This window comes from Bartonella sp. SD1336NMGDW (genome assembly GCF_042193565.1).
GTDB lineage: Bacteria > Pseudomonadota > Alphaproteobacteria > Rhizobiales > Rhizobiaceae > Bartonella > Bartonella grahamii.
Genome location: NZ_JBHILW010000013.1, coordinates 1 through 42778 on the forward strand (window position 1 = coordinate 1; position 42778 = coordinate 42778).

The 42778-nt window shown below is 38.3% G+C and carries 34 protein-coding genes and 1 pseudogene; 8 read left to right on the top strand and 27 right to left on the bottom strand.

Annotated features, from left to right (window positions below; all coding sequences use genetic code 11):
* Positions 1-364 precede the first annotated feature (364 nt).
* From pyrF to ACFIKH_RS07240, 3 genes are all read left to right on the top strand, one after another.
* Positions 365-1210 carry an orotidine-5'-phosphate decarboxylase gene (gene pyrF, locus ACFIKH_RS07230; protein WP_375626423.1) on the top strand — a complete coding sequence of 282 codons (846 nt, stop codon included), beginning with the start codon at positions 365-367 and terminating at the stop codon, positions 1208-1210.
* A 534-nt stretch (positions 1211-1744) separates the two neighbouring features.
* Positions 1745-3232: a histidine--tRNA ligase gene (gene hisS / locus ACFIKH_RS07235; RefSeq protein WP_375627365.1), complete on the top strand. Its 1488-nt coding sequence runs from the start codon at positions 1745-1747 to the stop codon at positions 3230-3232.
* 571 nt (positions 3233-3803) lie between these two features.
* Positions 3804-4349, top strand: coding sequence for a replication protein (locus tag ACFIKH_RS07240; RefSeq protein WP_375671325.1), 546 nt, complete (start codon positions 3804-3806; stop codon positions 4347-4349).
* A gap of 619 nt (positions 4350-4968) precedes the next feature.
* Here ACFIKH_RS07240 and ACFIKH_RS07245 read toward each other — a convergent pair.
* Positions 4969-5490 (bottom strand): peroxiredoxin, encoded by a 522-nt coding sequence (locus ACFIKH_RS07245; RefSeq protein WP_375626417.1) that lies wholly within the window; start codon positions 5488-5490, stop codon positions 4969-4971.
* A gap of 216 nt (positions 5491-5706) precedes the next feature.
* Here ACFIKH_RS07245 and ACFIKH_RS07250 point away from each other — a divergent pair, with 216 nt between their 5' ends.
* Together ACFIKH_RS07250 and ACFIKH_RS07255 are read left to right on the top strand one after the other, a co-directional pair.
* On the top strand, positions 5707-7335 hold the full coding sequence (locus ACFIKH_RS07250; RefSeq protein WP_375627367.1) for an alpha-D-glucose phosphate-specific phosphoglucomutase: 1629 nt from the start codon (positions 5707-5709) through the stop codon (positions 7333-7335).
* A gap of 1057 nt (positions 7336-8392) precedes the next feature.
* On the top strand, positions 8393-8728 hold the full coding sequence (locus tag ACFIKH_RS07255; RefSeq protein ID WP_375618296.1) for a zinc ribbon domain-containing protein YjdM: 336 nt from the start codon (positions 8393-8395) through the stop codon (positions 8726-8728).
* A gap of 1127 nt (positions 8729-9855) precedes the next feature.
* Here ACFIKH_RS07255 and ACFIKH_RS07260 read toward each other — a convergent pair.
* From ACFIKH_RS07260 to murJ, 4 genes are all read right to left on the bottom strand, one after another.
* Positions 9856-10434, bottom strand: coding sequence for a NifU family protein (locus ACFIKH_RS07260; RefSeq protein WP_015856727.1), 579 nt, complete (start codon positions 10432-10434; stop codon positions 9856-9858).
* A 59-nt stretch (positions 10435-10493) separates the two neighbouring features.
* Positions 10494-10985: a universal stress protein gene (locus ACFIKH_RS07265; protein WP_375626412.1), complete on the bottom strand. Its 492-nt coding sequence runs from the start codon at positions 10983-10985 to the stop codon at positions 10494-10496.
* Between the two features lie 62 nt (positions 10986-11047).
* Positions 11048-12118, bottom strand: coding sequence for a tryptophan--tRNA ligase (trpS, locus tag ACFIKH_RS07270; RefSeq protein WP_375627368.1), 1071 nt, complete (start codon positions 12116-12118; stop codon positions 11048-11050).
* A gap of 60 nt (positions 12119-12178) precedes the next feature.
* Complete coding sequence (gene murJ / locus ACFIKH_RS07275; RefSeq protein ID WP_375671346.1) at positions 12179-13750, bottom strand: murein biosynthesis integral membrane protein MurJ; 1572 nt, start codon at positions 13748-13750, stop codon at positions 12179-12181.
* Positions 13751-14084: 334 nt separating this feature from the next.
* Between murJ and ACFIKH_RS07280 the strand changes: the two are divergent.
* A pseudogene (locus ACFIKH_RS07280) lies at positions 14085-14316 on the top strand (integrase); the annotation flags it as partial.
* A 218-nt stretch (positions 14317-14534) separates the two neighbouring features.
* On the opposite strand, the gene ACFIKH_RS07285 reads toward ACFIKH_RS07280, so the two are convergent.
* The 22 genes from ACFIKH_RS07285 to ACFIKH_RS07390 all read right to left on the bottom strand — a co-directional run bounded on the left by ACFIKH_RS07285 (position 14535) and on the right by ACFIKH_RS07390 (position 40033).
* Positions 14535-15140 (bottom strand): hypothetical protein, encoded by a 606-nt coding sequence (locus tag ACFIKH_RS07285; RefSeq protein ID WP_375671327.1) that lies wholly within the window; start codon positions 15138-15140, stop codon positions 14535-14537.
* A gap of 136 nt (positions 15141-15276) precedes the next feature.
* Positions 15277-16605 carry a Fic family protein gene (locus ACFIKH_RS07290; RefSeq protein ID WP_375671329.1) on the bottom strand — a complete coding sequence of 443 codons (1329 nt, stop codon included), beginning with the start codon at positions 16603-16605 and terminating at the stop codon, positions 15277-15279.
* Between the two features lie 97 nt (positions 16606-16702).
* The gene (locus ACFIKH_RS07295) at positions 16703-17743 is read right to left on the bottom strand and encodes a Fic family protein (RefSeq protein ID WP_375671331.1); all 1041 of its coding nucleotides are present in this window, start codon (positions 17741-17743) and stop codon (positions 16703-16705) included.
* Positions 17744-18059: 316 nt separating this feature from the next.
* On the bottom strand, positions 18060-19859 hold the full coding sequence (locus tag ACFIKH_RS07300) for a BID domain-containing T4SS effector (RefSeq protein ID WP_375671333.1): 1800 nt from the start codon (positions 19857-19859) through the stop codon (positions 18060-18062).
* Between the two features lie 210 nt (positions 19860-20069).
* Positions 20070-21353: a BID domain-containing T4SS effector gene (locus ACFIKH_RS07305; RefSeq protein WP_375671335.1), complete on the bottom strand. Its 1284-nt coding sequence runs from the start codon at positions 21351-21353 to the stop codon at positions 20070-20072.
* Between the two features lie 336 nt (positions 21354-21689).
* Positions 21690-22640, bottom strand: coding sequence for a BID domain-containing T4SS effector (locus ACFIKH_RS07310; RefSeq protein ID WP_375671337.1), 951 nt, complete (start codon positions 22638-22640; stop codon positions 21690-21692).
* A 323-nt stretch (positions 22641-22963) separates the two neighbouring features.
* A complete protein-coding gene (locus tag ACFIKH_RS07315; protein WP_375671339.1) occupies positions 22964-24139 on the bottom strand; it encodes a BID domain-containing T4SS effector in 1176 nt (391 codons plus the stop codon).
* 313 nt (positions 24140-24452) lie between these two features.
* The gene (locus tag ACFIKH_RS07320) at positions 24453-26051 is read right to left on the bottom strand and encodes a BID domain-containing T4SS effector (protein WP_375671341.1); all 1599 of its coding nucleotides are present in this window, start codon (positions 26049-26051) and stop codon (positions 24453-24455) included.
* 10 nt (positions 26052-26061) lie between these two features.
* Entirely contained in the window at positions 26062-26262 is a 201-nt protein-coding gene (locus ACFIKH_RS07325) for a hypothetical protein (protein ID WP_375627376.1), read from the bottom strand.
* Between the two features lie 1022 nt (positions 26263-27284).
* Positions 27285-29201, bottom strand: a complete 1917-nt coding sequence (gene traG, locus ACFIKH_RS07330; protein ID WP_375626392.1) for a Ti-type conjugative transfer system protein TraG — start codon at positions 29199-29201, stop codon at positions 27285-27287.
* 154 nt (positions 29202-29355) lie between these two features.
* Positions 29356-30990, bottom strand: a complete 1635-nt coding sequence (locus ACFIKH_RS07335) for a BID domain-containing T4SS effector (protein ID WP_375626390.1) — start codon at positions 30988-30990, stop codon at positions 29356-29358.
* Between the two features lie 10 nt (positions 30991-31000).
* Positions 31001-31216, bottom strand: a complete 216-nt coding sequence (locus tag ACFIKH_RS07340) for an antitoxin VbhA family protein (protein ID WP_375671343.1) — start codon at positions 31214-31216, stop codon at positions 31001-31003.
* Positions 31217-31281: 65 nt separating this feature from the next.
* Positions 31282-32352: a P-type DNA transfer ATPase VirB11 gene (gene virB11 / locus ACFIKH_RS07345; RefSeq protein WP_015856713.1), complete on the bottom strand. Its 1071-nt coding sequence runs from the start codon at positions 32350-32352 to the stop codon at positions 31282-31284.
* Complete coding sequence (gene virB10 / locus ACFIKH_RS07350) at positions 32349-33509, bottom strand: type IV secretion system protein VirB10 (RefSeq protein ID WP_375652011.1); 1161 nt, start codon at positions 33507-33509, stop codon at positions 32349-32351. The genes virB11 and virB10 overlap by 4 nt, the downstream gene beginning before the upstream one ends.
* A complete protein-coding gene (gene virB9, locus ACFIKH_RS07355; protein WP_375652012.1) occupies positions 33502-34368 on the bottom strand; it encodes a P-type conjugative transfer protein VirB9 in 867 nt (288 codons plus the stop codon). The genes virB10 and virB9 overlap by 8 nt, the downstream gene beginning before the upstream one ends.
* Positions 34365-35069 carry a virB8 family protein gene (locus tag ACFIKH_RS07360; protein WP_273788313.1) on the bottom strand — a complete coding sequence of 235 codons (705 nt, stop codon included), beginning with the start codon at positions 35067-35069 and terminating at the stop codon, positions 34365-34367. Before ACFIKH_RS07360 ends, virB9 begins: the two co-directional genes overlap by 4 nt.
* Positions 35023-35325 carry a type IV secretion system protein VirB7 gene (locus ACFIKH_RS07365; protein ID WP_375626383.1) on the bottom strand — a complete coding sequence of 101 codons (303 nt, stop codon included), beginning with the start codon at positions 35323-35325 and terminating at the stop codon, positions 35023-35025. The genes ACFIKH_RS07360 and ACFIKH_RS07365 overlap by 47 nt, the downstream gene beginning before the upstream one ends.
* A 210-nt stretch (positions 35326-35535) precedes the next feature.
* Positions 35536-36522 (bottom strand): type IV secretion system protein, encoded by a 987-nt coding sequence (locus tag ACFIKH_RS07370; RefSeq protein WP_375626427.1) that lies wholly within the window; start codon positions 36520-36522, stop codon positions 35536-35538.
* A complete protein-coding gene (locus ACFIKH_RS07375) occupies positions 36509-37030 on the bottom strand; it encodes a type IV secretion system protein VirB5 (protein ID WP_375626381.1) in 522 nt (173 codons plus the stop codon). Before ACFIKH_RS07375 ends, ACFIKH_RS07370 begins: the two co-directional genes overlap by 14 nt.
* Positions 37027-39381, bottom strand: coding sequence for a VirB4 family type IV secretion/conjugal transfer ATPase (locus tag ACFIKH_RS07380; protein WP_375626425.1), 2355 nt, complete (start codon positions 39379-39381; stop codon positions 37027-37029). Before ACFIKH_RS07380 ends, ACFIKH_RS07375 begins: the two co-directional genes overlap by 4 nt.
* 22 nt (positions 39382-39403) lie before the next feature.
* A complete protein-coding gene (locus tag ACFIKH_RS07385; protein ID WP_212112790.1) occupies positions 39404-39712 on the bottom strand; it encodes a type IV secretion system protein VirB3 in 309 nt (102 codons plus the stop codon).
* On the bottom strand, positions 39713-40033 hold the full coding sequence (locus ACFIKH_RS07390) for a TrbC/VirB2 family protein (RefSeq protein ID WP_375626379.1): 321 nt from the start codon (positions 40031-40033) through the stop codon (positions 39713-39715).
* 398 nt (positions 40034-40431) lie between these two features.
* On the opposite strand from ACFIKH_RS07390, the gene ACFIKH_RS07395 reads away from it, so the two are divergent.
* The gene (locus tag ACFIKH_RS07395) at positions 40432-41172 is read left to right on the top strand and encodes a hypothetical protein (RefSeq protein ID WP_375626378.1); all 741 of its coding nucleotides are present in this window, start codon (positions 40432-40434) and stop codon (positions 41170-41172) included.
* A 1046-nt stretch (positions 41173-42218) separates the two neighbouring features.
* Positions 42219-42455 (top strand): EexN family lipoprotein, encoded by a 237-nt coding sequence (locus ACFIKH_RS07400; protein WP_375626376.1) that lies wholly within the window; start codon positions 42219-42221, stop codon positions 42453-42455.
* The last annotated feature ends 323 nt before the right edge of the window (positions 42456-42778 follow it).

Genomic DNA, 42778 nt, shown 5'->3' on the forward strand with positions numbered 1-42778 from the left:
TTTGCCAATTATGTTCCAAAAGTGAATAGATATGCGCCAAAAAGGACAGAAAACATCGAACACAAGACGGTGATCATCATGGTAGGGCATTTTCTTTTAAAACTTTTGTTTAAAGCACGTTCATAGAGAGTTTTTGTTGATCATAAAAAAGGGGTGTAAAAACGACAAGGCACGCTATTGGGATTTATGAGTTCATTGAACAAAATAATATGGATGTTTTTTTTGTTTATATTCTTTCACAAATAAAAGCACACTTTGTATAGAGAGCTCTTTCTTTGTGTTTTCAGCATTGTATTCTTTTGACAAATGCTTTTCTTTTTGATTGTATCAAAAGGTTTAAAGACAGACCGTGTTAGGATATAAAATGTTTTGTTCAGCTTTTTTTAAAAATAGTGAGAAATATGGACCGCTTTGTGTTGGTTTTGATCCGAGTCATAAAGTTTTGCAATCATGGAATTTAAGCTGTGATTATAAAGGTCTAAAAGATTTTTGTGATATTCTCTTAGCAGCGGTTGTGGGTAAAGTGGGGATGATAAAACCTCAAGCCGCATTTTTTGAGTTATATGGGGTGGAAGGGCTTCAAATTCTCAAAGAGCTTATTGAAAATGCACAGGCACAAGGTTTGTTGGTTCTCGTTGATACGAAAAGAGGGGATATTGGCTCTACCGCTGAGGCTTACGGTAAAGCTTGGCTTGGTTCAAGCAGTGCGTTTAAAGCAGATGCTATAACAGTCAATCCTTTTTTAGGATTTGATGCTCTCATTCCTTTAATAAAGATTGCAGAAGAAACAAAAACGGCTGTTTTTATGGTTGTTCAATCTTCGAATCCAGAGGGAAGGCACATTCGAAATGCGCGCATTGGTGATCAAACAGTTTCTGTTCATTTGGCACAGCGTATTTTTGAATATAATAGCCAATCTTCAAGTCAATATCATCATGTTGGTCCTATTGGGGCAGTGATTGGAGCAACATTGGGCAATGAAGCAAAAGATACAATCGAACAGTTAGAAAATAACTTATTTCTCGTTCCTGGTATTGGGGCTCAAGGGGGAACAATAACACAATTAACTCAGCAGTTTCCTCAAAGGCTATGGCAGAATCTTATTCCTTCCATTTCAAGATCGATTACACAGGTTGGTCGAAATAGTGTTGATTTAAAAAATGTTATTCATGATTTTGCCGAGCAATCTAAAAATACGCTTCTATCTTAAAGTTTTTTGCTAAGTTATCAAAGAAAAAAAGCTCTTATAAAAGAAGGGGGCTTATCAAATTTTAAGTCAGATACTTCTTTCAAAAAGTGATTTGCTTTATCTAAAGTCAAGAGTTATTTTTGATCTTTTCAAAAAGTGTTCATATATTTCTTATTTTCTGTTGGGATTGGGAGGATCAAATACGGAAAGCAAATGTTTGAAAAAAAATGCAGAAATCTTGGAAATATATGAAAAATTGCTTCAAGGAAGACAAGATATAAGGAAGAAAATGCAAGGAATACCTGAACAGTGCTAAAAGATGAGGCATAAGAGGGCTTGGAGAGTGTATTCGTTTTGGGAACATTTTAGTTTAAGGGCTATGATTCATCTTACAGGATAAACTCTTTTAGAATATCGCTTTATAAGGATATTGTTTTTGTAAAATAAAAGACTCTAACATGTTATTAAAAGTTTTTAGATTGATAAAGTCATTGCAGCGTTGGTTTCTATGGGATAATGGTTATTCGTGAACACATATTGTTGCTAGAGAATAACATGTCATTGAAACAAGAAAAAACCAAAGCCCGTTTACCCCGTGGTTTTGTGGATCGTACAAGTGCACAGTTGTATGCAACTGAAACAATGATTACAAAAATTCGTGAAGTTTATGAACTTTACGGCTTCGAGGCACTGGAAACACCAATTTTTGAATATACGGATGTATTGGGTAAGTTTTTACCTGATGAAGATCGTCCAAATGCGGGCGTTTTTTCGCTACAAGATGATGATGAGCAATGGATGTCTTTGCGCTATGATCTAACTGCTCCTCTTGCTCGTTATTTTGCAGAGAATTTTGAAGTTTTGCCAAAGCCTTATCGCAGTTATCGTCTTGGTTTTGTGTTTCGCAATGAAAAACCTGGACCAGGGCGCTTTCGGCAATTTATGCAGTTTGATGCGGATATTGTTGGAACATCAACGGTAGCAGCGGATGCCGAAATTTGTATGATGGCAGCAGACAGTTTGGAAAAGTTAGGGTTTCACCAGCATGATTATGCCATTCGCTTGAATAACCGAAAAATTCTGGAAAGTGTTTTAGAATTGATTGGTTTAGGGGAAAGGGAGCAGATTGAAAGGCGCTTAATTGTTCTTCGAGCAATGGATAAACTGGATAAATTTGGTCCTGAAGGCGTGCGTTTGCTTCTAGGCAAGGGGCGTTTGGATGAAAGTGGTGATTTTACAAAAGGGGCCGAGCTTAAGGATAAAGAGATTGAGTGTATTCTTTCCTTACTGACTGTAAATGCAAAAACGGCAGAAGAAATCCTTGATGTTCTCAGACAAGTCGTTGGTCAGAGTGCTCAGGGGCTTGAAGGGGTTCGCGAGCTTGAGGAAATGCAAGCAATCTTTGTCGCTAATGGTTATCACAATCGCATTAAAATTGACCCTTCGGTGGTTCGTGGATTGGAATATTATACGGGACCTGTTTTTGAGGCGGCATTGCTTTTTGATGTTCTCAATGATGATGGGCAAAAAGTTGTTTTTGGTTCTGTTGGTGGCGGAGGGCGCTATGATGGATTGGTGGCACGCTTTCGTGGTGAAAATATTCCGGCAACAGGTTTTTCAATCGGGGTCTCACGCTTGATCGCAGCTTTGCAAAATCTTGGAAAGTTGCCTATGAAGGACACAACAGGGCCGGTTGTGGTACTGAGGATGGATAAAGAACCAGAGGCGGTTGCTGGTTATCAAAAAATGGTGATGCAATTGCGAAATGCGGGAATTCGTGCTGAGCTCTATTTGGGGGCATCGGGAATTAAAGCGCAGATGAAATATGCAGATCGACGTCAAGCGCCTTGTGTGGTTATCCAAGGTTCACAAGAACGTGAGAGCGGGAAAATACAGATTAAAGATTTGATTGAAGGAGCGCGTTTGTCTCATGAGATCAAAGATAATCAAACATGGCGTGAAAGCCGTCCTGCGCAAGTGATGATTGATGAAGAGCAATTGGTTCAAACAGTACAAGATATTTTGGCAGCGCAAAAACGATAATGATAAAAGTTTTGTGAAAGAAATTGTTAGGAAAAGCTTGAACATTTCTTCTTCAATTTTCAGAATTTGTATTTTACTTGTTTAGATATTCTTAAAATCGCGTTATTTTTTTTAAAGTTCCTGCGGCATAAAAGCAATTTTTAAAGGTGAAAATGCTTTTGAGGACGCGAGGTAAGCACCTTCGTAAAGCAAAATACTGGACGCTGAAGCATTTGAGGTCCTTGACGCAACCCTGTTTAGAAAAATTGATGATCAATAACAGAAACCCAATAGTTTATAGCAATATTGATCATCATTCATTCATATGGATTTAATTTTTGAATTCTCATTTGCTGATATCATATTTTCTACTGTTTTATTGTCGGCAGTCTACAATCTCACATCCATGAGAGATGAAAGAAATCTCAAGAGTTTTATTTTAGAAGATTTTTTTAGTTTCAAAAGCAACGAATAACTTAAATCAGACAATTTTTAAAGGAAAAATATGGGAGGCATTATAAGAGATTATAATGAAAACCATTTGAAATTATTCATTTATTATAACAAATCAATTTTTTACGGAGAAATGAAAATGGCCCAATATGATTTTACCGTGCTCTATGAACGAAATCCCTTTATTCTTGAAAGACCTGAAGATATTGGAAAATCATTTAAACTCCCTCCTTCAAACTTCGGATTTGAAAATCTTCCGCAAATTACTTTTTCAGGCGCCTCGTCGTGTCGGCGTATGATTTTGGGGCTATCATTTAGTGGTATGAAAGCTTTTTTGGTGATGTTGTGGCAGGTAGGGAAAATGTCAGATGAAGATGATGTGGATTTGTGGTTTGATCAGATAACATTGGATCATGATATTCTTGAGGAATTTTTGACTTGCGATCTTTCAATTCAAGAACCAGAATATCTTAATTTTGAAAGTTTTAAAGAAGGTATCAAAGAATTAGAAGAGAATAAAATTGTAGCGAAGGGGACAAAAAAAGATTGTTATTTCATTAATCCAGATATTTTTGGTCTTCCTGAATGTGATGAAGATTTTGAGCTCGATGAAGAGGAAGAGATAGAAGAGGAAGAAATGAAAAAACACTTTATGGTAGAATATCCAAATAGACGCCTTCTTTAACTGTTTTTCTCTTAGAGAAAAATAAAAGCTTAGAATAAATGACTATTAAAACAGCAATGAATCTGTTTATTGTATGTGAATTGGAATGTTTACGGGATCTGTTTTTATTTAATATTCTTCATGAACGGTTATTTATGCAGAGCCGTTTTTATACCATATTTTTTTCTTGATGCTTTTGTGAAGCTTGCAGTAATGATGTTCATAGCTTTTGTGTTTTAGAGCGTTTATGAGACGCATTTATACTCTTTTTAACCGTTTATTCATATGCCAATCTCACGTGCTAATGAGCAAGAAAATAGTTTTAAGAGATTCAATATAAGAAGGGATAAAATAAAACAATCTTATGATATTCAGTGCCTCTCATTCGACATGAAAAATTATAAATTATCTTTATAAATCAAATTATTGTTTGACACAAAGTTTTTTCAAAGCAGTTAAAACGTGAAATACCTATTAAAAATTTATTGCTGGGATATTTTCTTACCGAAAACGCTCAACCAAATTATAGTGTCTGCTTTGACAAATAGATGTTTCAAAAAATACAAACGACACAAATTTTCTTTACTAAGGAAATTTGTGTCGTTAAATTTTGTTTAAATGGACGACTTTGGGGGCGGAATTAGCTTTTCAAAGCTTTTAAAACATTTTGTGGTGAAGAGACTTCGTAAGGATCTGTCATGCAATTGTCTGAAAAACCCGCTTCTTCAAACCATTGCTCAACCACACCATCATTAATAACGGCAGCATAGCGCCATGATCGCATGCCGAAACCAACATTGTCTTTTGCAACCAGCATACCCATTTTGCGTGTGAATTCACCAGAGCCATCAGGAATTAATTTCACGTTTTTGATATTTTGTGTTTTTCCCCAAGCGTTCATGACAAAAGCATCATTGACGGAAAGGCAATAAATTTCATCAATACCCGCTTGTTTAAATTCATCATAGAGTTTTTCAAAGTCAGGCAGCTGAAAGGTTGAGCAAGTAGGGGTAAATGCTCCAGGAAGAGAAAAAAGAATAACACGCTTTCCTTTAAAGTAAGAATCGCTGTTAACTTCTTGCCACCGATAAGAATTATTTTCACCCACTTCATCTCGGACACGTGTATGGAATGTTACATTGGGAACAGTTTTTTTCATCATAAGGATGCTCCTATATTTTTTACAAAAATTTCGTTTTAAAACAGCTTTTGTCTTTAAAAGCATATCGGAAAGAACGGTTTAAATAAAAGGGATTCTTTAAAAATTCTGACTTCTAACGAGTGTGCAAATATTTCACACTTCCGTCAAGTAGAATTAATGGTCGACTTTGGATACTCTTCACCTTAAAATTAAAGGAAAGAATATGAAGGTATTTACATGACCATAAAGACAGTTTTGACCACGGCTTTTGAGGGGCAAAAACCGGGAACGTCTGGTTTGCGCAAAAAAGTGTCTGTTTTTCAACAACCTCATTATGTAGAAAACTTTATACAGTCTCTTTTTGATAACATTGGACCTCTTGAAGGAAAAATGTTGATTCTTGGGGGCGATGGGCGCACTTTTAATCGTACTCTCCTTCAGATTGTGTTGAAGATGGCAGCGGCGCATGGTGTTTCTTGTGTTAAAATGGGAAGGGGCGGTATTCTTTCTACACCTGCTGTTTCGCATCTTATTCGTAAAACTCATGCCCATGGTGGACTTATTCTTTCTGCAAGCCATAATCCTGGTGGTCCAGAGGGAGATTGTGGTATTAAATACAATGTTTCCAATGGTGGACCCGCTCCTAATTCTTTATGTGATGCTATTTTTGCAACATCGCAACGTCTTTCCTTTTATAAAATTCTTGAAGCACCAGATATTGATTTAGATAGGCAAGGTACGATCTTTATGGGAGCCATGCGGATTGATATTATTGATTCTGTCGCTGATTATGTTGCTTTGATGCAGGAGCTTTTTGATTTTGACTGTATTGCCAAGGCCGTCGCTCGAGGTCTTACTTTACGGTTTGATGCTATGCATGCGGTAACAGGGCCTTATGCTCATGAAATTTTTGAAAAATGCTTAGGATTTTCTGAAGGGACGGTGGTTAATGGTATTCCTTTGCCAGATTTTGGAGGCGGTCATCCGGATCCCAATTTGGTTTATGCCAAGGCTCTTTATGATTTATTGATGTCAGAGCAAGGACCAGATCTTGGCGCAGCCTCTGATGGTGATGGAGATCGTAACCTCATTATTGGTCGTGGGCAATTTGTCTCGCCTTCAGATTCTTTGGCTATTATGGCTGAGCATGCACACCTCATTAAAGGATATCGAAAAGGTGTTGTGGGGATAGCGCGTTCTATGCCGACGGGACGTGCTGCTGATCTGGTTGCGGAAAAACACGGATTAAACTTTTTTGAAACGCCAACGGGATGGAAGTTTTTTGGAAACCTTTTGGATGCGGGGAAAGTAACCTTTTGTGGTGAAGAAAGCTTTGGAACTGGCTCTCATCACATCCGCGAAAAAGATGGTTTATGGGCTGTCTTATTTTGGTTAAATCTTTTAGCGATAACAGAAAAAACTGTCGCACAAATAGTTCAGCAGCATTGGTACACCTATGGGCGTTTTTACACGTTACGGCATGATTATGAAGAAGTCGAAGCAGATAAAGCTTTGGAACTTATAGAACATTTGCGTACGCACTTACCACATGCAGGAACTGAAATTGCTGGATTTTTCGTCAAAAAAGCAGATGATTTTACATATCATGATCCTGTTGATCAGAGCGTTAGCACGCGGCAAGGTATACGTATTTTTTTCGAGAACGGAGCACGGTTGGTGATCCGTTTGTCGGGAACAGGGACGCTAGGTGCTACTTTACGACTTTATTTTGAACAGTATGAAAGTGATCCGCGCAAACACAATTTTAATCCGCAAGAAGTTCTCCAACCTTTGCAACAGGTGGCACTAAAACTGTTAAAAATACAACAAACATTGGGGCGAAATCGTCCTGATATTATCACCTAAGATCAGTGGAATGTTTTTTGTAAAGGTATGATGATTGATCACATGAGGTATGTTTTTAGGGACGTGATTTTATTGGCCATAAGGCAGAGCTTCCATTTTCAAGCTCGTTTTGTTTTTTCCTCTTTTACATGTCAATTGGATTCCTAAAACTTCTGGCTTCTTAAAACCAAATGCTGTAGGTAATTATAATCAGGCATAATCGGGGAATTTATGTCCAATGGTTTCTAATGGTTTGATAGAAATATTTGTTTAATAGGGGGGGCTCATACACAACAAAATACGATCATTGTTGCACATTTCATATGGTTGTCTTAAAGAAGCTTCTCTCTCAAAACGCTAAAAACGTATCTTATGCGTGTTACTTTTGAAAGGGATAACCGGCCATCCATTGAGCAGCACCATTTTTATGCTTATGAGAGAGTAAGACCAGCACCATCATTCACTTTGCCCGCTTTCAATGTTGGCTCTTATATTTGAGAGTATTTAGTATTTTGAATAATTGTTTTACACGGCTCTTCCTACTTGTAACATGCAAGGAAAAGGCTTTGGTTTATTCAATGTAAAAGAGGTTGAGAGAATCTCAGCTTATTTATTGGCTCTCATTCAATATACAAAACCATTAACTATGATCATAAATCAGTTTGTTCTCTAACATTATGAATGCTTTACTTAAATAAAAGGTCAAGTTGAGTCTATCATTTTCTTGTTTCTCAGTTTTTAGCTTTTTGGAAGCGTTTTTATTCAGAGATGTTCCTTTTCTAATTGTTTTTTATTCATTCGTTAATTGTATTGGTGATGTATAAGAAAATGATTTTGATTCATTTATGAGAGAGAATGAAGTGAGTAAATTTTATGATATGCGGGGGCTTATTTAAGTTATATAATGATCAATCATTTTTATAAACCCATGTATGGTATGTGATGATAGTATTCATGAACACAGTTGGCAGATGAAGGTTGAAACAAAGGGAAATGTTTTTCTAAAATAATGGACAATAAGTACTTCTTGCTTTATGACCAGTCATAACAAATGATTTTTCTTTTAAAAGGGGAATTTATGACCCAATATCCCAAATGTCCTCGTTGTGATTGTCTTTATACTTATGAAGATGGTGAAAATTTTGTGTGTCCTGAATGCGCACATGAATGGCCACAAAAAAACGATGATACTGTTCTTGTCAATACTGTTTATGATGCCAATGGTCAGATTTTAACAAACGGAGATACCGTTATGGTGATAAAAGATCTGAAAGTAAAAGGCGCTTCATCTGTTTTAAAAGGTGGTACTAAGGTAAAGAATATTCGCTTGGTGGATGGGGATCATAACATTGATTGCAAAATTCCAGGGATTGGTCAGATGAGTTTAAAGTCGGAGTTTGTGAAAAAAGTTTAGGCATTTATCCCCTTGCAATTGTTTTTGCATTTCGCTGGTTTTTTATTTTTACATTCTTCTCGAATGGGCTTTTTTGTTGTTTCACAGATTACACCAATCAGATAGAGGCAATATATTTTCCTTTATTGCAAAGCCATGTATCGCAGAGGAATAGTGGCTCTGTCTTTTCTTTTAATACGCAGTTATGGGTGAAGTTGGATGTTGACGTACATGCGACAGTAAAAGTATGTGCTTTATGAGAAGAACAACGCGGTAAAGCAGACAAACTTATTCCTGCTGAATTGAAGAAATATTCTCATTTTTTATCAGATAATTTCTCAAACAATCATAATAGATCTAGCTTAAATGTATTTATTTTTTACAGGTAATTCCGCCGTTTGCGTCATATTTATGGAAATGAGATTGAAAATGATAGAGGGGAAATTCTTGATTTTAAGAATAGAAAAAGGACGGTATGATCTTGATAAGGTCGTACGGTTATGCATTTTCCAGTTTTTAGTGCTGCAACAGTCTCTTATAAAAAGTGTGTATAAGAGCTATTAAAAATAGTTTTTGTTATTATCCAGTTTGTGCTGTGTAAGCGGACGATTTTGATTGATACAATAAAAACAGAATTGAAATAAGAAGAATGCCAGAATTCTCATTCAAGTTGCAAAATGTGATCTTTGTTGATTGGCTGCTACAAGAAGTATTTTGCGTGATTTTATCGTTGGGAGAAGTGAGAAAGATGGAGCAAATGGGCACTCTATCTTACAATGTTTTCTTTTTTGGGTTTTCTTTTTTTGTAACGGGTCGTGTTAATTACATGACAAGATTATAAAACAAAATAAATTTAAAGTGCATGCCCATGTTTTGTACTTCTGTGGATATCATTATTGGGTTTGTTGTGAAACAACCGATGCTTCTTAAAAGGGGCTTTAAAACCTTTTTAAGGCATATATGGAGGTGAAAGGTGAGTGAAGGTATTATTATTGGACAGATTTTTTTAACAGTACTGTATTTTTATGGCTGCATAGCTTACTTTTAAAATTTCAGGAATAAAATGACGCAAGATTGTTACACTCCATGTTTGAGCGCTGTTGAAGAGGGGCAATCGGTGTGGTTATTTTACCTATTGAGGTCAATATTTATTGTGGCATGGCTTCAACGCCTAAAACTTCAGGGATAAAATGGCGTAAAAGATTTTCAATACCATGTTTGAGGGTTGCCGTTGAAGAGGGACATCCAGCGCAGGCACCCCGCATATTGAGATAAACAATACCATTCTCAAATCCGCGAAAAGTAATGTCTCCACCATCATTGGCAACTGCTGGGCGGATACGCGTTTCAAGCAGCTCTTTAATGGTTAAGACAATATCAGCATCTTTTTCGTCATAAAATTCTTCGTTAAGGGCATGGGTTTGTGCTTGTATTGTAGCGTTGGTGGTGATTACTGGCTCATTGGATAGAAAATGTTCCATGATTGTGCCTAAAATGACGGGCTTGAGATGTTGCCATTCTCCTTCTTTTTTGCTTACGGTGATAAAATCATAGCCTAAAAAAACACCATTGATATTGGGAATATTAAACAGCTTAGCCGCCAAAGGTGAGTTTTTAGCTGCTTCTTCAGGGTCACGAAATTCTAATACGCCCTCAGAAAGAACCACGCGTCCTGGCAGAAATTTAAGTGTTGCAGGGTTTGGTGTGGTTTCAGTTTGAATAAACATAGACTCTCCTTTTATAATGAAGGATTAGGAAGATCTTACATTGTAGAATATTATATTTTTTAGGCAATAGATCTAATATCGTCATCGGCAAGATTGCTAGGAATAACAATGACAGGAATTGAAAAAGCTGTCCCTTTATTCCCGATTAATTGAACAAGGGGTCCTGGTCCTTCTGTATGTCCACTGGCTGCTAAAACAATTAGTGCAATCCTTTTATCTTCGTCGATCAGTTTGGAAATCTCATCAATTTTTTTTCCTTCACGCACCACTATTTCTGTTTCAAGCGCATGGGTGGTGCGGACTTCACTGGCAATGCCTCCTAATATTTTATGAGCACTTTGCGTTGATTCTGTGCGCATAACGTTGTTTACACCCAGAAAGTGTTGAAATTCCACACTATCAACGACACAAAGTAATACCAATGTTCTATTGGTATTTTGGGCATGCTGTGCGGCAAACGCAACGGCACGCCGACACTCTGGTGTTTCATCAATAATGACTAAGTTCTTTTTCTTGGGTTCTTTTTTCGGATTTTTTGGTTTGGAAATCATGCACTTTCTCTATTTTGTACAAACGATTTTTTTGCTCTCTACAGTTTTTAGTTTTATTATCTTTATGTATCGTGCAAAAATCCAATAATTTCACGAATTTTTTTCATATTTTCTTCTGCGAGCATACTAGCACGTTTAGCGCCATCACGCAAAACAGAGTCGATATAATCACTTTCTTGATGCAGTCGACGTAATTCTTCTGTTATAGGGGCAAGCTTATGGACAGCAAGGTCGGCTAGGGCTGTTTTAAAATGCGAAAATTGTTGACCAGAAAATTCTAAAAGAATCTTTTCTTTGCTGACGTTAGCAAAGGCGGCATAAATACCAAGCAGGTTATCCACTTCTGGTCGTTCTTTTAAAGCGGTCAGGGTATCGGGAAGAGGAGCCGAATCCGTTTTGGCTTTGCGTATTTTTTTTGCGATAAGATCAGCATCATCGGTCAAATTAATGCGTGAAAAATCTGAAGGATCTGATTTTGACATTTTTTTCGTCCCATCGCGCAAAGACATAACGCGTGTGGCTGTTGTTCCAATAAGCGCCTCTGGGAGGGGAAAGAAGCATTGCCTTTTTTCTTCATCCGTTTGCATAGAGATACCAAAATTTAATTCGGCAATACGTTGTGCATAGTCGTTGTTAAATTTTTGTGCAATATCGCGTGTGAGTTCAACATGCTGTTTTTGATCTTCGCCTACTGGAACATGCGTTGCACGATAGACTAAAATATCAGCAGCCATCAAAGTGGGATAGGCAAAAAGCCCGAGGGATGCTTTTTCGCGATCTTTTCCTGCTTTATCTTTAAATTGTGTCATGCGTTGAAGCCAGCCGATACGGGCAACACAATTAAAAATCCAGGCGAGTTCAGCATGTTGAAAAACACGTGATTGGTTAAAAATAATGTGTTTTTGAGGGTCAATACCGCAGGCTAAAAAGGCGGCTGTCACTGTTCTGGTGGATTCCCGTAAAGTAAGGGGATCTGGGTTGACTGTGAGCGCATGCATATCCACAACACAATAGAGGCAGTGATGAGAGTTTTGCAGTTCAACCCAACGCTGAATGGCTCCAAGATAATTGCCAAGATGTAAATGACCACTCGGTTGTACGCCGGAAAAGACAAGTGGTGTGAAGGTATCCATAGGAGTGCTCTTTCTTCAATTAAGGTTATTTGTTTTATTGTTTTTGACAAAGTATAGATATTATGGGCGTTTTTTCAAATTTTTAAGCATGTGAAAAAAGGAATGGGTGTTGAATAAAAAATAGGCACTAAAATAGATCAAGAATATGCCAAGCATGATCCCAACTAAGGTGCTGGCGCGCAATAAAAAGGATGCTTGTGAGGATAAAGGAAAAGACAAAAAACTAAACACATTCAATCCGTAATAGAGGGCCAGTGCACTCAAAAGGGTTGCTATCATGAGACATAGTATTCGCTTTATCAGTTGGAAGTCGTATTTCCAATAACCGCGTTTGATAAGGACACCCCAAAGCAACAGGGCGTTGACCCATCCAGAAGTAATTTCAGCAATAACAATGCCTCGTGCAGAAAAAGAAGGAAATAATGTTAAGGCGAGACTGATATTGATGAAAACGCAAATACCTGTAAAAATCATCGGTGTTTTGGTATCTTCATGGGCAAAAAAATTAGGAATAAAGACCTTAATGAGAACAAAAGCTGGAAGTCCCAGTCCATAAAGTTCCAGTAATTGTGCAACATGGTGTGTTGATTGACTGGTAAATTGTCCTCGCTCAAAGAGCAAACTGACAATGGGAGTGGAGAGCAGCAAAAAAGCGATGGATGCCGGAAGTGTTAACAATAGCGTTAATTCAATAGAGCGGTTTTGTAAATGGTTGGTTTCTTTGTGCTTTTTGCTTCGCAAAGCGCGTGTTAATTCTGGTAAAAGAACGGTTGCAACGGCAATGGCGATTACGCCTAGAGGCAATTGATAAAGACGATCAGCGTACATCAAAGAAGAGACAGCACCCGATTGACTAGAAGCAATGTTGGTATTAATGAGCAAATTGATTTGTGTGATGCCACCCGTGATAGCCGCTGGGAATGCTAAAGTTAATAGCTTGCGAACATTAGGACTTAAATGGGGCCAGCGGAAGGATATTTTCATTCCACTTTGACGCAAAGCAAGGGCAATTAAGGTGAGTTGAAGAAGCCCTGCTGCCAATACACCCCAAGAGAGATTTAAGCCAATATGCCAAGCGTCAAGTTTATAAATCCAAGCATAGGCAAGCACACCAATCAGAATAATGTTTAAAAAGAGTGGGGCAATGGCGGCAATAAAATAGCGTCGCAGAGCATTAAGCATGCCTCCCATCATGGCAGCAAGCGACATGCAGGTTAAATAGGGAAACATGATCGCAGTAAAGTGAATTGTAGCGTTAAATTTTGTCGCATCTTCGGTAAAACCTGGGGCAATAATGGTTCGTATCAGAAAAGGCATACTCAGTTCCATCGCAATCGTTAACAGTAAGAGCAGCGAAAAGAGAACGCCAAAGACTTCTTCTGCAAATTTGCATGCCGTTTCTTGACCATCTTCAGTGATTTTTTTTGCAAAAAGAGGAATGAAAGCAGCGTTAAAGGCACCTTCAGCAAAAAAACGACGAAATGTGTTGGGAAAACGAAAAGCAGCGTTAAAGGCATCAGAAACAGGACCGGTCCCTAGCGCTGCTGCCATAAGCATTTCGCGTACGAAGCCAAAAATACGGCTCATAAGGGTTCCGGAAGCAACTGTTGCAATTTTTTTTATCAATGTCATAAAGATATATCGGTTTTGTTGTAAAAGAGAAGCGATGACAGGAGAAATAAACCGTTTTAAATCGTAAAAATCTGATCTGTATCCCAATCAAGGATACTTTTTGTAAGCGTTGTACGACGGTGTTTATCTTTCTGTCAACAATGGTGCTTGAAGACTTTTTTATGCTCCTTGTTTACTGTTGCATTACAATTTTTATTTTGCCATAAAATAATTAAAATTTCTTTTCAAACTGAAATATGGGGGCGATATCATAACAGTTTGAAGGGACATATGGGGATCTATAATGATAATTCCTCTTTATGGTGTGATGTCGTGAATAGTACAACCCAATACCCGTTCTGTTTTACGTGAGGGGCGTGACCCTATTAAAGAACGCAAATAAAATAAAAGCGTGAAGCAATGCGCAATCTTCATTATTTATCCATTATTTAAAAGACAGTACTTTAGATGTTTTTAAAAGTCGTAAGGCTGAGCTAAAAGGTGATGGCAAAGCTCGTGATTGGTTTTTACTTTTACAGCTTTATATTCTCCCCAAATTAGGCTGCCTTCCCGTTTTAGAGATTACATAAACAAAAGGATAGGAAGACGTGATCTTTCAACAGCATTTTGCCTGTTCAGGTTTCTTTTCACAGTTAATGAGGATAAAATCTGAGGAAATAAGATAAATTTGTTCTCTCATGGTTTCCATTCCCGTTGAGGTGCGATTGATTTGCCAATGAAAGCAGGCGGGTAAAGGCTATCACTTTTACCAGAGAGGGAAAAAAAGTTAAAGTTTATGAACCCTTTAGATATTCATTGCCATTTCTTTTGTGTGCTTTGTTTTGTGAGGTTGAATATTTTCTTGTCTTTTAGGACTCTGATTGACGGTTTCTGTCATTTTTTGCACTTTAATTGTTTCGTTACTAAGAGTGTTGGAACATTTTTTTTCATTATTTTTCTTTATAGATTGATGCTGGATAGATTGATGCTGGTTTGGTGCTAGGCGCTCATCGAATTTATGGTTATAAAAATACATGGGTTGTATATGCTGTTCTATCTCTTTTATTTGCTTGACTATTTCCATAATCTCTTTTGCTTTAACGGTTGATGTGCCAAGACTCTTCGCAAGTCTTTCAGGATTATTTTCCTTTATAGCTTCATGCTCGCTTGAGGATAAGCGCTCATTGATTTTTTTGAGATAAGTCCTTATCTTCCCCCTTAGTTCAGGAGAGTTTGATAAGGTTTCTTGCTGTTGTGCTTTTGACAAGGAAAAGAGATTTTTCATCCAAGCCTTAGGCATTTCTACCGATTGTTCACACCGCCTTTGTTTTACATGATGGGTATGGAGAATGTCTCTTTCTGTTTGTTTAAAAATATTGATATAACGATCAATGGCTCTACAGAGGGGCAAAATATTTGCTTCAGCATGCGCGCGCGTTGTTTTTTATGCCAAATACATTGCTACCAGAAAGTTTAGAAATAGATTGGGGGAGGTGGCAATTTGATAGGTGAGCTGTTCTCCTTCAGTATGATTTTCATGGATCATCTCAATTTTTTCCCAAAATATGACGATTGCCATAAATGATTTGGCACAAAGTTTCGATTTCTTTTCTTCTTGCTTGAATGGATGCGTTGTTTTTTATCCTTGTGGTAATTTCATTGTTGGTAAGGGGGGCTATTGTTTCTGCGGGGATAAGCACTTCTTGCTGGTTTTGAACTTTTGGTGCTGTAAAGAAGAGGGCGTCACCGATTTTTAATGTCTGTATTTGCTCTGGGGTGAGATCTTTTTTATTTCCCAAGATGAAAATCCCGTTGGCATCAAGCATGAAGCCATTGGTTCCACTGCCTCTGTAGAAGCCTTTATAGGTATGACCTTCTTTCGCTGTTATAATAAGATGATGATGAATATTTTCAAATCCAATATGTTTCATATTGTCCATGAATTCTTTTAAAATAAGTATTTTTTCTGGATTTGAGATATCCTCAAGCAGATGTTTCATCTCTTCCTTATCGTTATGTTTTAGCGATGCAATGCTGGCAAGATTCATGCGTTTTTCTGTTACAAGAGAAAAGTCGAGTGTGTGACCAGCAACTTGCCCAAGTTTTTCAAAAAACATTCGTTGTGTGCGTCCATTACCTTCTCTGAAGGGATGCGTATAGTTGAGCTGTATCAACATTTCAGTGACATATTCAACAAATGTTTCGCGGGTTAAGCCTTTTAAACTATTCGTTTCAGCAAGTGTTTTATCTAAATTTTCTAGTCCCTCTTGTATCTGTTTTGCTGAGGCAAAAGAAATACCGGCTTTTTTCATCATTGGCATATAAGCAACGCTACCATCTTTAAATGTAAATGGTTTTTCACGTGTTTGTCCGGCCCATTCAAAAGTATTTTTAAATAGGGTGTGATGAATATATTGGAGATATGTGGAAGTTAATTTTTGCGGTGGCGTTTCTTGGCGTAGATGAATGATTGCTTTTGTTGTATCATGCGCACATTGCACTTTTAATTTTTTATAGTCTTTTATTCCATATTTATTTTTTAGGGTGATACTATTAGGGTAAAAGAAATTCCCGTGCATTGTCTTATTTTCTTCGTTTTCAAGTGATGAAGATAATTTTTCTTGTAAGGTGAGAGGGACGGTGTTCGTTTTTTTTGTACCAGTGTCCCAGTATGCCATTGCTTTTTTGGGGGGCTGTTTCGTTCTTTCTTGATGATCAGAGCATTTTTCCTTTGTCATTTGGGCAGATATTGGATTATTTGTCGCTGTATTGCTGGTCTGTAAAATGTTTTTTTGGAAATCTTTTTGCATTTGCCTCATGGAGGAAGGAGATTGAGCAATTGGTTTGGTCATTTGTTCTTGCAAACTTTGGGACATAACTTCAATGCTGTCATGTAAAGCATGAGGGGCAATCCATGGTGAAAAATGAGCTTTTTCTTTGTTTGAATGGATGCGTTGTCTTTGCTCTTTTTAGTTATTTCATCGTTTGTAAGAACGGCTCTTTTTTTCTGGAAGCAATGTTTTTTGCTGGGTTTTGAGTTTTGGGCGCTGTAAAGGAGAGGGCGTCACCGATTTTTAATGTCTGTATTTGCTCTGGGGTGAGACCTTTTTTATTTCCCAAGATGAAAATCCCATTGGCATCAAGCATGAAGCCATTGGGTCCACTGGGTCCACTGCCTCTGTAGGTACCATGATAGGTTTCTCCTTCTTTTGCGACGACAGTGAGATAATAATTTTTTTCATCCAATCCAAGCGTTCTCATAGAGTTGGTAAATTCTTGTAAAATGAGCAATTTTTCTGGATTTGAGATATCCTCAAGCAGATGCTTCATAGGCTCTGGATCGCTATGTTCCATGGCAGCAGCGCGGACAAAGTCTTTACGTTTTTTGCTCACAAGAGAAAAGTCTAGCTCATGTCCTGCTGCTTGAGCGAGTTTTTCAACAAACAGTCTCTTTGTGCGCTTATTGCCCTCTCTGAAAGGGTGCAAGTGGTGCAAATCTATCATTATTCCAGCTGCTTGTTCAACGAATTCTTCGCGAGTTAAGCCTTGTAAATTATTCTTTTCAGCAAGCGTTTTATCTAACTTTTCTAGTCCCTCCTGTATTTTTCTGCCAATCGCAAAAGGTTTTGTAAATTCTTTTCTTTTCAAAATGGGCATAGAAGCAACAGTACCATCTTCAAATGTAAATGGTTTTTCGCGTATTTGTCCGGCCCATTCAAATGCACGGGAAAAGAGGCGTTGATGAAGATATTTTAGATAGGAGGAATTAAACTGTTCTGGTAGAGGTTCTTGACGCAGTTTTATCATTTCTTTTTTTACATCATCACAACATTGTTCCTTTAATATTTCTTGCTCTTTGATGCGGTATTTATTTTTAAGCACTTTGCTATTGGGATAAAAGAAATTCTGCGATGCTTCATTGATTTTCTTTGAAATGGCTGCACTGATTGCAGGGTGTTGTTCTTGCAACTCTTCCTGTATGGAAGAGGCACAATGTTCTGTATTTTCTTTCATGTATATTTCCTTTCAAAGGATAACATTATTTTTTGAAAGCTTTTTTACATTTTTTGCCTTTTATTATTTCATGGTGTTTTCTTCAAAGAAGAATGCCCATTTTAATGATTGAAAAAAATTGACCTTATTCGCATGAAACAAAGTTAAAGTGTGTAATTTTTATGAAGTATTATCGTGAAATTTTATCAATGAATTCTGTAAAATAATGGGGTGTCTTATTCAAAGTCTGCTGTATTTCATACACCGTCTTTGATGCAATCTTGGCAAGATAATTGCATCAAAGTTTTGTATGAAAAGCCAACAATTAGGAGATTTATCACGACAAAGCTATTGCTTTTGATGTTTCGGCTCTGTGCGGTCGAACGTGCAGTTGGTCTTCTTGTCTAGAAGTTTCTGCAACCTCTTGATGCTGCTTTGCTGTTGAGCGTTCAGGTAACTTCGGGGGCTGCGATAAGTTTTGCTGCTTTTGCAATTTTTTATCGGGATCGTTAAGCGGTTGATGACGTTTTTGTTGTTCTTCCTGATGGTTTTGTACAATGGCTTCTCTTAACTGTTTTACAGTTTCAGCATAATCCTTAATGACGGTACACAGGGTAGAAAGATTTTCTTCAGCGGCTTTGCGTGCTCCATTTTTTATGCCAAGGACTTGCTTACCAGCAAGCGGAGCAAAAGATCTAGAAGGGTTTTCAATTTGAAATACGAGCTCTTCTCCTATCTCTGGAATTTTTTGCATATCTTCTATTCTATATTGCAAAATAAACGGATCATTATAAACAATTTCGCACCAATATTCGATCTCTCTTTGACCATATCGAACCGATGGATCTTGTTGAACTCTGCGGGCAATTTCCTGATTTGAGAGAGGCTCTATTTTCTTTTCTGAATTGAGCGGATTTTGTAAATGTTGATTTATTGGCTCTTCCTCTTGTGTTTGTCGCTGGTGTTGTTGTTCCGTCTGAGAAGCGTGTGAAATATTTTCACTTTTTGTATATTTTGAAGTATACACATAACCGTTAATAGCAGCACATAGGGTAGGAAGAGTTTCTTCAGCTTGTTTGCGCGCATGATTTTTTATGCCAAGAACTTTTCTACCAGCAAGCTTAGAAATAGACTTAGGCCGTTCTGTAATATCCCATAAGAGCTGTTCTCCCATATCGGGGTTTTCTTTGATTGCTTCTATTCTTTCTTCTAAAATAAGCTTGTTGCCATAAACCTTTTCGCAAAAAAATCGTATTTCTTCTTGATATGCTATGAGCAATAGCTCTCTTTCCATTGTATTAATAGATTTTTTTTGTCCGTGAGACGGTTTTGGCTGTTCAATTGCTGTGTGTGGAGAGGCAGGTTTTGGGATGACAGCATCGCTTTGTTTTCTGTTTTCCATACGGTGTGGTTTTCGTGAAGGAGGTACTGCATATGTTCCACTATCTTGTGATGATGAACTACTTTGTTGCCGGACTTTCATATGTGATGGTGTTTTGGCTCTAACACTTGGGTAGAGTGTTTCAGGATTCTCGATTTTTGCACCGTTTTGCACTCTGTCTCTCATGCGTGGAGGAGGGGGCGGAGCTACTTTTGTCTGTAGGGAGGGGGACTCTTGAACTGCTGGTTTGTTTTGTTGCCTATCTTTTGCACGTGGAGGTCTTTGTGGTGCTGCTTTTGTGTGCGGAGAGGAGTTTTCTTGGATTTTTGAACTGGGGATTGTTGTGCCAGTTTGTGTTTTTTCTCTCATGCGTGGAGGAAGGGGCGGAGCCACTTTTGTCTGTAGGGAGGGGGACTCTTGAACTGTTGGTTTGTTTTGTTGCCTATCTTTTGCACGTGGAGGTCTTTGTGGTGCTGCTTTTGTGTGCGGAGAGGAGTTTTTTTGTGGAGGAGGCGTCTCTTGGTTTTTGGTGCTAGGAGGTATTGTGCTGGTTTGCACTGGGTTTTTCATGCGTGGGGGGGGCGGTGGAGCAACCTTTGGGTGGTGTGATAAATTTTCTGGGTGTTTTTGTACAGTTGGTTTTGGCAAACTTTGAGAAACTTGGGGAGGGGGGGTTCTGGTGGGGGATTGTTCAGTCTGTTGTTGAAATTTTTCCATCATTTCGGTGATAAAAGGGGAAGGATTTCTTTTTTTCATACATGTTCCTTTCAAACTCTTCCAATATTGTTTTTAAATACTATTTAAAAATACACGTTGGTTTTTATTCTGTTTTATGCTTTTTCACTTGCTTTTATGAGAGAGGATATAAAACTGAATGGTTTCACAAGAATCGGTTCTCTTGGCGCAAATGACCTTTGCCATGTGTTGCGCCAAGATGTTGAATTCAGTGTGAAAACTTATGTCTGTTTAGCTGGCAAAAGCCATTGCTTTTGGTATCGCAGTTTTGCGAGGACGAATATCTGTTTCTCTTTGTTGAGTAGAGGTTGTTGCTTTTTCATGAGTTACTGTTGAATGCTCAGTGCGTTCAACAGATTGTGATAAGCGTTGTTGTTGATGCAAATCTTGCGCCTGTTCAGAAGATGGTTCATGGCGCTTTTGTTTTGCCTGTTCGGTTTGCAAAATGCTCTCTCTTACTTGTGTTACAGCCGTTGCATAATTGTCAGTGGCGTCAATTAAGTGAGAAAGACCAGCTTCAGCATGTCTGCGTGCTTGATTTTTAAAGCCAAAAAGACTGATACCAGCGTACTTGTGAAAAGATTGAGGATTTCCGACAAGTTGCTGTGCAAGTGTTTCTATCGTTTCAGGGCTTTGAAAAAGTGTTTCCACTTGTGATTGCAAAATGTTTGCGTTACCAAAAACAACTTCGCACCAATATTTGATCTGGGCATAGTGCCTTTTGACTTTTGAATGTTGTTGAATTTTGGTAGAAATTTCTGCCTCTGAAAGAGTTTCTTTTTCACGTTGATCTGGTTTTTGCAGAAGTTCAGTGACTGCTGACTTTCCCATTAAACGTTCATAGTTTTTTAGTTCTTGCTCTGGAAATTGCAATAGGCTCTCTCTTGCCTGTTTTACAGCTTTTGTATAACAATCAACGGTGACGCAAAGGGCGGAAAAATCTTCTTCCGCTTGTTTGCGCGTTCGATTTTTGAAGCCCAACGTGCTGGTACCTGAAAGTTTAGCAATACTTTCAGGATGGGCTGCCATGCGCCATGAGAGCTCCTTTCCTGCAGCAGGATTTTTTTGAATTTCCTGCATTTTTTCTTGCAAAATATTTGAATCGCCATATGCACTTGCGGATAAACGTTGGATTTCCTCTCGATATGTTTGAACCAATGAATGGTGTGGAAGCAATTGAATGATTTCTTCCTCTGAGAGAATTCTTGTTGCCCTTTTTTGAGAAACTTGTGAAGTAACTGTTGAGTGTGTCGTTTCAAGTTGTTTCTGCCTTTTGGTAGAGTTGCCTCTTGTTAGAAGCGTTGTTGGATTTGTTGATGCATGTACAGTTTCTTCTTCTAAAAGAGATTGTCTTTCCTCATCTTTTTCCAGTATGGATGACAGTCTTTTGCTTTGTGAAAGCGTTTCTTTAGGGAGGGAGTCACCGCCTGATACTTCTGCTGCTGCTTTTTCATAGAGCTCTATAAGTTCTTGTATTGAAGGAGATGGAAAAGGGTGAGGGTGATCTTTTTTCATGTATGTTTCCTTTCAAGAATTGTTTTAGAAAACCTCTTTGGTGCACACTCTCGCCCTTTATACTTTTATGGTTTTTATAAGAAGAAAATTGAGTGGTCTCCAAAGATCGACGCTATTTATCACTATCGTAATGGGACTTTGTGTCTTTTATACAGTTTTTTTGTGAAATTTTATCAATAAGTTATAGTCAATTACTGCATCCATTTTTAGGATTATTTTCTATCACAAGATAAAACAATTCTTGGCGCAACCGCAATGAAACGATTTACGCCAAGAAACTCACTGAAAAAGCGATTAAACGAAAAACAAAACTATCGTCTTTATGCTTATAACTCCTTACATGGCATAAGCCATACCGTGTCTTTGTCGTCGAGGACTGTGCTCTGCACTCTCCTGGTTTTGTTCTCTTGTGTGATGATGACGATGATGATGGTGTCTCTCAACTTGCTGAGAATTTTCTTGAAGGCGTCTTTGCTCTGCTTGAGGGGTTTGCAAAAGCCTCTCCTTTGCCTCTTTTACAGCCTTTGTATAACCATCAATGGCATCAACGAGTGGTTTAAAACCGTCTTCAGCTGCTTTGCGTGTTTGATTTTTTAAGCCAAGTGCGGAGCGGCCAGCAAGTTTATGTATAGATTCAGGATTTTCAGCAAGTTGATTTGAAAGGTCTTTTCCTTTACTGGGATCTGTAAGTATTCCTTGCAAGTGTTGCTGGAAAAGCGTGTCATTGCCATAAACGACCTTACCCCAGTGCATAACCTCTTCTCCATATGCTTGGACATGTGGGTTTTTTAAAAGTATGACAGTTATTTGCTCAGCTGTGAGGGAAGATGAAGGTCTTCCTCTTTGTTGAGGAGCAACCTTTGTATAGTCTGTTTCAGGATCTTCTCTCCTTTGATGATGGTGTCTACCTCTTGAAGGAGAAATACTGCTAACTGATGCGTATGTAACCTCAGCTTCGCGTTTTGGGGGAGCAACCTCTGTATAGTCTGTTTCAGAATCTTCTCTTCTTTGATGTTGGTGTCTGCTTCTTGAGGGAGAAATACTGCTAACTGATGCGTATGTAACTTCAGCTTCGTGTTTTGGGGGAGCAACCTCTGTATAGTCTGTTTCAGAATCTTCTCTCCTTTGATGTTGGTATCTGCCTTTGGAAGGAGAAATACTGCTAACGGATGCGTATAGAACTTCTTCTTCTGGGGTTGCTCCGCGCTGGTTTCCTCTGTTTGGTTTATTAACTGTTGCATAGAGGGCTTCTGGATTTGCAGAAGGGTGTGGATGATGTTTTTTCATGCATGTTTCCTTTCAATATTTTTAGAAAACCTCTTTGGTGCATTCCCCACTTTTAATTTTGATAACTTTTGTACAAAGGAAGATATCCAACTGAATGACCTCCAAAGATTTCGCGCTATTCAGGATCAGTGTAACGGACCTTTGTGTCTTTTATACAGTTTTTTTATGAAATTTTATCAATAAGTTATGATAAATTACAGGATCCACTTTTAGAACTATTTTTTGTAATATTTTAAAACAACTCTTGGCGCAATCGTAATGAAACGATTTGCGCCAAGAAATTCAATGAAAAATAAAAATTTATGTACTTTACGGGGACTCACTTACATGGCAAAAGCCATTCCTTTTTCGCCATGTCTTTGCCGTTGTGGGCTGTGCTCTGGACTATTTTGTTCTTGTCCTCTTGTGTGATGACGACGATGATGGTGGTGATGTCTGTGCTCTGAGTCTCTTTCTGGACTTTCGTGTCTTTGACCTCTTTCTCTTTCCTGCTCCCGTGTAAACTGTTTATGGAGCTTTTGTGTAGTATGGATATGTCTCTCAAGAGCTGAGCAAAGGGGAGAAAAACCCTCTTCAGCTTCTTTGCGTGCGTGACTTTTTATGCCAAGTGCTTTCCTACCTGCAAGCTTACCCGCGCTTTCGGGATTTTCTGCAAGGTCCTGTAAGACTTTTTCTGCATTTTTGGGATCGTCAAGAATCTTAGCCAAGTGTCCATTCAAAGCATGTTCGTTACCGTAAACAACTTTGCACCACTCTTGGGTTTCTCTTACACCATATTGAAAGTTTGTGTTTTGTAAAAGCTTTGTTGTAATCTCATCTTTCGGGGTTCTGGGAGATGTTGTCGTTCCTCTGCCAACGCCTTGGTAGATGGGATTTTCTCGTTGTTCAGACTCTTGCCCGCCTTCAGCACCCATGCCAACCGTTGCATAGACAGATTCTAGCGGTCTTTGGGGGGAGCGCCCACCACTTTCACCAAATTCAAGCTCTGCATAGAGATGTTCTGGTTCATGGGGATATCGTCCACCTTGTGCACCTTTACCAATTGTCTCGTAAGGGGACGTTTGCCAACCTTTCGCCTCCAGATCCGTTACTGCATAGGGATCTACGAGTCTGTCGGCGCGTCGCCCATCACTTGGTTCTCCACCAAGTCTGTCATAGGGATTTCCTAGTGGTTTTTGGGGAGCATAGACCGTTTTTGGTGGTTGTTGAAGTGTATATTGTTGTGGGTTGCGCTGTTCTTTGGGTGATTTATTAACCTTTGTGTAGAGCTCTTCTACATTAGGAGCTCCTAGATTTTGTTGGTCAAGTGGCTTTTTGGGAGCATAGACAGTTTCTGGTGGTTGTTGAAGTGTATATTGAGGTGAGGTGCGCTGTTCTTTGGGTGGTTTATTAACCTTTGCATAGAGGTCTTCTACATTAGAAGCTCCTAGATTTTGTTGTTCAAATTGTCGTCTTAGTTCATCTACATTGGTAGAAGCGGTTGGGTGACTTTTTTTCATGGCTGTTTCCTTTCAATATTTTTAGAAAACCTCTTTGGCTTTGGCGCATTCCCTACTTTTTGATAACTGTAAGACACAAGGCAGATATCGAATTGAATGACCTCCAAAGATTTCGCGCTATTCATATTTATATATAGTGGACATTTATGTCTTTTATACATCTTTTTTATGAAATTTTATCAATAAGTTATAGTAAATTACAGGATTCATTTTTAGGACTATTTTTTGTAACATTCTAAAACAACTGGTGGGCGCAATGGAGATAAAATAATTTGCGCCAAGAGTTAGTTGGAAGAAAAAAGTTCACTCGTTTTTAGCCGGTAAGAGCAAGTGATGAAGAGCGATTAATTTTTAAGGTGGGAGCTTGACATTGTGCTTCTTTGGTGTTCCTTACAGTATTCGCAATTTCTTTTGCTCTGCTTTCTGATGTTCCAAGTAGGCAAGCTAGTCTGGTATAATCTTTTTCTTGTATGGCTTTACGATCTTCTGAGGATAGACGATTATGTAGTTGGCGCGAAAAGTGATGGAGTTTTTGTCGCAGTGAACGAGAATGCAATAAAGCTTCTCTTTGTTGTTCTCCTGGTAAGGCAAAAAGGTTTTGTAAATTTTTTCCAGGTGTTTCGACGGTGTGGCTCAGGCGTTTTTGTTCTCTTTGATGTTGTTCTAAAGTTTCTTCTTTTGTTTGTTCTGTTATTGTGGCATAATTTTTAAGGGCTTGGCTGAGTTGTGGAACAGTTTGTTCCGCCTGTCTGCGATTTGGACTTTTCATGTCAAGTATTTTTCTTCCTGCAAGTTTAGAAATTGATTGAGGGTTTTGTAAAATTTCATTGGCAAACTGATTTCCTAAGCTTGGATCTGCCGTTAAGATATCCGTTTTTGTCTTTAATGCGTGGGCTTTACCATAAACAATCTTTGATAATTTTTCGATTTCTTTTCGGCATGCTTCAACATAAGGGTCATTTGAAATCCTTGTGAATAACTCTTCATGTGTGAGAGGTGCTAATGTCTCTTTTGGGATCAGTGTTTCTTGTAAGCTTTGAACGTTGTTTTTTTGAAAGCAGAGGCGGGCACCGTTTTGTAATGTTTTGACGAGTTCTGGGGGGAGATCATCTTTGTGGCCGACGACGAAAGCACCGTCTACTTCCATGACAAAACCTTCTGCTGAAAAACCTCTAAAGATGCCTTCATAGGGGATCCCTTCTTTTGCGGCAACAACAATACGATTGTTAATTTCATCTAGTCCAGCATTTCTCATTTGGGAGATGAATTCTTTTAAAACAAGGGATTTTTGCGGATGCGTGATATCTTCAAAAAGATCCTTCATCGGTTGGGGATTGCCGTATTGCATGGCTTCAATACAAGCTGCTGTCATGCGTCTTTTTGTGATGAAAGAAAAGTCAATGGTATGTCCTGCTGCTTGTCCAAGTTTTTCCATAAACATTCGATTTACGCGCCCATTCCCTTTTCGGAAAGGATGTGCGTGCTCGAGCACCATAAAAACTTCAGCGGCATTTTCAGCAAATTCTTGGCGCGATAAACCTTTTAAATTGTTCTTCTCATTAAGTGTTTTTTCGAGTTGTTTTAGTTTTTTTTGAATCTGCGGTCCGACAGCAAAAGGAACTTCATAACCTTTGGGACGCATCGCCGGCATATGGGCAGAGGTTCCGTCTTCAAATGTAAAGGATACATCGCGGGTTTTTCCAGCCCATTCAAAAGTTTTGTGGAAGAGGCTCCAGTGAATTAATTTTAAATAAGTGGAATCAAATTTTTGTGGAAGTGGTTCATGGCGAAAATTGACAGCTTCTCTGGCGGTATCATGGGCACAGCGTTCATACAGTTTTTTGGGATTTTTTATGCCGTATTTATTTTTGAGTGTTAAGGTACCTTTATATAAATAATTTTGCTCTAACATATAATCTCTCCTAAGTAGGGTGGTGGTTGATAAGCGTCTTAAACGCTGCATATGAAAAATTCCCCTTCGCGTATTCTTTTGAGATTTTTGGTGTTATGAGAGGGAGTGCTTTTCCCTCAAGTGTATGGATGGTTGTATCGATCGTTTTGTGATACTTTTGAAAGGTTTTTGGTGTGAGAAATGCCAAATGTTCTGTTGTGATTGTTTTCATGTATATTTTCTTTTTTCATTTATTTTTGGAAAGATTTTTTGATGTTTCTTTTTGTTTATTATCCTGTTGTGCTGTAAAATACTGGTATTGAAGGTGCTGGTATGAATCCCATGAGTGGTCAGAAAATGGATTATCTACAAGTTGACTCTGGAAAAAACTCCATTCTTTGAGGTGTAAGGAAGAGGTCAAAAAGAAAAACGTTGCTTAAAATTGTTGGTTTTTTTCTTTTGATAAAGTTATTTGTAAGAGCGCTTTGATGAAGATCGTGGATATGGCGGGTGCAATCGCTCTTGGTTTGCGGATGGAGTTGGTACTTTTCATACACAGTACTTAGATTAGTGAATCTATGGGCAAAAGCAGTCATCAAGAATCTTTCTCCATTATGTTTTTCTTATTGCTCCATACGAACATCTTGCCATATGAACATCTCGTTTGTGTATGTTTGAAACAAATTGTTTTTTATTTTGATTGTTGCTCTTATCGTATTGCGCTTCTTTAAGATCCATAAGAGAGGAATCCCTTTCTTTGGTTGGGGAGAAAGGCTTTTTTTCAGCGCTTTATCATTAAAGTAGAACACTTTATGATATCGTAAAGGGGGAAAAGCTTGTATAAGGATGATTTATTCATTTTGATGTATATCTAAAATGTTTTTTTTGGAAAAGTCGATGTTCTTGAATGTAGGTGTCTTGAGAGTTCTTATCTCAAAGATTAAATTTTGGGTTGTTTGTAGGGGACAAATTATACACAAAAAGCTTTGGAGGAATGTATTTGCAGACTTTCCTCAGTGGAGATGTTGGTTTAGTTATAAGTGATTTGATGAGGGGATTGGTGTTTTTTATAAAGACGATGGGCGCTGGTAAAATGATACACAAAATACAAAAAGGAAAAAACACGGATTTTTTTATCATGTTTTCCCTATGTGTGTGAGGAAGCGGGTAAAAACTTTTTGTTAACGGGCTTTTAAAAAACAGAAATGTATATTGTTTTTGTTCTTTTCATAGTCAAGATCTCATAAGAGGAGGTTAGTTTTTCTTTTGTGGGGCAAAGCGGTTTTTTGCAGCTGCGGCTAACATTTCTTTTCTTCTGAAATAGATAGCGCGACCACATCGCAAAGGAGGTTGTCCTTGCATAAGGATAATTTGTTCGTCTTGACGCATTTCTTGAATAACTTCATGGGGTAAAATCAGAGCTCTTTGTTGGTAATTGACGTTGTATGAACCCTTTCCTAAAGATAAGCCTCTTGATTTGCTTGTTCCGGTTACTTCAACGGTCATTTGTCCACAGCGTTCTGAAATGTCTTTGGCAGTTTGGAAGTCTTTAATGGCAGCATAGCTGACAAAGGAGCAGCTTTCAAACCATGAACGTGCTCCAGCTTCTCCAAAGTGATTGACCAACTGACCAGAAGATTGATAAAAAAGCATTAAGGATGTACCGTATTTACGTCCACGATCGCGCGCTTCTTCTAAAATATTCATATAGCCTAGAAGATCAACTTCATCTAAGACAAATAAAACACGCTTTTTATAGTTACCGTCTGCTGTAACCATGGCATTGAGAAAGGCGCCAATAATCACGCGTCCAATAGCTGGATAACTGTTTAAAATGCTTGCGGGGAGATTGAGAAAAACATCTGTATTGCCATTTGTAATATCTGAGGAAAAAAAATCATCTCCGCAGACAAGATCTGCGTAATTGGACAAAGAAAGCCATTGAGTGTCTTTTGATGCGGTTGTATAGACTCCTGAAAAGGTTTGCTCTGCCATTTCTGTAAAAATGCCAACCATTTCGCGAATAAAAGGAGAAGGTGTTGTTTCTTGAATCATACGTAGTTGATTGACAACAGCTGTTTCTGATTGAGAGAGAATTCCACGCAATGTTTTTAAATTGCGCTCGTTGTCTTTATATTCATCAGAAAATATAACATGAGCAAGAAGAGCTGTTAAAAGGTTATGAGCTTGTGTCGAGAAATATTCCGCTGAAGAATTGTCTGATTTTTTATCTGTAAGAAGCAACTTAGAAAAGCTTACAATATTTGCTTCGCGTTGTGTGCGTGGTACGCTGTCGTCTAAAAGCCAATCGATGACATTAAAATTTTTTGTTAAAAATGAATTGGGATCGAGAACAATGACATTTCTATTCCCCATCTTTTGACGCGCAAATTTGACCATTGGGGCAACTTCTGTTGAAGGATCAAGACAAATAATAGACCCTGGATAGGTTAAGCACGTAGGAACTACTGTACTTGTGGTTTTATAGCCACCAGAACCAGCAAAAAAGATCATATGAGTTGAGCCAAAATCAAGATTAAAGGTTAGCAAAGGGGCTGTCCCACCCTTTCCCCATGTTGTTTTATTGCCAGGTGCAAAGGGAATTTTGCACACATTATCTTGATCAACACGGTATCTTTCCCCCACAACAATTTGCCCATTGGCAGGAAAAATTTTCGCTGCTTCTCTTAAATTCATCCACGCGGATTCACCAAACACACCTTTTTTTGCTCGCCTGACCTTATTTTTAGGTGGAGAGGTTGTTATCAATTGAATAACGGAAAAAAAAACACCAATGATGATGCCAAAGACAACCATGGGGTCCATGAATTGAAGCGCATAATTCCACGTTATTCCTTGTTGTCCAACATAGGGACTTAAACGTTTTATTTCTCCACCAATATAATAAAGAGCTGCGGTTCCAAAAAAGATAAGGGAAACGAAAGTAATTCCTTTACGTAAGTGCAGCTTTTGCGAGAGACTATAAAACAATGACACAGCAGCTGTTAGTGCTAAGACTAGTAAAGGTTCTGAACGAAGTGTCCAATAAATTTGATTGCTCTTTAGTCCATTTGTTATAAACAACAAAAAATGAGGAACAAAGAATATCGTTAAAGCACCTAAAGCGATTGGTGTTAAAATGAGTACCATTTGTGTCTTGGTATATTTCATTGTATTTACTTTCAATTCTATCAGACGATGCTGCGAAAAGCTCTTTTTTCAGGTGTGTGATATTAAACTCTCTCTTTTTTGAAAAAGCGCAGATGACGCCAAACAGTTCTCGTTTATGAGCCCTTCTTATAAAGGAGGAAGCTTTTATCCATTCTTAGCAAGCCATAGCAAATGCTTTGGAACGATGCATTGTGCATACTTGTGTTTGCTGATGTAGCTCTTTGGCTTGCTTAACGGTTTGTGTAATTTGTTTGGCTTTATTTTCTGATACACCAATGCTTTGAGCCAGTGTTTCATACTCATTATTTTTGACAGCTTTATGTTCAGTTAGTGAGAGACGGCTATTGATGTTTTTTACAAAGTCGGTAAGCTCTTTTTGAAGTAAAGGATTTTTTGCTAAAGCTTCTTGCTGTAATTCTTTTGGCAAGGTGAAGAGCTCTTGTAAGCTTTTGCTTGGCATTTTTACTATTTTTGCACGACGACTTTGTTCTGTTGCATGTTCTTGAGTAATTTCCTTCTCCGCATGTTTTACAGCATGGGCGAAATTTGCAACGGTAGTACAGAGCATCTCAAGATGATTTTTAGCGTTTGCACGTGCTTGATTTTGTAGTCCACATAAACTGAAACCTGCAAGATGAGAAACAGAGTGCGGTGCTCTTTCAATCTGGTTGGCGAGCTGTTGGCCTAAGCTTGGATTTTTGATGATCTCTAGCATCTGTTTATCTAATGTTTTTTCTTTACCATAAACAATTTTTGCCAATTTCTGGACCTGTTTTAAGCTTGCGTGGACGCAAGAATCTTCTGCAACCATTTCGGCTTTTTTATTTTCTGTCAAAGGAGCTAATCTTTCTTCTGGAATGAGAATGCTTTCAAGCTCTTTTGTTTTTGGAACTGTAAAGGTAAATTTGTCACCGGGTTTTAATGTTTTGAGTTGTTCTGGTGTGAGATGCTCTTTATTGCCGATGATATAAGCCCCTTTCACATTGAATGCAAAGCTATCATAACCAGCACCTCTATACATTCCTGTGTAGGTTTCACCTTCTTTTGCAACCATAACGGGACGATCATTAACATTGCGCCCAAGTTCTTTCATGTTGTTCATGAATTCCTTTAAAAGAAGTATTTTATTGGGATTAGAGATATCCTCAAATAGATGTTGCATTGGTTCTAGATCACCATTTTCTGCTACAGCAACACTGGCGAGCATCATGCGTTCTTTTGTAACAAGTGAAAAATCAAGCTGATGGCCTGCTGCTTGAGCGAGCTTTTCAAAAAAGACCCGTTGTGTACGTCCGTTGCCTTCTCTAAAAGGATGGAGCTGGTTAAGGAAGTTAAATAAACTTATTGCTTCAGAGTTAAATTTCTCACGCGTTAAGCCTTGCAAATTATCTTTTTCGGCAAGTGTTTGATCTAATTTTTGTAAACCTTCAGGGATTTCATCACCGAGTGCAAAAGGATTTTCCCATCCTGTTCTTTTCATTTCGGGCATAGCGGCTGTGGTACCATCTTCAAATGTAAAGGGAAGATGGCGAAGATGACCAGCCCATTCAAAGGTATTTTTAAATAACTGATAATGAATAGAGCATAGATAGGAGGTATCAAATTTTTCTGGTAGGGGGGCTGCACGCAGATTAACCATCGCTTTTGCTGTATCATGCGAGCATTTCTCCAGAAAGGATTTAAAGTTTTTTATTCCATATTTATTTTTGAGTGTTGTGGTGTTCGGGTAGACATAATGATGAGGAGAAACTGTCTGTATATTTTTTGTTTTTTCTTTTGCTTTCGGCATCGTAGCTTCCTTATAATGTTACGTTGTCCATGAGAGTATTAAATTCCTCGAGTGAAATATTCCCCCTTGCATATTCTTCTAAAATTTTTAGCGTTTTGGAATGTAGCGCTATTCCCTCTATTGCATGGGTGCTGATGGCTGCTTCAACCGCTTCACGGCGTTGTTTTAATTCTTCTACTGTCATAGGTAAAAGGTTTTCGCTGTTTTCTGTTGCTTTGGTTTCCATGCATTTTTCCTTTTATGTGCAATCGTTGCTTTAAAAGAGCCTTTAGCAACCGATGTGATCTTCTTTTAGTCTCCTCCAAAGATGTTTCGTTGTTTGAAGGGATCATAATAAATTTCTGTGACCTTAAACTTTCCTTCAACCCGTTTGCATTGGATGATGATATCAATCATTGAAATCAACAGTCCTCGAATATCATCACGCTCTAAATCACCTCCTCCGTCACTTTCTTTGACCAAAAGGGTCATTTGCTCAAAGGCAGCAAGGGCTGTTGAGGCATGAACCGTTGTAATGGAACCTGGATGACCTGAATTGACATTGCGGATATAATAAAAGGCTGTACCATCTCGAAGTTCTTGCAAAAGAATACGATCAGGACGCATCCGTAAAGATGATTCAAGCAACTCTTTGGGTCCAACAGAGGCTAAGCCTTGTCCATCTTTTGAATAGAACATCGAGACATGATTAGGGTGCGGTATCACCAATTCTTGTGTATCTTCAATGGTAATAATACGCTCTTCTTGAGGAATTTTGGCGATTAATGCTTTTGATAATGTTGTTTTACCCGAACCAGTTTTTCCTGCAATTAAAATATTTTTCTGGCATTTTACAGCTTGATTTAAAAAGGAGACAAAGTCTTTATTGCAGTAGGCATGAGCTAAGTTATGCTCGATGATTTTGAGTTCGTTAAAACGAGAAAGATAATCATTCAATGGCGTGAAAGATATCTGTTCACACAGTGAAAACAGACCTTTATTCGCGAGCTCTTCGAGAGAAAAACTCTGCGATGATGGTTTGCGAATTGTCATACTAATCGTGTTTTTTTCGACAGCCGGCGGAATAACAACTTGAATGCGCTCATTACCTGGCAGAGTAGCCGATAATATTGGATTCTTGTCTGATATGTTTTGCTTGGAATAGGATGCGACAACTTTCGCAATCCCCATAAGCTCATTAAAAGAGAGAGCCGGTGCTTCTATTGTTTTCCATCCATCAATACCTTCCGTCATTACTTGATAGGGACGATTGATAACAATTTCAAAAAGACTTTCATCTTTCAAAAAAGCACGGATGGGTTCAAGTTTTGTGAGAACAATCGCGATGGTTTCATCGCTCATGGTATGTAAGTTTGAGTTCATTTTAAAGGTATCACAGAATTTTTGTAAAAGTTTCTTGAAACAGCTCGATTGGTAATCTGTTTTTTATTTTCGATGACTTTCAATTTATAGACGCTGGAAAAATCCAAATCGCGGGCAACAAAGATATTCACCATTTCCCCTTGGTTTTTGGATAATGTTGGAGGAATATTGGCGTAATTTTCTACGAGAATGTTTGCGATGTTTTGTCCGGAAGAGATTGTTTCAGTTTCTTCTTTTTCTTGTTTTTTTGCTAAACGTTTATTGGCATAGTTTGTCGCATCTTTTATCAGGGAGACAAGAAGCGCAGATCCAATCCTCTCGAGCCAATGGTTATCAATATCTCCATCTATACCAGAACGCCCTAAACTGTCTGTTGCAGGTGAAGCTAAGGATATAATGATACCATTAGGGGTTTTTGCTCTATTCCATAGCACAAAGAGACGTGTTTGGCCTTTTTTCAAGCCGGCGCGATATTCACCAACAATTTGGGTACCTTTATCAAGAAGGACAACACGACCATTGTCTGATAAGATATCTCTGGAGACGATACAACTGGCAAAACCTTGTTGATCACTGTTGATGGCTGTTTCTAAAATACAAGGGATAGAAGTTCCCATCGCGATGATGTAGTTTCGATTGCCAAGGGTTGAAGCACGAATACCTTCAAGCACTGTGGGTTTGAGAAGATGATTAAAACGTTGTGTCGTTTCATCAGGTTTACTTTCAAGTTGGTGAGGCAATACACCATTATTTGTTTGTGAATCTATTTTGCCTTGTTGTGTATTTGCATAAGCTAATACAGGAGCACGTTGTGCTGCTTCCAGAAGTGAGTCATCAGAATTTAATTGATTGATGTTTGGTGTTGGTAGCTCGACTTTTGGCAATAGAGCGTTATTTCGTTGAGGCTGTTCAAGGGGGGAGGGGGTAGGCTTTGCAGGGCGAAAAAGCTCTGTTTGTTTTATAACTTTTCCTTCTTTTGAAGATTCAATTGGTTGTTTTTTTTCTGTAACAAGTGTTGAATAGGCTAAATAAAGACAGACACTGAAAAGAATAATAAGAGCAATAGCTTTCCCTACATTGTTCTGTTGACTTTTTCCTTGAGCATTTTTTATTGTATCGCGATCATTGATGCTTTTTTCATCCACGGCGTTATTCATGGCTGCTTCCTAGGTTCACTTTACGTTGTACAGATGGTGATGTCGTACCTGTTTCAGGGTTAATTCCTTCTGGTACGAACCTTTTATTAAAGATGCACAATACTTCATTCCCACGCCGTAGCGTGAATTGTGCAGCTGTTGCATGAACAATAACTTTGTTGCCTTTAATCGATTTGGGAATAAGAGCTTCTTGCCCATCAGGCGATACAATGTAAATGGCAGGGATTTCAATGTTGCCTAAAAAGGTAAAGGTTGTTGTTTTTCCATTGTCATAGACAGACGCAGGTTCAATGAGGGATGAGCCTTGGGCTTCATAAGCCCAATTGCGTGGTCCAAAATCTTCATGGATATTTAAAACATCATTGACAAAGTTTTCTTCACGTTGTTTTGCTTTTTCTGCTTCGGCTAATTTCTTACGTAAGGCTTCATCTTCTGGATAACGAAACTTTACCAAGAAATACGTCTCATTGCCGGCTGAAACATCGCCTTCACGGACTTGCAGCTCGAATTGATAAGAGCGTTGTGTACCATCTTGGCGGCTTGTGACAATTTGTAAATTGGTCACAGGTTGGACTTCACGCGGCTTGAGAAAAACAAAGTGACCAGCCGGCGCAACTTGCCAAGCAACGGAATTTCCAATTCCTACATAGGTCACGTTTTCATCATCGGCAAATTCTAGCTGAACTGAAGAGCGAATGGAGCCAATGATTTGTACGACGTTGTAAGGGTCATAATTGACAAATCTGATGCGGTTATCTTTACGTGCACTGACAGGCGCTGTTTCCGCAAATGAGAGGACTGTGTGAAAGCTGAGAGTAATCGTAAAAATTAAAAAGATTGTTTGTAAAAGTCTGATCATTTTATCACCTCTGGATCAGATCTATATTCCGATACTTGAAAACCAAGTGGGTTGATGAGACGGTCAGATGTTGAAATGTGTGCGTTCACGTAGGAAAAATTTAAGATTGAAATCCAATGGGAAATATTTTCTTTTTCATTAAAGTCTCTGACCGTTTTATAGTAACGAACTTGGATAAGATCTTTGCTTATAAAAGAGATTGATTTGATTGTGACGGTAGCAATCATGTTATGATAAATATTTTGCGGACTTTCTGGATTATTGCCCGCGTACCATTTTGCAAAACGGTTTTGTTCTTTTGGAGAAGATAAAAGAGAAACTAAGCGAAAATTGTTTTCTGCTTCGGATGCTTGAAAACCTTCACGGGCACGAACATATTGGCTGGCAAAATAACGCGTTATCGCTTCATCATAGTCGTTAGGGGATTCTTTGAGGGCGCTTACAGTATCAATAATGCCTGTTGAGTTATCAACGCGGATAACAAAAGGCTCTACCGTTTTCAAAGGCGTCAAAGCTGCGACAGCTAAAGCCAGCGCAATCGTCATCAATCCAAAAAGCACTGTTAAAGCCATGGAAATTTTCATTCGCACGCGCATGCTATGCATGCGATCAATGTCAAATGAGCGGGCTTCTTTTATATATTCTTCAAGGGCATCACTTTTCACGCGTAACCTCCACAGTTTTATCAGATCGTGCTTCATGAATAACCGGCTTTAATAAAGCTGAATTGGCTGTTGCTTTTTCACTTTCCAAAGTATTGAGAATGATAGGAGTTGTAACAGTCTTTACGCTCTTTTCTGGGTGGACAACGTTTTGATTGTCCCAATTCCACTTATCTTTATTTAAAGCACGTGTATGTTTGCCATTACAGCGTGGTGGTTTTTTGGGGCCACTCAAAGAGGCGCAACCAGTAAGAGCGATTGTTAGGACCATAACAAAAGTTATTTTTCGTTTCATTTTTTGAACTCACAAATATCTTGGAATACAATGCATGAGAGCCTTTATTTTGGACACTTTTACAAGTCTATGTGATGCAAGACTTTGATTGGTTTTGTTGTAAGACCCGAGATGTTAGGTCTTATCTGGAACAGGACCATGGCGCGTGCGCCAAAGGGCGCACGCAAGGCTAAAACAAAAGTGCTTATTCTTTTAAAGAGGTGCTTTATCTTAAAACCGACCACGACCACCTCCAGATCTTCCTGCTTTTGCTGCCGCGCCTGCCGCACCTTTAGAAGCGTTACCGGCAGCACCTGAGATTTGTAAAGCGGCATTTTTTACTGTATTCGCACTCGTTCTTGCACCATTGGCAAGCATTGTGAAAACCTGTCCTCCTGAAGAGACACCAGTGTTAAAGTATGGTCCGCCAGAGGCCAGCGCTGTTGCAATACCGGGAAGCGCACGGAAGATAATAACCCCTATGATCGAAATGACGAGGACAGGGGGGAAAAGAACATAGATTGATTCATATGAAACTTTGAGAACCTGTAGGATAACTTGACATATAATTGTTCCAAGCATGATCACGAGAACCTGTAAAATGGTAAAATTGATCAAAGTTGTAATCCATGCATCGGTGTATTTTCGCGTTGCATTAAACAAATATAAACTAATGAATAGAGGACCAAGACCTATAATCATTACGAGTGCAACTTGTGCAAACATTTGCACAATAAAACCACCTATACAAAAAAGAATAACGGCTAAAAGCATGATAGAACCAAGAAGCCCCACAACGATCTTTTCAAAAAACCAAGCGTTGTATAAAACTTCTTGATAGCGAGTATTTGCCTTTAACAAAATATAATCAAAAACATTGGAGCTTGCAGGATTGCTGTTAAGCGCATTTCCAATAGCATTGGATAAATCTTTGAAGAAAATATCCTTGACATAAGTATTAAATGTATCCGCATTCGTTGCCATTGTTGTCACAACAACGATTTTAACAACATTATTGAGAAGACTATGCATGGAAAGCGCAACGCGACCTGTCATAACATTATAGCCATAAAGAAAGATAAAAATGATTGCGGCGAGATTTAAGGGCGCTGAAATAGCAGAAGATAACCCTCTCACCGTTGTGTCCATCACATTATCGAGAGGGGTTAAAATATACCCAGAAATGCTTTCAAATGGAGAAAAACTAAAGTCTGACATTTGTACTCGTACTTTCAAGTTTTTCTTTTAATTGTTTTTCTTTTTCTTTTAATTGTGCCTCAAGGTATTTATGTTTTTGTTGTTCCTTTTCTTCACGCATTTCGTCTTTTGTTTTCGTATCTCTTGCTTGAATCATATCAAGAGACTGAAGTTTTAGAGAAGCCACTTGAAGATCGGCTTGAAGAAGAGAAAGTTTTACTTGAAGCTCTTGTTGAAGAGCTTGAAGCTTCTGCAATTCTTCAAGGCTAGGTTTTTTTACAGCTTCTGTTGTTGTTATATCTGTTTGTGACTTAAGTTGTTCAAGTTGATGACTTATTGCTTTAATTTTTTTTGCAGTTTCAGTTGCAGTTTTATATACGCTTTCAGCTGTTTCTGATTTTGCAGCATCTAATTTTTGTGTATTCTCGAGTGCTTGTTTATAATATTCATCCGCATCGGGTGTCGTTTGTGATATTGCATGTGAAATAAAAGAAAAAGATAACAGTGTAACTAAGCCATATTTTTTCATTGATTTTTTCTCCTTTGATAAAATATGGGCAGCCATTTGTCAGGGTCTGCTCCATATTCGTTGATAATTTCATTCATGAGTTCAATGTTTTTTGTTGTGCCGCTTAAAACGGCGATCTCATCATTCATTCCACGTAAGTTAAGTTCTGCAACGACGGAACTTTGTCCTTGTTTGACGAGAAAACGGCGAGATTCTCTGCTTAATTCTGACTGTATCAGTTCAAATTCACGCTCAGTAAGTTTGAAAGCTTCGACATAATCATTGTAATTTGCTTTTTGATTTGGAAAAAATATTTGGGTGGGGCATTGCTCAATAATTGTGTGCGCGATTGTTGAGTTCAAAGCATCTTTAGGGCTTTGTGTTGCAAAGAGCATCATGCCATTTTGTTTACGAATTGTTTTTAGCCGATCTTGCGCAAAAGCTTTGAATGAATCATCTTCCAAAGCTTTCCAGAATTCATCAACGACAATAATGATGCGCCGCCCATCAATCAAATCAAGAATGCGGTGAAAGAGATACATCATTAAGGGGCGCCGAATTTCTTCATTGTCTAAGAAATCGGTCATGTCATATCCAATGAACTGTGCGTTTAAATTGAGATCATCTTGATCATTATCAAAAACCCACCCTAAATCATTGCCCCTAATCCAGCGTTGTAGTCGTATGGCGATACCTTCTTTTGATGTGTTGTCAAAAAACAGTTGAAGTGCACCAAGAGAACGTTGTGTTGGGGGTAAGTTTTCTAAAGAATCGATGGCTTTGGCGATATCTTGTCGCTCTTCTTCTGTTACGATTTGCCCTTCAGCGCTTACCAGCTTTAAGATCCAATTACGAAGAAAGATTTTATTTTTTTCAGTGTATTCCATGCCCTTTAAGGGAGAAATCCCTGTGGGCTGCCCATTTTTTAGAGGTTTATATTTCCCTCCTCCAGCTCGTACAAAAATCTCTGCTCCTTGATCTTTATCAAAAAAAACCATAGTTGGATTGTGTTTTTGTAATTGTGCAAGAAGAAAATTAACAATCACTGTTTTACCAGATCCCGATGGGCCACAAACAAACGTATTTCCAAGATCGCCATAATGAAAATTAAAATAGTAAGGTGAACCAGCCTGTGTTTTTAGCAATGCGACAGCAGCCCCCCAAACATTATCGTTCAGTTTGCCAACGGGGAAAGAATGGAAGGGCGATAAAGCGGCAAAGTTTCTGCTGGTAATGGCGCCTGAACGCGCACGATAGCTAAAGTTTCCAGGAAGCTGTGCCCACCATGCTGCTTCCAATCCTAAATCTTCTCTGGCAATTACGGCTCCCCCATTGGTTAAATGGGAACGTGCTTTTGATAAGTTTTCAGACAATATTTTGGGATGATCAGCAAAAACAGCTAAAGAAATGTGATGCTCGCCCAAAACAAAACGGTTTGATTCTAAATCATCTAGCGCTTCATCGAGTGCATCAATTTGTGAACTAGCACGGTCAGCTGCATTGATCATTTGATTTTGCTTGCGGCTCATAATCGCACCGGCGGCCGCCTTACTTTTAAAGACAAAGGATTGTGTTAAAATGAATTCAAATGGTACCGTAAGCAAACCATCAGTCATACCAGGGCGTGTTTTAGAAGGGTATTCTTTCCATCCAAACATGCCAGCAAAGCGTTCATTACTTTCATGGCGAATTTCGATAATTTCTTTCCCAAAAATAACACGATCCGAGTAAATCGTTGAAGCAATAGTTCCAAATGTGAGAGGAATACGCTCACGTCTTCCCCCCACCAGCTGGTGGAGAAATTCACTTTGTTCAGAAAATAAAATACCTTCATGTTCATAGATTGATAGCAGACGGACTTCATACTCTTCTAAACCTTGCATAAGGTCTTGACTTAACTCTTCGAGTTTACGAATAGCTTCCTCATCGGGTTCAGATTGTGTTTTCTTCGCTTTGCTCAAGCGCTGAAAAAATGAAACCAGCTTTTCTGTTTTATCCGCTGCCGGATTCCAAAGCAGTGAAATAAATAGATCATTTCTATACAGTTCTTGCGAAACCATTTTCTTTTTATATTTTTCATCTAATGTTGTTGCAAAAGATGAAAGAAAGTGACCTTCTGGGTATATCGTTTCACGGCGGCGGATGATGTGAGAATATAAAGCAAGCCGTTCGTCTGCGATATTTTTTAAAAGGGTGTTTAATTGGTTGTGTAAAGAATTTAATTGATCAATATCCGCAGTGTCAAAATTTATACCCTCAACAGCCATCACAACCATTAAACAGCGTGAATTTAAAGCAACGACATGTTGGTTGATGTAGCGTATATAGGGAATATATTCTTCAGGCAAAGTTTCCCGTTTCATTATTGACATCTGTTTCACCGGCTTGGCTCCTTCAGCTTAGTTCCTTATAAGTTCGGATAAGGCGCAAGGGGGAGGTCGAACCTCCTCCCCATCGGTTGAGGTTTTTTTGTTTTCCTCGAGTATTGAGCCATGCAAATAATACGCGAAATTGGTTGTGATCATACTTTGTCACTTCTCGCAAAATAAAGTGCATCCCAATCCCAAGACCAAACATGGTAAAATCACTCGTCAAAATAAAAAGAATGGATGTCGCCATGACATTAAGCGCCATCGCTTCCATTGTAACACCAGCAAACATGGCTGGGCGCGTACAGGCAAGGAAAAGAGTATCTTCGTTCATTTATGTTGTGCCCGCTAATTTACCAACGAGAGCAGGGGCACCAAAAACAATAGCAATCCCGAGAACACAGTAAGCTGCTTTGCGTAAGTCAATAAAGCCGTACATCCAACCAATCCCCACAGCAGCAACACATATAATTGCAATAAGCTTTGCCGTTGCACCCGTCATCATTGTGACAATGTTGCCTAAAACACCATCAAGATTTCCCAGACCACCTCCACTAGCAGCAGGAGCAGCATAAGAAAGATCAGATACAAAAACTGCCGTAAAAAGCAGCATGGTCACGATAAAAATGATGTTTTGGAATCTATTATCTGTCATTTTACCTCTCTTTAACAAATAATATTTGTTCATATGTCGACATTCCATTTCCTCTAACAAACTGGAGAATGCTGTCATTTGATAACAGTTTAATTCTTCTCGTTTGTTTGTTTTAAAAGCCTTGATAGTGGATCTGTTCACTCTCAAACTCTTTTTCTTAAAGAGACAGAAGTCTTTTCAAATTGGGATTGTGTTACATGAAAATGGCAATTTTAAGTTGTACTCATTTGTAAAGATAACAATATTAAAACAATGCAAGAAGGAATATTATTCTTTACAAAGTGTAGTTAATATGCAACACAGATATTTGAATTTTTTCTTTAAAAACAAGGGGATTGGTGATAAATAATGTGAAAGGATAGAAAAACAATGAATTTTTTGAGCGAGCGTGTTAAGAAATGCTATTTAAATTGATTGTTATTATTTACATTATGGGCTCCATAGTGTGGGGATTAAGCCAGTATAAAGATAAAATAGATTTCAGTATTCTTAAAACATTTGAGATGCAAGATATACAAGATATTCTCAATTTTTATCGAAAAGAAAAAAATCGAGAAGAAGAAAAGTTGGTTAAATCTATCACCAAACAGCAATTAGAAAAAAATGAACCAGTTCTCGATTTGCAGAAGAGTGTTTCATCAAACGATGTTGCAAATAATGCTGTTGTTTTTCATGGTAAGGCCTCTGTTACAAGTGGGGTTACATTTAAATTACTGACGCCTGCTGCACAATCTTGGCGCTCATATATCACCCGTGATATTCATCTTTATGGTGTAGACACGTGCGCACCACGCCAAAAAGCACGATTAAATGATCAAGAATGGCCCTGTGGTGCGGTTACAACGGCTTGGCTTGTCACCAAAACACTTGGGCAGGATTTATCCTGTAAACAGGCTGTGATGCACAATGGTGTTTATTATGCGCAATGTTTTGTTCAAGGGGTTGATTTAGCTGAGGCAGGTCTTACAGAAGGTATGTTGGTCCTCTCAAAAGAGGGAAAAGATCCTATTCCAACTCAGTACTATCATGCGGAAGAAAAAGCACGCAACAACAAGATCGGTCTTTGGTCAAGTGATTTCACTGAACCTTTAAAATGGCGGCGAGATAATGGATCTTACAACCCCTTTGAAAATCCGTGATTGGCTTTAACGAACATATTTACTTAAATTTTTATAGAGAAAACTTTATCAATAAAATTGCACCAGAGCATAGGGCAAAAGACCATAGGGAAAGTTTGAATAAACCGTGAGATTATTTCCGCTTGTGAAGTAAATGGATAATATTTCCATTTTCAAGGGGGGGCTCTCAAAATCGCTCTTCTATTTTTACTTATGTGTTTTATAAAAGCAGGAAAATTTCATTGTTGGTGGCAAAACGTTTTTGAGTATTTGTGTTTGAAGGAGAAAATGAGACGATAAAAAACGCTCAAGAAATGGATTTCTAGAGCAGAGTTGATAAAAGTGAAAAATGAATAGATCCCAAAATGGCGTAACGTTTGATATAACGGATAGAATATTTTACAGTGCCTTAAAAGAATTCCTAGCAAAAGTTTTTTCATCAGAATTTTGTCTTCAGGATTGGATCACGTTTTTTTACTTCTTTAAGAGTGATCAAACTGTTTCATTCCTTGAAAAGCTTTCATAATTATCTGCTTCTAAATTCAGACTTCTAAAAGATGGATTTCAAACAGACTCCACACGAAGAAATCTTCGTAAAAATGATTTGCATTGTTGATTGTTTTCTATATATTACAAGATGTTTTTATTTAAGCATTCGATGGGGGAAACAATAATCAACATACGAATAGGTAAAAAGAGCTCATACTTTTTTGTAATGGCTTTGTAGTCTATTGATCGTGATACTAAGCGTTATAATGCTCATAGGCTTTTTATAGGGTGAGGGGCGCGGTTCCTATCGCAATGTGACTATTTGAAATCAGTTGGAAAAAAACATTAGTGCGTCTTCTGATTTTGTCATTTTTACTCAGTTTGGGCTTTTTTCTTCTCATTATATTTTATGACAAACTCATACGATGGCTGTCGTGAGTTCTTCTTACGTTATTTTACTCAGAGTGCTCACTTTGAAAGCAAGTAAGTGATAGTAAGGCTGTCTTCTCATACAGTATGAAAACTTAACACCCATTTGGGGGATGATGTTAACAGATAAGGTATTTAAAGAGGGTAAAATGAAAAAAATTATTTTATTATGCATGGCTCTATTATTCGCTGTGGGGTGTGAAAAAACTTATAGCGTAGAGGATTTTAAGAAAGATGCAAAATTAAGGGAAGAATGGGGAAAGAAGTGTTTTCTTTCAGGACAAGCTGTTAAGGAATCTAAAAATTGTAAAAATGTTTTACAAGCAGATACTGAAATGTTTTTCTCGCCAAAGCTTAATTCTACAGATCGTGGTCATGCGTTTTAACGGTTATGCATCTCAACAGTAAAGTGTTATATAAAAATTCTAAAATAAAGAAGTTACGTTTCAACGAATAGTTTCTTCTTTAATTTTTATAGCGGAGATTTTTATCATTTTTCATCTTTCAGATGAGCTCCCCAAATCATATTTGCAATCCTATTGTTTGTTTCATCTTTGTTAGATTGAGGATTATGATCATGAGAAAACAGGATAGCATTGTCTTATAGAAACATCTCTTAAGGCAACCAATCCCATTTCACGGTGGTGTCCGTGAATGGTATAACGGTAAATCCATTGAGCACCACGATCTTTACGCTTCATAAAGGAGT

Coding starts and splice junctions, on each gene's coding strand:
- ACFIKH_RS07310 (WP_375671337.1), bottom strand. CDS start 22,640: ATGAAAAAACATCATCCACACCCTTCTGCAAATCCAGAAGCCCTCTAT.
- pyrF (WP_375626423.1), top strand. CDS start 365: ATGTTTTGTTCAGCTTTTTTTAAAAATAGTGAGAAATATGGACCGCTT.
- ACFIKH_RS07385 (WP_212112790.1), bottom strand. CDS start 39,712: ATGAACGAAGATACTCTTTTCCTTGCCTGTACGCGCCCAGCCATGTTT.
- ACFIKH_RS07315 (WP_375671339.1), bottom strand. CDS start 24,139: ATGAAAAAAAGTCACCCAACCGCTTCTACCAATGTAGATGAACTAAGA.
- murJ (WP_375671346.1), bottom strand. CDS start 13,750: ATGACATTGATAAAAAAAATTGCAACAGTTGCTTCCGGAACCCTTATG.
- ACFIKH_RS07360 (WP_273788313.1), bottom strand. CDS start 35,069: ATGAAGCACGATCTGATAAAACTGTGGAGGTTACGCGTGAAAAGTGAT.
- virB11 (WP_015856713.1), bottom strand. CDS start 32,352: ATGAACTCAAACTTACATACCATGAGCGATGAAACCATCGCGATTGTT.
- ACFIKH_RS07245 (WP_375626417.1), bottom strand. CDS start 5,490: ATGATGAAAAAAACTGTTCCCAATGTAACATTCCATACACGTGTCCGA.
- hisS (WP_375627365.1), top strand. CDS start 1,745: ATGTCATTGAAACAAGAAAAAACCAAAGCCCGTTTACCCCGTGGTTTT.
- virB9 (WP_375652012.1), bottom strand. CDS start 34,368: ATGATCAGACTTTTACAAACAATCTTTTTAATTTTTACGATTACTCTC.
- ACFIKH_RS07290 (WP_375671329.1), bottom strand. CDS start 16,605: ATGTCCCAAAGTTTGCAAGAACAAATGACCAAACCAATTGCTCAATCT.
- ACFIKH_RS07260 (WP_015856727.1), bottom strand. CDS start 10,434: ATGTTTATTCAAACTGAAACCACACCAAACCCTGCAACACTTAAATTT.
- ACFIKH_RS07395 (WP_375626378.1), top strand. CDS start 40,432: ATGCTATTTAAATTGATTGTTATTATTTACATTATGGGCTCCATAGTG.
- ACFIKH_RS07320 (WP_375671341.1), bottom strand. CDS start 26,051: ATGTTAGAGCAAAATTATTTATATAAAGGTACCTTAACACTCAAAAAT.
- ACFIKH_RS07365 (WP_375626383.1), bottom strand. CDS start 35,325: ATGAAACGAAAAATAACTTTTGTTATGGTCCTAACAATCGCTCTTACT.
- ACFIKH_RS07375 (WP_375626381.1), bottom strand. CDS start 37,030: ATGAAAAAATATGGCTTAGTTACACTGTTATCTTTTTCTTTTATTTCA.
- ACFIKH_RS07295 (WP_375671331.1), bottom strand. CDS start 17,743: ATGAAAGAAAATACAGAACATTGTGCCTCTTCCATACAGGAAGAGTTG.
- ACFIKH_RS07255 (WP_375618296.1), top strand. CDS start 8,393: ATGACCCAATATCCCAAATGTCCTCGTTGTGATTGTCTTTATACTTAT.
- trpS (WP_375627368.1), bottom strand. CDS start 12,118: ATGGATACCTTCACACCACTTGTCTTTTCCGGCGTACAACCGAGTGGT.
- ACFIKH_RS07305 (WP_375671335.1), bottom strand. CDS start 21,353: ATGAAAAAAGATCACCCTCACCCTTTTCCATCTCCTTCAATACAAGAA.
- ACFIKH_RS07300 (WP_375671333.1), bottom strand. CDS start 19,859: ATGAAAAAAAGAAATCCTTCCCCTTTTATCACCGAAATGATGGAAAAA.
- ACFIKH_RS07380 (WP_375626425.1), bottom strand. CDS start 39,381: ATGTCAATAATGAAACGGGAAACTTTGCCTGAAGAATATATTCCCTAT.
- ACFIKH_RS07325 (WP_375627376.1), bottom strand. CDS start 26,262: ATGAAAACAATCACAACAGAACATTTGGCATTTCTCACACCAAAAACC.
- virB10 (WP_375652011.1), bottom strand. CDS start 33,509: ATGAATAACGCCGTGGATGAAAAAAGCATCAATGATCGCGATACAATA.
- ACFIKH_RS07370 (WP_375626427.1), bottom strand. CDS start 36,522: ATGTCAGACTTTAGTTTTTCTCCATTTGAAAGCATTTCTGGGTATATT.
- ACFIKH_RS07250 (WP_375627367.1), top strand. CDS start 5,707: ATGACCATAAAGACAGTTTTGACCACGGCTTTTGAGGGGCAAAAACCG.
- ACFIKH_RS07240 (WP_375671325.1), top strand. CDS start 3,804: ATGGCCCAATATGATTTTACCGTGCTCTATGAACGAAATCCCTTTATT.
- ACFIKH_RS07390 (WP_375626379.1), bottom strand. CDS start 40,033: ATGACAGATAATAGATTCCAAAACATCATTTTTATCGTGACCATGCTG.
- ACFIKH_RS07340 (WP_375671343.1), bottom strand. CDS start 31,216: ATGGAAACCAAAGCAACAGAAAACAGCGAAAACCTTTTACCTATGACA.
- ACFIKH_RS07265 (WP_375626412.1), bottom strand. CDS start 10,985: ATGATTTCCAAACCAAAAAATCCGAAAAAAGAACCCAAGAAAAAGAAC.
- ACFIKH_RS07400 (WP_375626376.1), top strand. CDS start 42,219: ATGAAAAAAATTATTTTATTATGCATGGCTCTATTATTCGCTGTGGGG.
- traG (WP_375626392.1), bottom strand. CDS start 29,201: ATGAAATATACCAAGACACAAATGGTACTCATTTTAACACCAATCGCT.
- ACFIKH_RS07335 (WP_375626390.1), bottom strand. CDS start 30,990: ATGCCGAAAGCAAAAGAAAAAACAAAAAATATACAGACAGTTTCTCCT.